This window comes from Rhizobium sp. Leaf341 (genome assembly GCF_001424325.1).
Lineage (GTDB): Bacteria > Pseudomonadota > Alphaproteobacteria > Rhizobiales > Rhizobiaceae > Ferranicluibacter.
This window is the reverse complement of the sequence record NZ_LMPE01000015.1, coordinates 447,538-505,208: the sequence shown is the minus strand read 5'-3', so window position 1 is coordinate 505,208 and position 57,671 is coordinate 447,538. Positions and strand designations below refer to the sequence as shown.

The 57,671-nt window shown below is 63.9% G+C and carries 46 protein-coding genes and 1 other RNA gene (2 of these 47 only partly in view); 36 read left to right on the top strand and 11 right to left on the bottom strand.

From position 1 onward, the window contains the following. The 5 genes from ASG03_RS17105 to ASG03_RS17085 all read left to right on the top strand — a co-directional run. Window positions 1-1,295, top strand: the 3' portion of a protein-coding gene (locus ASG03_RS17105; RefSeq protein ID WP_062694710.1) for an amino acid permease. 289 nt of this gene lie to the left of the window's left edge; the window shows 1,295 of its 1,584 coding nt (coding positions 290-1,584); the start codon falls outside the window, past its left edge; it ends in the stop codon at window positions 1,293-1,295. A gap of 89 nt (window positions 1,296-1,384) precedes the next feature. Next, window positions 1,385-2,749 carry a glutamine synthetase family protein gene (locus ASG03_RS17100; protein ID WP_062474225.1) on the top strand — a complete coding sequence of 455 codons (1,365 nt, stop codon included), beginning with the start codon at window positions 1,385-1,387 and terminating at the stop codon, window positions 2,747-2,749. An 86-nt stretch (window positions 2,750-2,835) separates the two neighbouring features. Continuing rightward, a complete protein-coding gene (locus ASG03_RS17095; protein WP_062695279.1) occupies window positions 2,836-4,221 on the top strand; it encodes an aldehyde dehydrogenase family protein in 1,386 nt (461 codons plus the stop codon). Beyond that, window positions 4,218-5,363 (top strand): iron-containing alcohol dehydrogenase, encoded by a 1,146-nt coding sequence (locus ASG03_RS17090; protein WP_062694708.1) that lies wholly within the window; start codon window positions 4,218-4,220, stop codon window positions 5,361-5,363. The genes ASG03_RS17095 and ASG03_RS17090 overlap by 4 nt, the downstream gene beginning before the upstream one ends. A 187-nt stretch (window positions 5,364-5,550) precedes the next feature. Continuing rightward, window positions 5,551-6,243, top strand: coding sequence for a ParA family protein (locus tag ASG03_RS17085; protein ID WP_062694706.1), 693 nt, complete (start codon window positions 5,551-5,553; stop codon window positions 6,241-6,243). 162 nt (window positions 6,244-6,405) lie between these two features. Here the strand turns inward: ASG03_RS17085 and ASG03_RS17080 are convergent, their stop codons facing one another. Both ASG03_RS17080 and ASG03_RS17075 read right to left on the bottom strand, forming a co-directional pair. Beyond that, window positions 6,406-7,707: an NAD(P)/FAD-dependent oxidoreductase gene (locus ASG03_RS17080; protein ID WP_062694704.1), complete on the bottom strand. Its 1,302-nt coding sequence runs from the start codon at window positions 7,705-7,707 to the stop codon at window positions 6,406-6,408. Window positions 7,708-7,881: 174 nt separating this feature from the next. After that, window positions 7,882-9,273, bottom strand: a complete 1,392-nt coding sequence (locus tag ASG03_RS17075) for a L,D-transpeptidase family protein (protein WP_082475821.1) — start codon at window positions 9,271-9,273, stop codon at window positions 7,882-7,884. A gap of 225 nt (window positions 9,274-9,498) precedes the next feature. On the opposite strand from ASG03_RS17075, the gene ASG03_RS17070 reads away from it, so the two are divergent. Together ASG03_RS17070 and ASG03_RS17065 are read left to right on the top strand one after the other, a co-directional pair. Then, window positions 9,499-10,359 carry a DUF4432 family protein gene (locus tag ASG03_RS17070; RefSeq protein ID WP_062694703.1) on the top strand — a complete coding sequence of 287 codons (861 nt, stop codon included), beginning with the start codon at window positions 9,499-9,501 and terminating at the stop codon, window positions 10,357-10,359. 72 nt (window positions 10,360-10,431) lie between these two features. Further along, window positions 10,432-10,773 (top strand): TIGR01244 family sulfur transferase, encoded by a 342-nt coding sequence (locus ASG03_RS17065; protein ID WP_062474213.1) that lies wholly within the window; start codon window positions 10,432-10,434, stop codon window positions 10,771-10,773. A gap of 109 nt (window positions 10,774-10,882) precedes the next feature. Here ASG03_RS17065 and ASG03_RS17060 read toward each other — a convergent pair whose 3' ends face one another. Then, a complete protein-coding gene (locus tag ASG03_RS17060) occupies window positions 10,883-11,842 on the bottom strand; it encodes an alpha/beta fold hydrolase (RefSeq protein ID WP_062474211.1) in 960 nt (319 codons plus the stop codon). Between the two features lie 255 nt (window positions 11,843-12,097). Here ASG03_RS17060 and ASG03_RS17055 point away from each other — a divergent pair, with 255 nt between their 5' ends. From ASG03_RS17055 to metF, 4 genes are all read left to right on the top strand, one after another. Further along, window positions 12,098-13,093: a ribonuclease T2 family protein gene (locus ASG03_RS17055; protein WP_082475820.1), complete on the top strand. Its 996-nt coding sequence runs from the start codon at window positions 12,098-12,100 to the stop codon at window positions 13,091-13,093. Between the two features lie 151 nt (window positions 13,094-13,244). Continuing rightward, window positions 13,245-14,894 carry an energy-dependent translational throttle protein EttA gene (gene ettA / locus ASG03_RS17050; RefSeq protein WP_062474207.1) on the top strand — a complete coding sequence of 550 codons (1,650 nt, stop codon included), beginning with the start codon at window positions 13,245-13,247 and terminating at the stop codon, window positions 14,892-14,894. 402 nt (window positions 14,895-15,296) lie between these two features. Continuing rightward, the gene (locus tag ASG03_RS17045) at window positions 15,297-16,310 is read left to right on the top strand and encodes an ArsR/SmtB family transcription factor (protein ID WP_062474205.1); all 1,014 of its coding nucleotides are present in this window, start codon (window positions 15,297-15,299) and stop codon (window positions 16,308-16,310) included. After that, window positions 16,311-17,222: a methylenetetrahydrofolate reductase [NAD(P)H] gene (gene metF / locus ASG03_RS17040; RefSeq protein WP_062694701.1), complete on the top strand. Its 912-nt coding sequence runs from the start codon at window positions 16,311-16,313 to the stop codon at window positions 17,220-17,222. A 417-nt stretch (window positions 17,223-17,639) separates the two neighbouring features. Here metF and ASG03_RS17035 read toward each other — a convergent pair whose 3' ends face one another. Beyond that, a complete protein-coding gene (locus ASG03_RS17035) occupies window positions 17,640-18,596 on the bottom strand; it encodes a DMT family transporter (RefSeq protein WP_062694699.1) in 957 nt (318 codons plus the stop codon). A 325-nt stretch (window positions 18,597-18,921) separates the two neighbouring features. Between ASG03_RS17035 and ASG03_RS17030 the strand changes: the two genes are divergently transcribed. Then, window positions 18,922-20,259 carry a cation:proton antiporter gene (locus ASG03_RS17030; protein ID WP_244475295.1) on the top strand — a complete coding sequence of 446 codons (1,338 nt, stop codon included), beginning with the start codon at window positions 18,922-18,924 and terminating at the stop codon, window positions 20,257-20,259. Window positions 20,260-20,322: 63 nt separating this feature from the next. Here the strand turns inward: ASG03_RS17030 and ASG03_RS17025 are convergent, their stop codons facing one another. The 4 genes from ASG03_RS17025 to ASG03_RS17010 all read right to left on the bottom strand — a co-directional run bounded on the left by ASG03_RS17025 (window position 20,323) and on the right by ASG03_RS17010 (window position 24,831). Continuing rightward, entirely contained in the window at window positions 20,323-21,534 is a 1,212-nt protein-coding gene (locus ASG03_RS17025) for a lytic murein transglycosylase (RefSeq protein WP_062695276.1), read from the bottom strand. A gap of 280 nt (window positions 21,535-21,814) precedes the next feature. Beyond that, window positions 21,815-22,615 (bottom strand): glycoside hydrolase family 25 protein, encoded by an 801-nt coding sequence (locus ASG03_RS17020; protein ID WP_062474199.1) that lies wholly within the window; start codon window positions 22,613-22,615, stop codon window positions 21,815-21,817. Window positions 22,616-22,876: 261 nt separating this feature from the next. After that, the gene (locus ASG03_RS17015) at window positions 22,877-23,527 is read right to left on the bottom strand and encodes a class I SAM-dependent methyltransferase (protein ID WP_062694698.1); all 651 of its coding nucleotides are present in this window, start codon (window positions 23,525-23,527) and stop codon (window positions 22,877-22,879) included. Further along, on the bottom strand, window positions 23,524-24,831 hold the full coding sequence (locus tag ASG03_RS17010) for a DUF3419 family protein (protein WP_082475818.1): 1,308 nt from the start codon (window positions 24,829-24,831) through the stop codon (window positions 23,524-23,526). The genes ASG03_RS17015 and ASG03_RS17010 overlap by 4 nt, the downstream gene beginning before the upstream one ends. A gap of 231 nt (window positions 24,832-25,062) precedes the next feature. Between ASG03_RS17010 and ASG03_RS17005 the strand changes: the two genes are divergently transcribed. Together ASG03_RS17005 and ASG03_RS17000 are read left to right on the top strand one after the other, a co-directional pair. Then, a complete protein-coding gene (locus tag ASG03_RS17005; protein WP_062694696.1) occupies window positions 25,063-26,469 on the top strand; it encodes a putative bifunctional diguanylate cyclase/phosphodiesterase in 1,407 nt (468 codons plus the stop codon). A gap of 220 nt (window positions 26,470-26,689) precedes the next feature. Continuing rightward, window positions 26,690-28,054, top strand: a complete 1,365-nt coding sequence (locus ASG03_RS17000) for a serine hydrolase domain-containing protein (protein WP_062695274.1) — start codon at window positions 26,690-26,692, stop codon at window positions 28,052-28,054. 123 nt (window positions 28,055-28,177) lie between these two features. Here ASG03_RS17000 and ASG03_RS16995 read toward each other — a convergent pair whose 3' ends face one another. Both ASG03_RS16995 and ASG03_RS16990 read right to left on the bottom strand, forming a co-directional pair. Further along, window positions 28,178-29,224 carry a lytic transglycosylase domain-containing protein gene (locus tag ASG03_RS16995; RefSeq protein ID WP_062694694.1) on the bottom strand — a complete coding sequence of 349 codons (1,047 nt, stop codon included), beginning with the start codon at window positions 29,222-29,224 and terminating at the stop codon, window positions 28,178-28,180. A 281-nt stretch (window positions 29,225-29,505) separates the two neighbouring features. After that, entirely contained in the window at window positions 29,506-30,720 is a 1,215-nt protein-coding gene (locus ASG03_RS16990) for a pyrophosphate--fructose-6-phosphate 1-phosphotransferase (RefSeq protein ID WP_062694692.1), read from the bottom strand. 345 nt (window positions 30,721-31,065) lie between these two features. Here ASG03_RS16990 and ASG03_RS16985 point away from each other — a divergent pair, with 345 nt between their 5' ends. From ASG03_RS16985 to murB, 17 genes are all read left to right on the top strand, one after another. Next, window positions 31,066-31,773, top strand: coding sequence for a J domain-containing protein (locus tag ASG03_RS16985; protein ID WP_062474189.1), 708 nt, complete (start codon window positions 31,066-31,068; stop codon window positions 31,771-31,773). Beyond that, entirely contained in the window at window positions 31,770-32,534 is a 765-nt protein-coding gene (locus tag ASG03_RS16980) for an N-acetylmuramoyl-L-alanine amidase (protein ID WP_062694690.1), read from the top strand. Before ASG03_RS16985 ends, ASG03_RS16980 begins: the two co-directional genes overlap by 4 nt. Before the next feature lie 205 nt (window positions 32,535-32,739). Continuing rightward, a complete protein-coding gene (locus ASG03_RS16975) occupies window positions 32,740-33,372 on the top strand; it encodes a lytic transglycosylase domain-containing protein (RefSeq protein WP_082475816.1) in 633 nt (210 codons plus the stop codon). Between the two features lie 54 nt (window positions 33,373-33,426). Beyond that, the gene (locus ASG03_RS16970) at window positions 33,427-34,608 is read left to right on the top strand and encodes an NAD(P)/FAD-dependent oxidoreductase (protein ID WP_062695272.1); all 1,182 of its coding nucleotides are present in this window, start codon (window positions 33,427-33,429) and stop codon (window positions 34,606-34,608) included. 64 nt (window positions 34,609-34,672) lie between these two features. Next, an RNA gene (gene rnpB, locus ASG03_RS16965) (RNase P RNA component class A) lies at window positions 34,673-35,075 on the top strand. A gap of 438 nt (window positions 35,076-35,513) precedes the next feature. Then, window positions 35,514-35,954, top strand: coding sequence for a division/cell wall cluster transcriptional repressor MraZ (gene mraZ / locus ASG03_RS16960; RefSeq protein ID WP_062474183.1), 441 nt, complete (start codon window positions 35,514-35,516; stop codon window positions 35,952-35,954). Window positions 35,955-35,968: 14 nt separating this feature from the next. Then, a complete protein-coding gene (gene rsmH / locus ASG03_RS16955) occupies window positions 35,969-36,994 on the top strand; it encodes a 16S rRNA (cytosine(1402)-N(4))-methyltransferase RsmH (protein WP_062694688.1) in 1,026 nt (341 codons plus the stop codon). Between the two features lie 3 nt (window positions 36,995-36,997). Further along, complete coding sequence (ftsL, locus tag ASG03_RS16950) at window positions 36,998-37,402, top strand: cell division protein FtsL (RefSeq protein ID WP_062474180.1); 405 nt, start codon at window positions 36,998-37,000, stop codon at window positions 37,400-37,402. Next, window positions 37,402-39,153, top strand: coding sequence for a peptidoglycan D,D-transpeptidase FtsI family protein (locus tag ASG03_RS16945; RefSeq protein ID WP_062694686.1), 1,752 nt, complete (start codon window positions 37,402-37,404; stop codon window positions 39,151-39,153). Before ftsL ends, ASG03_RS16945 begins: the two co-directional genes overlap by 1 nt. 63 nt (window positions 39,154-39,216) lie before the next feature. Further along, window positions 39,217-40,737, top strand: a complete 1,521-nt coding sequence (locus ASG03_RS16940) for a UDP-N-acetylmuramoyl-L-alanyl-D-glutamate--2,6-diaminopimelate ligase (RefSeq protein ID WP_062694684.1) — start codon at window positions 39,217-39,219, stop codon at window positions 40,735-40,737. A 4-nt stretch (window positions 40,738-40,741) separates the two neighbouring features. Further along, complete coding sequence (locus ASG03_RS16935) at window positions 40,742-42,178, top strand: UDP-N-acetylmuramoylalanyl-D-glutamyl-2,6-diaminopimelate--D-alanyl-D-alanine ligase (RefSeq protein ID WP_062694682.1); 1,437 nt, start codon at window positions 40,742-40,744, stop codon at window positions 42,176-42,178. A 93-nt stretch (window positions 42,179-42,271) separates the two neighbouring features. Next, the gene (mraY, locus tag ASG03_RS16930) at window positions 42,272-43,372 is read left to right on the top strand and encodes a phospho-N-acetylmuramoyl-pentapeptide-transferase (protein WP_062474172.1); all 1,101 of its coding nucleotides are present in this window, start codon (window positions 42,272-42,274) and stop codon (window positions 43,370-43,372) included. Window positions 43,373-43,376: 4 nt separating this feature from the next. Beyond that, the gene (gene murD / locus ASG03_RS16925; protein ID WP_062694679.1) at window positions 43,377-44,765 is read left to right on the top strand and encodes a UDP-N-acetylmuramoyl-L-alanine--D-glutamate ligase; all 1,389 of its coding nucleotides are present in this window, start codon (window positions 43,377-43,379) and stop codon (window positions 44,763-44,765) included. A gap of 73 nt (window positions 44,766-44,838) precedes the next feature. Next, window positions 44,839-45,993 (top strand): putative lipid II flippase FtsW, encoded by a 1,155-nt coding sequence (gene ftsW, locus ASG03_RS16920; protein ID WP_062474168.1) that lies wholly within the window; start codon window positions 44,839-44,841, stop codon window positions 45,991-45,993. Between the two features lie 227 nt (window positions 45,994-46,220). Continuing rightward, on the top strand, window positions 46,221-47,345 hold the full coding sequence (gene murG, locus ASG03_RS16915) for an undecaprenyldiphospho-muramoylpentapeptide beta-N-acetylglucosaminyltransferase (protein WP_062474611.1): 1,125 nt from the start codon (window positions 46,221-46,223) through the stop codon (window positions 47,343-47,345). Next, on the top strand, window positions 47,342-48,769 hold the full coding sequence (gene murC / locus ASG03_RS16910; RefSeq protein WP_062474166.1) for a UDP-N-acetylmuramate--L-alanine ligase: 1,428 nt from the start codon (window positions 47,342-47,344) through the stop codon (window positions 48,767-48,769). The genes murG and murC overlap by 4 nt, the downstream gene beginning before the upstream one ends. Beyond that, entirely contained in the window at window positions 48,766-49,740 is a 975-nt protein-coding gene (murB, locus tag ASG03_RS16905) for a UDP-N-acetylmuramate dehydrogenase (RefSeq protein ID WP_062474164.1), read from the top strand. The genes murC and murB overlap by 4 nt, the downstream gene beginning before the upstream one ends. A gap of 157 nt (window positions 49,741-49,897) precedes the next feature. Here the strand turns inward: murB and ASG03_RS16900 are convergent, their stop codons facing one another. Further along, entirely contained in the window at window positions 49,898-51,202 is a 1,305-nt protein-coding gene (locus ASG03_RS16900) for an MFS transporter (protein WP_062694677.1), read from the bottom strand. Between the two features lie 459 nt (window positions 51,203-51,661). On the opposite strand from ASG03_RS16900, the gene ASG03_RS16895 reads away from it, so the two are divergent. From ASG03_RS16895 to lpxC, 5 genes are all read left to right on the top strand, one after another. Then, complete coding sequence (locus ASG03_RS16895; protein ID WP_062694669.1) at window positions 51,662-52,588, top strand: D-alanine--D-alanine ligase; 927 nt, start codon at window positions 51,662-51,664, stop codon at window positions 52,586-52,588. Next, window positions 52,576-53,511 (top strand): cell division protein FtsQ/DivIB, encoded by a 936-nt coding sequence (locus ASG03_RS16890; RefSeq protein ID WP_062474160.1) that lies wholly within the window; start codon window positions 52,576-52,578, stop codon window positions 53,509-53,511. Before ASG03_RS16895 ends, ASG03_RS16890 begins: the two co-directional genes overlap by 13 nt. Continuing rightward, a complete protein-coding gene (gene ftsA, locus ASG03_RS16885) occupies window positions 53,508-54,839 on the top strand; it encodes a cell division protein FtsA (RefSeq protein WP_062474158.1) in 1,332 nt (443 codons plus the stop codon). The genes ASG03_RS16890 and ftsA overlap by 4 nt, the downstream gene beginning before the upstream one ends. A gap of 87 nt (window positions 54,840-54,926) precedes the next feature. Beyond that, window positions 54,927-56,744, top strand: a complete 1,818-nt coding sequence (gene ftsZ, locus ASG03_RS16880) for a cell division protein FtsZ (protein WP_062694667.1) — start codon at window positions 54,927-54,929, stop codon at window positions 56,742-56,744. A 320-nt stretch (window positions 56,745-57,064) separates the two neighbouring features. Further along, window positions 57,065-57,671, top strand: the 5' portion of a protein-coding gene (lpxC, locus tag ASG03_RS16875; protein WP_062695270.1) for a UDP-3-O-acyl-N-acetylglucosamine deacetylase. 341 nt of this gene lie beyond the right edge of the window; 607 of the gene's 948 nt are visible here — the first part of the coding sequence; its start codon is at window positions 57,065-57,067; its stop codon lies beyond the right edge, outside the window.

Sequence of the window (57,671 nt, the reverse complement as noted above, 5' to 3'; positions counted from 1 at the left end):
ACTGGGGATCGATCCTCGGGAACCGCTTCACGGGCTGGCTGACGGCCTGGTTCAACCTGCTCGGCCTCGTCACCGTGCTCGGCGCCATCAATGTCGGCACCTACTACTTCTTCATGGGCACGTTCGGCACCCCGTATTTCGGGCTGGAGAACAGCATCACGATCCAGATGCTGTTCCTGGTGGTCATCACCGGCCTGCAGGCGCTGATCAACCACATGGGCATCGGCGCAACGGCGAAGCTCACGGATTTCTCCGGCTACCTGATCTTCGTCACCGCGATCCTGCTGTCGCTGGCCTGCCTGATTTCTGCCGACAGCTACGACATCGCCCGGCTCTTCACCTTCTCCAACTTCTCGGGCGCGGCCGGCGGCGATGTCTGGCCGGAGACGTCCTCCGCCTGGGTCTTCCTGCTCGGCCTGCTGCTGCCGATCTACACGATCACCGGCTACGACGCGTCGGCCCACACGTCCGAGGAAACGGTCAAGGCGGCGACGTCGGTGCCACGCGGCATGATCTCCTCGGTGCTCTGGTCGGCCCTCTTCGGCTACATCATGCTGTGCTCCTTCGTGCTGATGATCCCGGCACAGGCGCCGCTTGCCGACGGCACCGTCGTCGACGGCATGACGGCCGCCGCGGCGCAGGGCTGGAACGTGTTCTTCTGGTCGATGGACACGCAGATGAACCCGATCGTGAAGGATGTGCTCTATCTCGCGATCCTGCTCTGCCAATGGCTTTGCGGCCTGGCGACGGTCACGTCCGTCTCGCGCATGATCTTCGCCTTCTCGCGGGACGGCGGCTTGCCGGCCTCGAAGGCCCTCGCCAAGGTCAGCCCGAAATTCCGGACGCCGGTTTCGGCCATCTGGACCGGGTCGATCCTCTCGGTGCTGTTCGTCTGGGGTTCGTCGCTGATCACCATCGGCGAGACGCCGGTCTACACGATCGTCGTTTCCTGCACGGTCATCTTCCTCTTCTTCTCCTTCGCCATTCCGATCACGCTCGGTCTGTTTGCCTGGGGGACGTCCAAGTGGCCCGCACAGGGACCGTGGAACCTCGGGGAAGGCGTGTTCAAGCTCTTTGCGGGCCTGACCGTGCTGGCCATGATTCTGATCTTCGTCCTCGGCGTTCAGCCGCCGAACACCGCGGCGCTCTATGTCACGGTCGGCTTCCTCCTTTTGACCGGCGTGATCTGGTTCGGCTTCGAAAAGCGCCGCTTCCGCGGTCCGCCGATCGGCGAGGAGGTCAAGCGCCGCGCGGCCGAGATCGCGGCAGCCGAAAAGGCCGTCGGCCAAGCGTAGCACCCCCGCCCGACACGGCGGCACCCGATATGCCGGGTGCCGCCCCGCACACCCCTTTGAGCTTTCGACCCACGCAGACAGGATGCCCGATGACATATTCGTTCGAAGACCTGAAGACCGACGTCGCCGAGGGGCGGATCGACACGGTTCTCGCCTGCCAGATCGACATGCAGGGCCGCCTCATGGGCAAACGCTTCCAGGCCGAATACTTCGTCGAAAGCGCCTTCGAAGAGACCCACAGCTGCAACTATCTGCTGGCGACCGATCTCGAGATGGAGACGGTGTCCGGGTACAAATCGACCAGCTGGGAGTCCGGCTATGGCGACTATACGATGAAGCCCGATCTGAGCACGCTTCGCCGGATTCCCTGGCTTGAAGGCACGGCGCTGGTGCTCTGCGACATGCTCGACCATCACACGCACGAAGAGGTCCCGCACTCTCCACGCGCCATTCTCAAGCGGCAGGTGAAGCGGCTGGAAGCCATGGGGCTCAAGGCCTTCATGGCGAGCGAACTCGAATTCTTCCTGTTCGACCAGTCCTATGATCATGCCCGCGAAAGCGGCTATCGCGACCTGAAGCTCGTCAGCGGCTACAACGAGGACTACCATATCTTCCAGACGACCAAGGAGGAGGACGTGATGCGGGCGATCCGCAAGGGCCTGCAGGGAGCGGGTATCCCGGTCGAAAACTCCAAGGGCGAGGCGTCGGCGGGACAGGAAGAAATCAATGTCCGCTATGCCGAAGCGCTGGCTATGGCGGACCGGCACGTCATCATCAAGAACGGCTGCAAGGAGATTGCCTGGTCCAAAGGCAAGGCCATCACCTTCCTGGCCAAATGGCACATGAACGCGGCGGGCTCGTCCTCGCACATCCACCAGTCGCTCTGGAGTCTCGACGGCAAGACGTCCCACTTCTTCGACAAGAAGGGTGAATACGGCATGTCGGACACCATGCGCCACTACGTCGCCGGCCTGCTGACCCATGCGGGCGAGATCACCTATTTCCTCGCGCCCTACATCAATTCCTACAAGCGCTTCATGGCCGGCACCTTCGCACCGACCAAGGCCGTCTGGTCCAAGGATAACCGCACGGCAGGATACCGGCTCTGCGGTGAAGGTACGAAGGGCATCCGCATCGAGTGCCGGGTCGGCGGTTCCGACCTCAACCCCTATCTCGCGATGGCTGCCTTGCTCGCCGCCGGGATCGCCGGGATCGAGGGCAAGCTGGAGCTCGAGGCGCCCTTCGTGGGCGACGCCTATTCCGGCAAGGACATTCGCGAGATCCCGAAGACATTGCGGCACGCGACGGACCTCATGACGCATTCGTCCATGCTGCGGGCGGCGTTTGGCGACGCGGTGATCGACCACTATACGCGAGCCGGCACCTGGGAGCAGGAAGAGTACGATCGCCGCGTCACGGATTGGGAGGTCGCGCGCGGTTTCGAGCGCGCGTGATTGCAAAACCCGTCGGGGTGCGCCATGTCTCGGCATCCCCCGCGTCGAGACGACGGCCTGCGGGCCGACTTCCTCTGGAGTTGATGATGACGATGATTCAATGCATTTCGCCGGTCGACGGCTCGGTCTATGCCGAGCGCGAGGCCATGCCCTACGAGGCTGCGGCCGCGGCCATCGCCCGCGCGCGCAGGGCACAAAAGATGTGGGCGAAACGACCGCTCGAGGAGCGCGTGCAACTCGTGCTCAAGGGCGTGACCCGGCTGAACGAGATGGCGGACGAGGTGGTGCCGGAGCTTGCCTGGCAGATGGGACGTCCGGTCAAGTATGGCGGCGAGTTCCGCGGCTTCAACGAGCGCTCCAATTACGTCGCCTCGATCGCCGCCGACGCCATGAAGCCGATGGTGATCGAGGAGAGCGAGCGTTTCGAGCGCCGGATCGTGCGCGAGGCGCATGGCGTCGTTTTCGTCATCGCGCCCTGGAATTATCCTTACATGACCGCGATCAACACGATCGCGCCCGCTCTGATGGCCGGCAATGTCGTGGTCATCAAGCATGCGAGCCAGACGCTGCTGGTCGGGGAGCGCATGGTGCGCGCCTTCACCGAGGCCGGCATGCCCGAGGACGTGTTCCAGAACCTGTTCCTCGATCATGAGACAAGTGCGCGCCTGATCGCCGCCAAGGCCTTCGACTTCGTCAACTTCACGGGCTCCGTGGAGGGTGGGCGATCCATCGAGCGCGCGGCAGCGGGCACCTTTACCGGTCTCGGGCTCGAGCTGGGGGGCAAGGACCCGGGCTATGTCATGGAGGATGCCGATCTCGATGCGGCGGTCGACACGCTGATGGATGGCGCGACCTACAATTCCGGCCAGTGCTGCTGTGGCATCGAGCGCATCTACGTGCATGAAAGTCTCTATGACGATTTCGTGGAGAAGTCGGTCGCCTGGGTTTCGAACTACAGGCTCGGCAATCCGCTGGATCCGGAAACGACCCTCGGTCCGATGGCCAACAAGCGCTTCGCCGCAGTGGTGCGGGCGCAGGTCGCCGACGCCGTCGCAAAGGGCGCACGCGCGATGATCGACCCGAAGCTGTTTCCCGCCGATGACGGCGGCGCCTATCTCGCGCCCCAGATCCTCGTCGACGTGGACCACTCGATGGAGTTCATGACCGAGGAAACCTTCGGCCCGGCCGTCGGCATCATGAAGGTCAGGAACGACGCCGAGGCGCTCGCCCTGATGAACGACTGCAAATACGGGCTGACCGCATCGCTCTGGACGCAGGACCCGGAACGGGCAGCGGACATCGGCGCCGAGATCGAGACAGGCACCGTCTTCATGAACCGCGCCGACTACCTGGACCCCGCGCTCTGCTGGACCGGCGTCAAGGAGACCGGTCGCGGCGGTTCGCTCTCCGTCTTCGGCTTTCACAATCTGACCCGGCCGAAATCCTACCATCTGAAGAAAGTCACGGCATGACCATTACCGCTAACTGGAGCTACCCGACCGCCATCAAGTTCGGGGCAGGGCGAATCAAGGAACTCGCGGAGCACTGCAAGGCCGTCGGCATGAAGCGCCCGCTGCTGGTGACGGATCGCGGCCTGGCGCCGATGGCGATCACGCAGAACGCCCTCGATCTTCTGGAGGCCGCCGGCCTCGGTCGCGCCATCTTCGCGGATGTCGATCCCAATCCCAACGATCTGAACCTGGAAGCCGGGGTAAAGGCTTTCCACGCAGGCGGGCACGATGGCGTCGTTGCTTTCGGTGGCGGCTCGGGGCTCGACCTCGGCAAGGCCGTCGCCTTCATGGCGGGCCAGACACGGCCGGTCTGGGACTTCGAGGACGTGGGCGACTGGTGGACGCGCGCGTCCGTTCCCGGCATCGCGCCGATCATCGCGGTCCCCACCACGGCGGGCACCGGGTCGGAGGTCGGCCGCGCCAGCGTCATCACGGATCATGTGACGCATACGAAAAAGGTCATCTTCCATCCGAAGTTCCTTCCCGCCGTCACGATCTGCGATCCCGAGCTTACGGTCGGCATGCCCAAGGTCATCACGGTGGGAACAGGCATGGACGCCTTCGCCCATTGCCTGGAGGCCTACTCGTCGCCCTTCTACCATCCCATGTCCCAGGGCATCGCGCTTGAAGGCATGCGGCTCGTGAAGGAATACCTGCCGCGTGCGGTTGCCGATGGCCAGGATATCGAAGCGCGCGCCAACATGATGAGCGCCGCGGCCATGGGGGCGGTCGCGTTCCAGAAGGGACTCGGCGCAATCCATGCGCTCTCGCATCCGGTCGGCGCGATCTACAACACGCACCACGGCATGACCAATGCCGTGGTGATGCCGGCGGTGCTGCGCTTCAACCGGCCGGTCATCGAGGAGAAGATTGCGCGGGCAGCGGCCTATCTCGGCATCTCCGGTGGGTTCGATGGTTTCGCAGCCTATGTGCTCGAGCTGCGTGCAAGCCTCGGCGTCCCCGAGGCGCTGTCCGGGCTCGGCGTCGGAACGGACCAGATCGACCGCATGGCCGAGATGGCCATCGTCGATCCAACGGCGGGTGGGAACCCGGTCGAACTGACGCTGGACGCGGCGCGAGCGCTGTTCATCGAGACGATCTGAGCCCTCTTGAACACCCGCCTGGCGCAGCGTTTCTAAAGCCTGCGCCAGGCTGTCTCTCATTGGTTCTCGTATGGCGCGTTAACACTTCGTTAACCACGATTTGAAAGATTTGGTTAACCGAAGCGGCTTCAGGGGCTGGAGCTGATTGCGGGGCAAACCGGGGCTTTGCGTCCCCAAAGAGGTTTCCATGCCAGTCATTACACTCGCCAACACGAAGGGCGGCGCAGGCAAGACCACAGCCGCGCTTATTCTCGCAACCGAGCTTGCCCGCGGCGGCAATAGCGTCACGGTGCTCGACGCCGATCCGCAGCGCTGGATATCGACCTGGCACGAGATCTCGGGTCGCGTCCCGAACATCGACGTCATCTCCGAAATTTCCATGGCCTCGATCCAGGGCCACATTATCGAAAACCGACGCAGCACCGACTATTTCGTGATCGATCTGGCCGGCGCACGCAACAGCCTGCTCGCAACCGCCATCGGACTTTCCGATCACGTGCTCATCCCCATCCAGGGCTGTTCCATGGATGCCAAGGGCGGCGCGCAGGTTCTGGAACTGCTGGCGCAGCTTGAAAAGCAGGCCGGCGTGCGCATCGACCATTCGGTGGTGTTGACGCGGGTCAGTTCGCTTGTCACGACGCGGGCGCTGCAGGTGGTCAAGGGGCTCCTTGCCAGTCGCAATGTGCGCGTCCTGGAAACTCCGATCATCGAGCGCGCGGCTTTTCGCGACGTGTTCGACTGCGGCGGCACCTTGCAGACCATGGACCCGGCACGTGTGAGCAATCTCGACAAGGCGCGGGAGAATGCCCGCCTGTTTGCCGAGGAAGTCCGGCGCCTCGTGCCGCTCCATGTCACCCGCGCCTTTCGTCGCGCGGCCTGACCCATCTCGCGGAAGACGCGGCATCCTCCATGTCGCGTCCGCCTTCCACGACTGCGCCTTTGGAAGCGCGCTGCGCGAAAAGGATTCACGCAGCGCGCTTTAAGGTCTTGTTTTGATGCATGGCGTTACCCGAAACCGCTGCACACGTTCGGGCGACAGGCATTAGAAGCGCCGGTCGATCAGGTGCTTCGCCTGCGCGCCGACATGATAGAAGGCCGACTTGACCGCCCGCAACGGATCGGGCGTCACCGGCGTCTCGTCGAGCGGCATCGCATGGGCGCCACCGGCGATGTGATGGGCCAGGGCCCGGCCGAAGACCGTACCCGGTGCAATGCCGCGACCATTGTAGCCGCTGACCGAAAGCACATCGGGCGCCACCGTGTGGAGGCGGGGCAGGGCATTGGTGGTCATGCCGATGCGGCCGTCCCACCAATATTCGAAATCGATGGCGCCGAGCTGGGGGAAGAGCGCTTCAAGCGAGCGCCTGGCAAATCCGCGATGCGTCCCCGTGGCCATGGCGTCGAGGCGTCCGATGCTGCCGAAGATGAGGCGATTCTGCTTGTCCATCCGAAACGAGGTCATGACGAGACCGGTGTCCCAGCAACCCTGGCGCTCGGGCAGGATCGCGGCCGCAACATTGGCCGAAAGCGGCTTCGTGGCGAACTGGAAATACGGAAGAATCGTCAGTTCCGTGGCGGACGCCTGCCAGGGCATCCCCTCGACCAGCGTCCCATAGGCATTGGTGGCCAGCACGACCTTCGGTGCGGTGACGCTGCCGGCCGGGGTCTTCAGCACCCAGTTGGCCCCGGTCCGGGTGGCCTCCTGAAGGGGCGTTTCCGTGAAGAGACGGACGCCGGCCTTGACACCCGCATGCGCCAGCCCGTGGGCATAGGCCAAAGGCTGGATCGTGCCGGCGCGGCGGTCGAGAAGGCCGCCCGCAAAACCTTCGGCACCGGTCAGCCGGTGGGCCTGGTCCTTGTCGAGCAGTTCGACTGGCGCGCCGAACGCGGCCCATTGCGCCTGCCGGTCCGTGATGTCCGACAGGCCCTCGGCGCCCACCGCCATATGCAGCGTGCCGTGGCGCACCGCCTCGCACGGGATGTCGTGGCGCTCGACCAGATCAAAGACGAGAGAGGGGCCATCGCCAAGGGCGTGCAGCAGGCGCTCGCCCGGCTCTTTTCCGAGCGTGGCGATCAGGTCTGCCGGCTTCGTCCACATGCCCGCATTGACAAGGCCGACATTGCGGCCCGACCCACCGAAGCCGATCATCCGGGCCTCGATGAGGACGACGTCGGCGCCCTGTTCCGCGAGATGCAGGGCCGTCGAGAGCCCCGTGAAACCGCCGCCGACAATGGCGACGTCCGCTGTCACATGCGTCTCGAGAGAAGCGGTCTGCGGCGGGGGCGGCGCGGTCGCATGCCAGAGGTTCGGCCCGATCTTGTAACGCGCGCGTTCGTCCGCCATGCGGGCATCCTTGTTGTGTCCAGAGCTCTGCTGCGCAGAGATAGCCGATCTTGGTCTCCGACGCCTCATGACAATCGCAGATGACGTGATGAGCCGCGACAATGCCCCGGGGTTTGCGACCGCGGCTCTACCCTGCCGTCTCGCAGCGCGATCGAGCCATCCCCGTGTCGACGATCAGTCGAGGAACTCCACCGTGGTGCCGACGCTTACCATCTTCGCGAGTTCCGTCGCATCCCAGTTGGTCAGTCGCACGCAGCCATGGCTCTGGGTCTTGCCGATCTTGGACGGCTCGGGCGTCCCGTGGATGCCGTAGGTCGGCTTCGACAGCGCGATCCAGACCGTACCCACGGGGCCGTTCGGGCCCGGCTGCAAGGTGAGGACCTTGTCGTTCTCGCCTTGCTTGAAGTTGATCTTCGGATTGTAGGTATAGCCCGGATTGAGCGCGATCCGATCGACCTGCACGGTGCCGGACGGCGACGGCGTGTCCGATGAGCCGATCGTTGCCGGATAGGCAGCGATCAACGCGCCCGATTCGTCGTAGGCGAAGACCTGCTTCCGCGGCTTGTCTGCGACGATGCGCGTGACCTTGCCGGTCTTCGGCTCGCCCGGATTGATCACCTTGATGATGGTGCCGGGAATGGTGAAATCGACCCCGGGGTTCAGTTCGCGCAGATAGGCTTCGTCCATGTGGAAGCGCTCGCCGAGCATTTCCGTGGTCGAGGTGAAGGACATGTGCGGAAGCAGGGCCTTGTGCGCATAGTCTTCCGGGATCTCCGCGACATAGGGACCCGCGGCGTCGGCGGCCGTGATGGTGTAGGTCGTGATGGCGAGGCCGCCGCTCAAGCGCAGGCGTTCAAGGATGTCTTCCGTGTTGTTCGGGTCGAGCGTTTCGCCGGTCGCCTGCTGCCAGGCCTCGATCGCCTTGGTGACGTTCGAGCCGTTCTTGCCGTCGATGACGCCGGGCGAAAAACCTTCGCGATCGAGAAACACCTGCAGGGCGGTGATTTCCGCACTGGACTTGCGGGTGATCGTGGCTGCGCGGGGCAGGGTGGTGCCCTGCGAGGCCGGAGGCTGTTCGGGTGGCAGGGCGGCCATGTCGTTTTCGTCGGGGAGCGTTTCGTCTGCGGCGGGAAGATCGCCACGCTCCACGCCCGGCGGCACGAAATTGCGGTAATCCGGAACGCCGTTTGCGCCGTCACGCCCGCGGACATAGGGCCGGTCGCGATCGGCTTCATCGCCGAAGGTGCCGTTGCCGTAGACCCGCTCCCTCCGGGGGCGACCGCCGAAGGCCTCGTCGCCATAGGGTTCGGCGCCATAGGAATCGGGCGCGGCGCGGCGGCGTCCCGCGTTGGCGCCACGCGATCCCATCACGGTGGCGACGATATTGCCCCAATTGTCCACGAGGACCGTGCGGCCTCTGGCATCGCGCATCACGCGGACCTCGCCGTTTTCAGGGACGTAGTCGAGAACATCCCCCTGCGGCGTCACCAGGACCTGATCGGGCGACAGCACGATGCGGGACTGGGCCGCAGCCGGCGTGGAAGCCGGCCCGAGGCTCGCCGCCATGAGGGCGGCCAGAAGAAGGGAGGAGATGCGTCTCGGAGCGATCGTCACGTGAATACCTGTTGATAGGCGGGAACCTGTTGATGGGCGGGCCGTCCCGCGAGCTACAAGCGGAATGGGACGTTAATATGAAAAGCCTGAATTCAACGTTAAAGAACTGCTAACCATGTGTGGGTGCGCCGTCCAAGGCGCGATCGGCACGGGATGGCGCCTTGGGAAGGGGAGACGATGCGACTGGACGACAGCCATGGAGGGCAGGTGGTCACACTGCTGCTCGATCCTGCCTCCGCCATGGATGTGGCGGCACTGGTCATCGACGGGACAGACCTCTCGCCGGGAGATGCGATCCCGTCCGACGGGGATCCGCGCATCGATCAGGCGTTAAAGGGTTTTCTTTTCACCTGCGGTCCGGATCATATCCGGCATCCCGAGCCCACGGACGGCGGAGGGCGCTATCCGCTTCACGGTTCGCTGTCGGGGACGCCGGTCGACCGGACCCCGTGGGAGGCGAGCGACACCACGTGCCGGGCGATGGTCGATATCGCCTTGGCCGATGGCGGCAAGGCCCGGCTCGATCGCCGCTGGTCGATAAAGCAGGGATCGGTTCATCTTCGGGATCGGGTCGAGAATATCGGCGACAGGCCGTTTCCGCCCATGTGGATGTATCACATCAATATTGCGGGACGCTTCTTTGATGATCAGACCCGCATCAGCGGCGCCATGATTCCGAACGGAGCCATGACCTGGCGATTCGGCGACGGCGAAAGCGCGCATGTTCTGTTTCCGGCCGGCGCGGTGTCCCTTGGCCCGGACGGCTGGGCGAAGATGCGGGTCGGCCCGTTTGCGGCGCTTGCGAACCGCTCGCTCGACATATCCTTCAAAACCGACGGACTGCCGTTTCTCCAGATGTGGCGTTGCCAGAGGGACGCCGCCGACGTGGTCAGCATCGAGCCGGTGTCGCACCGGATCGCCAAGCGCTCCGAGCTGTCGCAGAGCGGCGCGCTCGTCCTGCTCATGCCGGGTGCGGCGATCGCGTATGAGCTGATGTTCGGCCTTGTCGATGCGGCCGGGGCGGACCGGGCTGATTGACCTGCGCGGCAAAGGCGTCCTACATCGTCGGCAACGAAGCTTGCGGCACGCCGCGCGTCGAGGAGAACCTGCATGGACGACATCCGCCCGATCAATGACGAATATTCCGTAACCGGCCAGATCACGGCCGCCGACCTCGACCAAATCAAGGCGCTCGGCTTCAAGTCGATCGTCTGCCACCGTCCGGACCACGAGCAGCCGGGCCAGCCGGACTATGCCGAGATCGAGCAGCGCGCCCACGCCCTCGGCATCGAAACGATGCATATCCCCGTCGGCCCCGCCGGCGTGACGGCCGAAGCCGTTCACAAGATGGTCGACGCGCTCGACACGTTCCAGCGCCCGATGCTCGGCTATTGCCGTTCCGGCGCGCGCTCGACCGCCGTCTATCAGCAGACCCAGCACATCCGCGGATAAGAGTGCGCCGAGCGCCGCTCTGCCTGCCCGGCTCCGCCGTCCTGAAGCCGCCCGAGCCGGGCGATCGCCTGGATCCTGGAGCCGCACATGTGCGGACCGATACAGACGATCAGGTGCCGACGGAGGGACGCCCGATGACACCGAGGCACCAGACGGAGAACGCCTGGATGGCGCGTTCCCGGACCGTGTCCTTCAGCGTGTCGTGGCGGGCCCCCGGATAGATCATCGTGGTGACCCTCTGCAGGCCCGCTTTCTTCATCCGGGCCTGGAGCCAGACGGTCGCCTTGCCCTTCTTGGTGACGGGGTCCTCTCCGCCGCCCACAAGGTTCACGGGCATTTGCGGCGGCAGCCGGCGAAGGCGATCGAGCTCTCCGCCCGCAAAGCACATGCGGAGCATTTCGACCCATAGCGAGACCGTAATGTCGAAACCGCAAAGGGGATCCGCGATGTAAGCGTCCACCTCTGCGGGATTGCGCGACAGCCAGTCGAAATCCGTCCGGCGATGCGCAACGGAGCGTGCCCACTCGCCGAAGGTGAAGCGGGCGATCAGCGGGCTCGGCACGTCCGATCCCTTCAGCATCCTCTCGATCGCCAGCACGCGCTGCCCGAGACGACCGAGCAGGCCGGGATGGAAGTTCGAGTTCCAGATCGCGAGGCCGTCGTACAGTTCCGGATCGCGTTCCGCGGCATTCAGGGCAACCAGGCCGCCCATGGAATGCCCGAAGAGGATGATCGGAAGACCAGGGTGCTCGGATGCGGCCTCGTTCCTGACGGCCGCCACGTCCGTCAGCACCGCATCGACGCCGCCATCGGGCGCAAATCTTCCTTGCAGTTCCGCCGGAGAACGCGTCGCGCCATGCCCTCGATGATCATGCACATAGACAGCAAAACCCTGTGCCGCCATGGACCGGGCGAAGTCGATATAACGTCGTCCATGCTCGGCCACGCCGTGGTTGACCAGCAGCACACCGCGCGTCGGCGTCGTCGCCGGCAGATGATAGACGGCGAGATCCGCACCCGACGGGCTGGCAAGCCGCCTGTCCTCGAATGCCACGATCGATCCCTCCATAAACTGCCTCCCGTGCACTATCCCGCCGCGCCGCCGCGATGTCAATATGAGCGTTTTCTAAAAAAATACACCTCGTACCGACTCCGTGCTTGCAATATTCGTTATTTAGACCTTAATTGATCACGTTTTGTTCTGGAGGTCGAGATGATGTCGTCAGGTGTTCGCGCTGGTTTGTCTGCGTCGTTTCCAAGGTCGAGGCCTCTCGATCCGTGGTCCTGTCTCGGTCGTTCGCTCCGCTGCCTCGCATTTGCCCTGATGCTAGCAAGCGCGGCGGGCGGTGCGCAAGCGGGGGATGTCGCGGCTGTCGCGCTCACGTCCGTTGCGGCGGATGCGTCCCTCTCCCGTCCGGGCGTCGCGCACGACGCGCCCGGTTCCCCGGGCAACGCGGTGCGCACGGCCTCCTCCGCGCCGGCCGATCCCGCCACCGTTCAGGACCGCAGAAAGCGCAAGCCCGAAGCGGGACGCACCGGCCAGGTTCTCGGGCTCAGCTGGTTGCCTGCCTTTTGCGAGATCAAGGCCCGTCGTCCGGAATGTGTGGGTCAGACCTCCGGGCGCACCGATGCGACAGAACTCACGCTCGCCGGCCTCTGGCCGGTCCGCAACAGCTTCTGCAAGGTCTCCGACGCTCTTCGAATGCAGGATCGCAGGCATGACTGGCTGGCTTTGCCGGAGGTGCCGCTTTCGGCCGACGTCGGCGCGAGGCTTGCCTCCGCCATGCCGGGGGTCGCTTCCGGGCTTGACCGGCATCTGTGGCTGCGAAGCGGGAGCTGCCAGACGCTCGAACCCGAGGCGTATTTCTCTCTGCAGATCCGGCTGCTCGAGGCGGTGAACCGGTCTGCCGTCGGCGCGCTGTTTCGCAACCGGATCGGGCAGGAGATCCACGAGTCCGAGGTGAGGGCCGCGTTCGACACCGATTTTGCAGCCGGCGCAGGGCAGCGTGTGCGTCTCCAATGCCGCAAGATCGGGGATCGGACGCTGGTGACGGGGCTGACGATCGGGCTCTCCCCGACGATGACCGACGCCTCGGATTTCGCCGCGGCCATCCTTGGCGCCGCACCGATCGCCTCGCGCTGCAGCGTCGGTCTGGTCGATGCCGCCGGTCAACCGTCTGCACCGCGTCCGGCAGCGGCGGGGGCTGCGGCTGGGAAGGCGGGTTCGAAGGAGAGGGCCAGGAAGACGGGATCCGAGACGACGGGAACCGAAGAGGAACCAAGCGACGACGCATCGGATGCTGCGATCGGGCGCCCTTAAGGTTGCCGAACCGCGACGTGTTTCGGTTGACGTCGTGCGGGCGCTCCAATTCCGCATCGGGGTGGAAATGACGGCCGGTGTCATTGCTCCCCCGGCGCAATTCGCCTACATAGCGGGCCAAATTCCAATTCCCGCGGAGCATTGATCGAGCATGGCGCGTCAATTCATCTATCACATGGCCGGGCTGAACAAGGCCTACGGCACGAAGAAGGTTCTGGAGAACGTCCATCTCTCCTTCTACCCCGATGCGAAGATCGGTATTCTCGGACCGAACGGGGCCGGCAAGTCGACCGTCCTGCGCATCATGGCCGGTCTCGACAAGGAATATACCGGCGAAGCCTGGCTCGCCGAGGGCGCGACGCTCGGCTATCTGCCGCAGGAGCCGCAGCTCAATCCGGACAAGGATGTGCTCGGCAACGTCATGGAGGGCGTCGCCCACAAGACGGCCGTGCTCGAGCGCTACAACGAACTGATGATGAACTACTCCGACGAGACGGCCGACGAAGGCGCGCGTCTGCAGGACGTCATCGACAGTCAGAACCTCTGGGATCTCGACAGCCAGGTCGAGATGGCCATGGATGCGCTGCGCTGCCCGCCGGCAGACGCCGACGTCACCGCATTGTCGGGTGGTGAGCGCCGTCGCGTCGCACTCTGCAAGCTCCTCCTGTCGCAGCCGGACCTTCTGCTCCTCGACGAACCGACCAACCACCTGGATGCCGAGACGATCGCCTGGCTCGAAAAGCACCTGCGGGAATACCCGGGTGCCGTCATGATGATCACCCACGACCGCTACTTCCTCGACAATGTCACGGGCTGGATACTCGAACTCGACCGCGGTCGCGGCATTCCCTACGAGGGCAATTATTCCGCCTATCTGCAGTCCAAGGCCAAGCGTCTTGCGCAGGAAGGCCGCGAAGACGTCGCCAAGCAGAAGGCGCTGTCCCGCGAGCAGGAATGGATCGCCTCCAGCCCCCGCGCGCGTCAAGCCAAGTCGAAGGCACGTATTCGCGCCTATGACGAGTTGGTGGAAGCAGCGGAAAACCGCAAGCCCGGCGAAGCACAGATCGTCATCCCGGTCGGTGAACGGCTGGGTCAGGTCGTCATCGAGGCCGAGAACCTGTCGAAGAGCTATGGCGACCGCCTGCTGATCGACAACCTGACGTTCAAGCTTCCCCCGGGCGGCATCGTCGGCGTCATCGGCCCGAACGGCGCCGGCAAGACGACCCTGTTCCGCATGATCACGGGTCAGGAAACGCCGGATACGGGCAAGATCACCGTCGGGGAGACGGTCGATCTCGGTTATGTCGACCAGAGCCGCGACTCGCTCGGTGGCGACAAGACCGTCTGGGAGGAAATCTCCGGCGGCAACGACATCATCAAGCTCGGCAAGTACGACATGAACAGCCGCGCCTATTGCGGTGCGTTCAACTTCAAGGGCGGGGACCAGCAGCAGAAGGTCGGCTCGCTGTCGGGCGGTCAAAGAAACCGCGTCCATCTCGCCAAGATGCTGAAGGACGGCGGCAACGTCATCCTGCTCGACGAACCGACGAACGACCTCGATACCGAAACGCTCTCGGCGCTTGAGGAGGCCCTGGAAGCCTTCGCCGGCTGCGCCGTGATCATCAGCCACGACCGCATGTTCCTCGACCGGCTTGCAACGCATATCCTGGCTTTCGAGGGCGACAGCCATGTCGAATGGTTCGAAGGCAACTTCGAGGATTACGAAAAGGACAAGGTCCGCCGTCTCGGCCCGGAATCGGTCAATCCACGCCGCGTCACCTACAAGCGCCTGACGCGTTAAGCGTCGGGTTGCCATCGACTCGGGAACCCGTCCTTCTGCTGTAAAGGGGACGGGTTCCCGGCATGCCCTCGGGGCATGAGAGATCCGGCATGGGTCCTTCGAGCTGCCGCCTTCGCGCTCCGCTTCGAGTTCTTGTTTCTGCGTCTGAGATGTTCGCTGCCAATGTGCAGCTTGGGATCCGGCCCGGCGACGTCGGCACCGATGCCATCCTCTACCGTTGCCGATCCCGTCACGGGTCGACCGGACCTGCCACTGTGTCGCGCCGTATACATCGGCGATGGCCCAGCCTCCGGCGGCCTCAGAGCCGTTTTTGATCGCCGCAAATCGCCCCCACGCCGTCTTTCCGCTTGCAGCCCCTTCCAATATCACATAAACATATCTTTATGTGTTGATGGGAAGAGCATGGTGAGCGACAACAGATTGCGGCTGGAGGAAGTGGTGGACGTGCTGAAGGCCGCGGGCGAGCCCACGCGCTTCCGCCTGCTCGCCCTTCTGGCGGCCGGTGACCTGACCGTGACGGACCTCACCGAGATCCTGGGGCAGTCTCAGCCGCGTATTTCCCGCCATCTTAAGCTTCTGACCGAAGCGGCCCTGATCGATCGCTACCAGGAGGGTGCCTGGGCGTATTTTCGGCTGCGGGGGCAGGGCGAAGGTGTCGCGCTGATCCGCCAGGTTCTCGCGGCGGCGGACGGGGACGATGCGGTTCTGGCCCGCGACAGCGATCGGCTCGCCGCGCTGAAGCAGGCCCGATCCGATCGGGCACAGGCCTATTTCAGCCGCAACGCCGCCGAATGGGATGCGATGCGGCGCTTTCATGTCAGCGAGGCGGAGGTCGAGGCGGCGCTGGTGGCGGCCGTCGGGCCGGAGCCTGTCGAGAGCCTTCTCGATCTCGGAACCGGCACCGGGCGGATCCTTCAGCTCTTCCAGGGGCTCTACAAGACCGCGACGGGCGTCGACGCAAGCCGTGACATGCTGGCGGTGGCCCGGGCCAACCTGGATCGGACCGGTGTCTCCACGGCATCCGTCCGTCATGGCGATATCTTCAATCTACCTCTCGATGGCCGCCAGTTCGATCTGGTGACGATCCATCAGGTTCTCCATTTCCTGGAGGCGCCGGAAGCGGCGATCGAGGAAGCGTCGCGCCTTCTGGCGCCGGGAGGGCGTCTGGCGATCGTGGATCTCGCGCCGCATGCCCTCGAGCATCTGCGGCAGGATCACGCCCACCTGCGTCTCGGCTTTTCGCATCAGGTGATGGGCGAGTGGCTCGAGACGGCGGGCCTTTCCGTCCAGCGCGTCATCGATCTTTCGCCGAAGGCCGCGCAGGAGACGCCGCTGACCGTTACCATCTGGATCGCGGCCAAGCCCGCAGAGTCCTCCGCCGATCAATCCCGGCGTTTTGCTTCAGGAGCCCGCTGAATGTCTACCCGCACGCTTTACCCGGCCGAGCGCGGCGATCTGCGCCTCTCCTTCGAGTATTTTCCGCCGAAATCCGACGAGATGGACGCGCAGTTGACCCGCACGGCTGCGGCCCTGAATGCCTATGCACCGGAATTCGTCAGCGTGACCTACGGGGCGGGCGGGTCCACGAAGGCACGGTCTCTGACCACCGTGCGCCGCCTGATCGACGATTGCGCCATTCCGAGCACGGCCGCGCACCTCACCTGCGTCGGGGCGACGCGGTCGGAGGTGGATGCCGTCGTGGACGAGTTTGCGGCGGCCGGCGTCCGGCACTTCGTGGCGCTGCGCGGCGACCCGCAAGGGGGAATTGGCGCCCAGTATCAGCCGTTTCCGAGCGGATATGAAAACGCGGCGGCGCTTGTGGAGGCACTCGCCCGGCGTGGACGCTTTCAGATTTCCGTTTCCGCCTATCCCGAGAAGCATCCCGAGAGTTCCGACGTCGATGCCGATATCGATATGCTGAAGCGCAAGGTCGACAATGGCGCGACGCGTGCCCTGACGCAATTCTTCTTCGACAACAATGACTTCGAGCGATATCTGGAGCGGGTCCGCAAGGCGGGCATCTCGATACCGGTCGTTCCCGGCATCCTGCCGATCAACCTGTTCTCGCAGGTCTCGAAGTTTGCGGGTCTTTGCGGTGCGCGCATTCCCGAGGCGCTCGCCCTGCGTCTTGCGCATCTCGACGAGTCGCCCGAAGAGCGCTTCAAAGAGGCGACCCATATCGCGGCGGAGCAGATCGTCGATCTCGCCCGCAGGGGCGTGCGGGATTTCCACCTCTATACCATGAACCGTTCGCCGCTGATCATGGCCGTCTGCGACCTTGTCGGCTTCAAGCGAACGGACGAGATCGCTGAAGGCGCCGCGGCCTGACGCCGACCGGAGCTCTCCGGCGGTTCGCCCCCGGCGAAGTTCTGGACACGACGTACAAAAGCCCTCGAAGGTTCATTTCGAGGGCTTTTGCATGCCAGAGCAGAGAGACGTTATTCTCCCGTCCCACGCTGAGAGTTTCCCACCGGCCTCCATCCTCAAGGCCGCCGGGGTTTTCATCTCCTCCTAGATGAAGAGCATCATCGCAATGAATGCGAACGAGGCACCTATCATGAGAACATTCACGGACCGTGTGATTCCCACTCAACCCTCCAAGCGTTAACGCTTGAAACATAGGTTGAAAATGTCACACCTCCAAGGAAATCTTGTGCTGCGTTGCAGCGGCAGCGCCGTCCGTCAGCCTGTGAAGCGAGACATGCTCTTGTTTTCGATAGGCTATCGGATCTTAACGATTTGTTTTTAGGTGTTAACAACCTTGGCCCCAGATCGTTTGCGCGCCAGCAGGCGACCGTCGAGGACGATCAATCCTGCCGCAATCAGGGCCATTCCGCCGATATCCGTGATGTCGAGGCGCTCTCCGAGAAAGGCCAGACCGAAGAGGAGGGCGCTGGGCGGCACCAGCAGCGTAACGAGCGACGTGTTGGTTGCGCCAGCGCGCGCCATGATGCGGAAAAAGAGAATATAGCCATAGGCGGTCGATACCAGCGCGAGCGCCAGGATGGCGAGGATCGTCGTCATGGGCGGCATCGCCAGCGTCCACGGATGATCCGACAGCAGCGAGACCGGCAGCATGATGAGGGTCGATGCCGTCAGCTGGCCGGCGGCTGTGACGGGCGGCGCCAATCCGCGGAAACGGCGACCGTAAATGCCGGCCAGCCCGTAGCTGACGGCCGCACCCAGCGGCAGGATGAGCGCCCAAAGCGGGATGCCGTTGGACGTCGCGTCGAGATGGCCGAGCGCGCTTGGCCCGATCAGCAGCACCGTGCCGGCGAGGCCCAGCGCTGTACCGCCGATCTTTCTCGGGCTCAGCTTTTCGTCGCTCGTGAAGGCATGGGCAAGAAGGACCGTCCAGATCGGCGTCGTTGCATTGAGGATCGAAGCAAGGCCTGCGCCGATCTGCGTCTGGCCGAGAAAGATGAAGCTGTGCGGAATGGCATTGTTGAGCAGCCCCAGGACCAGAAAGGCGCGCCATCGTGCCGCAAACTGCCTGTAGATGTCGAAACGGCCGCGAATGAACAGATGCAGCGCCAGCGCGGCGATGGAGACGCGCAGGAACACCAGCGTGAAGGCAGGAACGTGCTGAACCGCAATGCGCCCGAAGAAGAACGAAGCGCCCCAGATCAGCCCGAGCAGCGCCAGCAGGCCCCAGGTAAGCGGCGTCATCCGCGTTTCCGCGGGTGTTGTCGTGATCGTCATTTGTTTCTCCGCCCCGTCCCTGCATGTCCGCGCCGCTGCGTCCGGCGCCAAGGCGGGCTGTAGCCCAATTCTCCGTGTTCCATCCACCCGTTTCTTGGTGGTGGGAACGCGCTTGGCCGGATGTCGGCCGATGTCTTCGACCTGCCGAGGGTTGACCTCGTCGTCCCCATGCCGATCATGCCGCCCTGTTGCGCCCGGCAAGCCCGCACCCGAGGATGCGAGTCGAGGAACGCGAAGAAGGAGACGTCTGCTGCCCACATCATCCGCCGTCCAAACGGCTTCAGAGGCTGCCGGTCACGGACAGGATCTCGTCTCGATTGCCATCGTGATCGCCGTTGCCGCCTTGATGGGGCTCGGTTTCCTGCGGCTTCGCCAGCCACCGCTCGTCGGCTTCATCCTGGCCGGGGTGGCGCTCGGACCGACCGGGTTCGGCTTCATCTCCGACAGCGACAACGTGACGTTGCTGGCGGAGATGGGCGTGATCGTGCTTCTGTTCTTCATCGGCATGGAATTGTCGATCCGGGCCTTCATTCTCAGTCTCCGGCAGGCCTTGCTCGTTGCTGGCGGCCAGATCGGCGTCTCCGTGGCCGTGGCGCTGATCCTGTCGGCCGTCTCGGGAACACCATCTGCCGAAGCGCTCATCCTCGGCTTCGTCGTTGCGTTGTCTTCCACGGTCGTCGCGATGAAGATGCTCGATGATCGCGGCGAACTGCGCAACGAGACCGGTCGCATCGCGGTCGGCGTGCTGATCGCGCAGGACATCGCCGTCGTCCCCATGCTCATTCTCGTCACCAGCCTTGGCGGCGCGGACAGCAGCGGCGGTGACGTCGGCGTGGTGGAGATCGCCGTCAAGATGATCCTCGCCATCGGGCTGCTCGGAGGGCTTCTCTGGTGGCTCGGAGGTCGTGGCAAGCTGCGGCTTCCGTTCACCGCGGCGGTCGAAGGCAAGGTGGAAATCCTGGCGCTCGGCGCGCTGGCCGTCTGTTTTTCGGCGGCTGCGCTCTCCGGTCTCGCCGGCATGTCACCCGCCTACGGGGCCTTTCTCGCCGGCATCCTCATCGGCAATTCGACCTTACGCGCCCACGTCATCCCGGTTATCGAGCCGATCCAGAGCGTGCTGCTCGTCGCCTTCTTCCTGTCGATCGGGCTTCTCATCGACCTTACCTTCATCGCCGAACACTTTGTTCTCGTGCTGTCTTTGGCCGTCGTCGTCATTGCGGCAAAGACGGTCCTGAACATCGCATTGCTGCGTCGCACCGGCTCGCCGCCGCAGGTCGCGCTCGTCGCGGGACTTTCCATGGCGCAGATCGGCGAGTTCTCCTTCGTGCTGGCGGCAGCCGGTCTTTCGGCCGGCGCCCTCGATCTCGACGCTTATCGCATGGCGATCGCCGTCACCGCACTTTCGCTGCTGGTATCGCCCTTGTGGGTCTCGATCATGCACAGGTTGGACGGGCTGGCGGCCGAGCACCGGGAAAGCTACGGCCATGCGCTGGCGCTCGCCTATCAGCGGGAGCTCGCCGAGGTGTCGCGCGGCGGTGCCGCGCTGATGGGGATCGGCCGCTCTCTGCGCATCCGCTTTCGCGCGTTGCGGCTGGCCCGGCAACATCGGCGGGATCGAGCGTCGGGGGATCGACCGGATGCCGATGGTCCCGGCGAGAGGTGAGCGACGCGAAACGCCGCGGTCGTTTCCGACGCGTGGCGTTCGATTTCGGGGAATGCCTGGCGGTTACGGCAGCGCGTCGAGCACCGCCTGTGTCGCCCAGCCGTCGGCGGGAATGCCGAGCCGCTGCTGTTCACGCTGCAGGGCGGCACGGGTGCCGGAGCCGAGAATGCCGTCGATCTTGCCGACGTCATGGCCGATCGCGTCGAGCTTGGTCTGCAGCACCTTCATGGCTTCGTCGTTAAGGCCGGGCTCCGGGTTGCGGGCATCATACGGCGGAGCCCCGGCAAGTCGGGTGGCGAAGTAGGCGGCAGACGTCGTGTAGATGAACGACTGGTTCCATTCGAGATAGATGTTGAAGTTCGGATAGGTCATGAAGGCCACGCCCTTGCGGCCCTGCGGGATGACCACGGAGGCGGCAAGGTCGCCGAACTGGGTATTGCCATCCCGCGGCTTGACGCCGAGCGCGAACCACTGTCCCGCGGTCATGCCCGGCTGCAGGCCGGTCTTCTCCCAGGGCAGATTGTCCGGCAACGAGACTTCCTGGATCCAGGGCTGGCCCTTGGTAAAGCCGAGGCTCTTGATGAATTTCGCCGCGGTCAGGATGGCATCCGACGAGCTCTGTTTCAGGTTGACGTGACCATCGCCATCGCCGTCGACGCCCTGTGCGATGATGTCTTCCGGCAGCATCTGCACCTGGCCGATCTCGCCGGCCCAGGCGCCTGTCGTCGTCGCCGGATCGAGGTCGCCATGCTGGACCATCTCGATGGCGGCCATCAGCTGCGGGCGAAACATTTCCGGCCGGCGGCAGTCGTGCGCCAGGGTGACCAGGGCATTGCGCGTGTTGAAATTGCCCTGGACGGCCCCGAAATCGGTTTCCATCGCCCAGAACGCCGTGATCACAGGTGCGGGAACGCCGTATTCCTCCTCCGCCCGGGCAAAGACGCTCGCATATTCCTTCATCTTCTTTGCACCGATGTCGAGCCGCGCCTTGCTGACCGTCCTGTTGGAAAACTCGGCGAAGGTCTGCTTGAAGACACCCTGCGCGCGGTCGCGTCCCAGAACCTTTTCGTCGATGACGGCGCCGGCCAGCGCCCGATCGACAACGTCGGCCGGAATGCCCTTGCCGACCGCCTCCGTCTTCACGCCGCTGAGAAAGGTTGCCAGATCACCGCCGCACGGTGCGGCCGACGTGGCGGGAGCTTCGGCCTTGGCGGCATCGCCAGCGGGGGATGCCGTCTGGGCCGCGGCCACACCGGAGACGGCCACCGATGTCATGAGCGCGAACAGGCTGGCGGCAGCGAGACGGGACGAGAGCGGGCGGGTGCGGGGCATGAGTGGTCCTTCAATCTGGTTCCGGCAATGCCGATCGTTCAGTCCGGCGATCGATCCGGCAAGGCGATCCCGGCGGTGGGGTTCAGGCAAGACGGCTGTGGGGAGACGCCCTGACAATAGGTCGCCGGTCGCGAGACCGGCGGGTCAGGCCGCTGTCACACGGCAATTGGGCCAAATGAAGAAGCAAAGACAGGGAAACAGCGGCAGGGCAGCGTGGCGTGCGTCAGTTGCCCGCCACCTGTTTCGGTTCGGAAACGGCCTTCACCCATTTGCGCCAGTTCTTTTCGGAGCCAGCGAAGACGTTGATGTCCGTGTTGCCGGAAATCCCGGGTATCTGCCCGGTGCTCGTGTACTGCCAAAATGCCCAGCGGCGGTCCTTGTAGATCTCGACCGGATGCTTGGCGACGGAGCGCACCCAGAAATGATGCTCGTTGAACTGCCCGACGAGGTTGTCGCGGTGGAAGTCGACCGAGGTGTAGATGATCGGACGCTTGCCGTAATAGGCCTCCAACCGGTCCATGAAGCGTTTCATCTCCGTCTGCACGGTAAGCGGCGAGGGACGATAGCGGCAGGTCTTGGACTCGCCGTTCCACTCCACGTCCAGAACCGGCGGCAGGTGGACCGCGCTTCTGGGAACGTTGCGGATGAACCAGTCGGCCTGCTCATCGGCCGTCGAGCAGAAATAGTAGAAATGATAGGGCGCATAGGCGATGCCGGCCGCGCGGGCCTGCGGCCAATACTCCGAGAAGCGGGTATCGACGACATCCTTGCCTTCGGTCGCCTTGATGAAGACGAAGGACACGCCGGACTGCTTGACGGCCGTCCAGTTGATGTCGCCCTGCCATTTGGAGACGTCGATGCCGTGAATGCTGTGATGCTGCGGGGTCCGCTCGCCGAAATCCTGCGGATCCTTGTCCTGGAATCGCGGAGGGATCGACGCGGTCTGGACCAGATCATAGTCGGTCGACGTGCACGCGGACAGGAGCGAGACAAGCGGCAAAAGAGCAAGGAGCAGCCGGCGCATGGAGTTCCCGTTCGTTGATGATGGAACGTTGTGCCTCACCCGTGACTGCCCATATGTGCCGACCCCCCGGAGACCCGAACCCCATGTTCATCATATCAACGTAAAAATTGGGTTAGTTTCAAGCCCTGATCGCATCATAGCGTTCGTGGCTTGTGTCAAACACCTCTCCGTAACGTCCTGCCTCCCGTGCGAGAGGGACGTTCGAAGATGCCGATCACGGGCCGATTATGGGCCGGTCGAGCGCTGGGCGGGGGCGGGACGCTAAGGCCTGCGGCAGACGACAAGCCAGGCGTAGCCCCGGCCAAGGGTCTTCGTCTCCACGATCAAGCCGCGTGTCCCGGCCTTTGCCGTGACCACAGACATCAAATGTGCGCGGGGCGTGACGTGAAACCGCGAGAGCCACGCGGTGAGGATGCGGCGCGCGATCGCCGGAAGGCCTTCCTGCTGGCCGAAGTCCGCAATGTGCAGGGATCCCCCCGGGACCAGCGCGTCGAGCGCGGCGTCGATTGCCTTTTCCCAGTCTGGAATCATCGACAAGGCATAGGAGATGACGATTCGCTCGAACCCGTCGACCCCGAAGGCGCGCGGCTCGAAATCCGTTGCATCGGCCGTCTTCAGCGTCGCTTGGCTGCCGGCGAGCGCCTTTTCGGCGGACAGCAACATTTCCGACGAGATGTCGAGGCCGTAGAGCTTTGCATGCGGATAACGCCTGGCGATAAGCGCCAGATTCCGTCCGGTGCCGCATCCAACCTCCAGAACGCGGTCACCCTGGCCGGCATCGAGGTCTTCGATCAGCGTATCGCGGCCAAAGAGATAGTATTTCCGTGTCGCATCGTAGACATGGCGCTGGGTCCGGTACATCCGGTCCATGCGTCCGGCATGCGCCCTGTCGGAAATGAGGGTTTTGGTCATGCCGCTGAAGCCGCCCGGCGGTAGATGTGAAAGCCGCCATAGATGGCCGAGCGGTCCTTGAGGTTCAACGCTTCGGCGTTCGCCTGGTCGTAATGCCATTGGCCGAGGAGCGTGTCCGAGACGCGCCCGTCGAGAATGCTGCGTTCGGCTGCGGTGCGGAAGATGACCACGGCGCCCGGCGCCGCCGTGCGGGTGATCTCGCTCCAGAGATCATTCAGCTGCTTGTCCGTCATCCAGTCCTGCGCATCGAGAAGAACGTAGCGATCGACGGTGCCCGGTAGCTTGCGCGCCAGGAGATCGGTGACGCTTTCGTGATGGACGTGGACGCGCTCCACATTGTCGCGGATCGCCTCGTAGGCTTCCGGCTGGAGATGCAGCGGCAGCATGCCCTCGTGCGGCAGCGGATACCGGCGGCCGAAGGCCTGCCAGGCGAAGTAGTTGTGGCGCAGCGGGAAGTGGCAGACCAGCTTTTCCAGCCGGTGGCGCAAGACCGGAGCCAGCGTCTTCTCGCTGCTGAGGCTTGCCAGCTCGTCGAACTGTTGCGGGGGAATGCCGAGACCGAAGAGCGAACTCTTGCGGCCGGTGAGCCAGCGGATCACGGGGCGCTCGAACAGCGGTGCGAGGCGCTGGTCGAAGAACTGTCGCTGCTCCCGCATCGAACGGGTGGCGATCAGCTCCGAAGGATCGACGCCATGGGCCCGGGCCAGCAGATGGGCGAGCCAGATGAAACGGCCGAGCAGGCCCGTCCGGTAGAGGTTCGCGCCAAATACGGCGATGCGGCGGCGGCCGTTGAGCTTGCGGCTTTCCCAGTAGCTGCGTGTGGCGGCATCGAGATGCGGTGCGATGAACCGATCATAGGCGGCCACGTTCGAGGCCAGATCTTCGCGGGCGAGAAAGCGCACGAGATCGCCCTGCGCCGGCAGATGCCGGAAGGCGGCGAGCTTCAGCCGGTTCAACGCGATGTGGTGACGGTTGAGATCGACCACGTCGATGCGCTCCGGCATGGCGGAGAGATAGGCGAGCATGTTGCATCCGCCGGAGCCGATGGTGACGATATGGTGTTCCGGGCGGATCTGCATGGCCTCCATGTCCACCGCCGGGTCCTCCCAGATCTGCGGGTAGACGAGACCGGAGAAGAGCATGCCGAAGAGGCGCTCGGACAGGCCGGAGGCCGTCAGGGGCTGGTGCTGGATCAGCGCCTTGCGCAGCTTCTGGTTCCTGCGCCGGCGGGGAGCATCTGCAAGACGGGGAGCATCTGCAAGACGGGGAGAGGATGCGAGATCGGTGGGCGCAAGATCGGTCATGGTGAACAGCCGTCGTTGAAGATGCGTTGCTTCTAGGATCCTTGCGCAACACTTTCGTGACGTGGGCTGTGGACCCCGCTTATGACGCTTTTCGTTTACCAATACGGCAGACTCCGCTTGGCACGAAGCTTGGCATCACCCACAAGTATAGCATGTAGACGTCTGTCGGACTTTCGACCGCCCTGGAGGCCACGCGCCCCGCGGAGCGAAGTCTTTCTATTCGGAAAGAGCATGATGTTGGAGTGGCTTTTCAAGAGACGATCCGGGCGGACGGCACACGCGAACGCACAAGAGGTTCCGTACGAAGCATCGCAAGCGGGCGGTTCCCGATCGCTGTCGATTTCGCCCATCCTGCATATCGACTACCTGACCGGGATCTCGAATCGGTTTGCGCTCGAACACGACCTGACCTCGCTTCTGAACGATCCCCAGGCAGAGGGGCGGGGCGCGCTGTTGCTTGTCGATCTCGATCGGTTCCGGTTCATCAACGACACGATGGACCACGCCGCCGGCGACGAGGTCCTCATCCGGATTGCCAAGCGTCTGTCGAATGTGCTGAGCGGCGTCGGCACGATCTATCGCCTGGGGGCCGACGAATTCGCCGTCCACGTCGCGGGTTCGCCGTCGCGCGGCAAAATCGAGGATATCTGCGGGACGATCAAGACGGTGCTGAGCACGCCTTTCGCGCTCGAGGCGGGAGAAGTCTGGATCGGCGGGAGCATCGGCATTGCTCTGCCGACACCGGAGGACACCTCCATGTCAGCCCTTCTGTACCGGGCAGACCTCGCGGTGATGCAGGCAAAGCAGATCGCCGGCAACAGCCATGTCTTCTACGAGCCCGGCATGTCGGCCGAAGCGTCGGCACGCTCCGAGCTGGAATACGATCTCTCGCGTGCTCTGGACCGGAACGAGTTCTTCCTCGAGTACCAGCCGATCGTGTGTTCGGAGACACGCAGGATCAGCGCTTTCGAGGCTTTGATCCGCTGGCAGCATCCGCAGAAGGGCGTCATCGCGCCCGACCGCTTCATCTCGATCGCCGAGGCTACGGGGCTCATCCTGCCGATCGGAAACTGGGTGATCCGGACTGCCTGCGCGGAAGCCAGACACTGGCCCGCACCGATCGGGGTTGCCGTCAATGTGGCCGGCGACCAGTTTCGGGATCCGACGTTCCTGCCTTTCGTCCGGGATTGCCTGCGCCAGTCGGGAATTGCCCCGGGACGCCTGACGATCGAAGTGACCGAATCGATCTTCTCCGTGGATCCCGCCGTGATCTGCGACAGCCTGACGGAGCTCCGTGCCGAAGGCGTGCGGATCGCTTTGGACGATTTCGGCATCGGCTTTTCCTCGATCAACAATCTGCGCCGCTTTCCGCTCGACCAGCTGAAGATCGACCGATCCTTCACGAAGGCCATGCTCGGCAGCAAGCGGGACGCGGAACTGGTCGATATCATCCTGCGCCTTGGCAACACGTTCGACGTTTCCACGACCATCGAAGGCGTGGAAACCGAACGGCAGCTGGAATATGCGCGGTCTCGCGGTGCCAAGGCCATTCAGGGCTTCCTGATTTCGCGACCGGTGGCCGCAGGCGACGTGTCGGCCATCCTCGATGGCAACCGGGCACATTACCTCGACGTCTGAGCGCCTGACGCTCGCCTTGCGGGTTGCGTTCGCGAGGGTGAAACGGCCATAATGGTGCCGGCGCCGGCCTGTGCGCGGCTTCGTGCCGTCGCTTGCCGGCGCTCGGCGCGGTTTCCACTCTGCCCCGCAGAGAGGTATCGCCCGGCAGCTTCACGTGCTGCATGGTCATCGCGCCAGCCGTTCGGCCGGCACGCGGCCTGCAGTCCTGCGGAACCGGATCATGCGCAGACGCACCCTCTTCATGACGATGGCCGGTGGCCTCTTCACGCTCGTGGCAGGTGTCGGCACGTTTTTGACCGTCGCGCCTCCCGATATCCTGAAGCTCGGCGACAGCTATGCGGCGAAAGTCGTCTGCTCCAGCCTGTTTGTTGCCGGTCGCAACGCATCGGAAGTTCTCGCGGACGACGTCCAGGCGCCGGGCCATCCCTTGCTGCGCTTCATTCGCGTTTCCGTCGACGAACAGCGCAAGACGGTGACGGCCCGGATGTTCGGCTTTGCAGCGCCGGGACACGCGATCTTTCGCGACGGCCTCGGCTGCTCCAACGTGACCGACGGCGCTTTTGCCGCGTTTCCCGGCAACAGGTCGCTGCGTCGTCGCAGCCTGGAGCCGGACACGACGCAGCCTTGGCCCGATGGGGGGGCGCTGGTCGCCGATGCGGGTGTGCAGGCGCTGATCGACGACGATCGCCGGGCAGGGCCGGGCATGCGGGGGATCGTCGTTGTCCGTGACGGGCGGATCGTTGCGGAGCGTTACGGTCGCGGCTTCTATGTGTCCACGCCGCTGCTCGGCTGGTCCATGACGAAGACCGTGACGGCGGCGCTGATCGGCCTGCGCGTCCGGGATGGGCAGATGGCCCTCGACAAGGCCGACCTCCTGCCGCAATGGCGCAATGACGAGCGAAGCCGGATCACGCTGTCCGATCTTCTGGGAATGCAGAGCGGACTGAGCTTCAACGAGAGCTACGGCAGCGTGACCGATGCCACGCGCATGCTCTTCCTCGAGAACGACATGGCGGCCTATGCCGCGTCGAAGACGCTCGACACGGCCCCGGGGACCCAGTTCTCCTACTCGAGCGGGACCACGGTCATTCTCTCGCGTCTCTGGATGAATTCGTTCGCCAGCCCCCGTGAGGCTTTGACCTTTCCACGCGCGTCCCTGTTCCGGCCTCTCGGCATGAGCAGCGCCATTCTGGAGCCGGATGCGCACGGCACCTTTGTCGGCTCATCCTATATGTATGCAACCGCGCGGGATTGGGCCCGCTTCGCGCTCTTTCTGCTGCAGGACGGGGCCTGGAACAACGAGCAGATCTTGCCGGCCGACTATGTCCGGCAGATGCGGACGGCGACCTCGGCCTCGAACGGCCGGTTCGGCTCCGGGCAGGTCTGGATGAAGACGGGACCAGAGGCGCAGGGATTTCCGAGCGATGCCTACTGGATGCGCGGCCATGACGGGCAGTCGATCCTGCTCGTTCCCTCGATGAAGCTTGCCGTCATCCGACTGGGCCTGACGCCACGTCAGATGGGCTACGACGACAGCACGCTCCATCGCGATATCATCGCCGCTCTGTCGAAGCCACAGCCCTGACGGGCGGGCGTCCTCAAGGAGGCGCCCGCGTCGGGGCGTCAAGACATCAAGTGAAGGATATGGCAGCAGCCCGGCCGTCTGCCGACGGGCCGGGGCTTGGAGTGCGCTCAGACCATTGACAGGTCAGCGCATTCCCAGCGTGTCGAGAAGGCCCTTGCGCTTGGCATGGTAGTAATAGCCACTGGCATAGAGCTTGACGGCGTTGTCGTTCTGGTTGTCGGCAACGACCCAAGCACCCCGAAGATACTGCGTTGCATACTTCAGATTGGTTTCGGCATCGAACAGGCCTTCCGGCGGTCCGTCATAGCCGAGACCCTTGGCCGTGTTGTACCGGATCTGCATCAGGCCGTAATTGCCGTTGTGGTAGGCGCGGGGATTGTAGGTGCTTTCGCGACGCACGACGCGATGGACCAGCTCTTCCGGAACGCCGTTGAGCTTGGCGTAGTGGGTGATCAGCTTGTCGAGATCCGGCCGCGAACTCGTGGGCTTTTCGCGGCCCATCAGGGCGCTGGCAGCCGACTCCATCTTCGAATACGCGACCGAGATAAGCTGTGGCTTGGCAGCGGGAACGATCATGCGCTTGGCAACGAGCGTTTCCAAGCCAACCGGCTCGCCAGTATCGAAGTCCGAATCCATGCCGCCCGCATTGGCAATCATCGGCTGGACCGACACCTTGCGCACCGTGATCATGGCATTGGCCGTTTCGGGCAGCGCGTCGGTCGCTGTGCTGGCAAGGAGAGGGTTGGCCGAACCGGCGGTTGTTGCCGTCTTGGCCGGTGCGAGCGAGGCCACTTCGGTATTGGCAAGCGCCGTCACCGCCGAAGGGGTGCCGGGCGCTGTCTTGGCCGCTTCTGCCGAAGCCGTGGCCACAGGTGTCGTCGAGGATGCTGCGGACGCCTGCTGTGCGGGCGTGGTCTTGGCAGGCGCCGAGGCGTCGGCGGTCTGAGCGGCGAGGGCGGCAACGGCCGAGGTGGCGGCGCCATCCGGTGTCGGGAGGGCGTAAGCCGTCATTTCCGTTCCGGGCTTGGCAATCGGCGTTACCGTCTGCGCTGCCATCAACTGCTCCATCGGCGTGCGCTCGACGCTCGAACAGCCGACCATCAAGGTCGCCGATATCAGCGCACACGCCGTAAGAGATTGTTTATGAACGGAAAGACGTGAAACTGCCATGCTGTCGCTTTCGTGCTTTTTGGCCCCGTAGCCTTACCAGTGCTGCAGCCAAAAGCCGCCATGTCGTCGCCGTCATTAACCTATATGAAGGCCGCTCGCAAGCGACGGCGGGCATTCGGTTCGGCCGCGCCCGCCCGCGACCCGTGAAAAGCCCTGAAAATGCAGGTGCCGGAGCCTCGTTTGGAAGGCCCCGGCACACGCGTTTCATCGGCTCTTCATCTTTCGGGTACAGGGCGGCGCGCAAGGAATCGGCTGCCGCCGTCCTGTCCCCGTGCCTTGCGTCAGTGCGCGGCTTTCCAGCTTTGACCGATCGCGTCCATGACGTCGCCGAACCACGGCGTTGCCGTGTCGAAGTGCTTGCCGCCGCGGATGCGCGGAAACTCGATCGTGCGCAGCTTGCCGCCCTTGTCCTCGTCGTGGCCGGTGACGCCGGAAACCTTGTCGAGGGCGCTCTGGACGGCCAGATCGACCATGCCCTGGATGAGGCGCAGATCGTCGATATTGGCGGGCGCCGAACGGGCGTAATAGCCGGATTTCTGGACCATTGCGCGCTGGGCACCGAGAAGGTCGGCGAATTGCTTGGAAAACCAGTTGCCGACATTGATCGTGTCGAGCTTGACGTGACCGAAGGCATCGCGCTTCACGGTTTCGCCCGCAGCCTCGCGTTCCGCGACGATCGCGTCCATGCAGGCGCCTTCGCTGACAAAGATCGTGACATACCCGGTCTTTGCCATCACGGCGCGCAGACGCTCGGCTTCCGCGTGAAGGTCGAAGGCCGTCTCCGGCAGATACAGCCCGTCGATCGTCTTCAATTCCTTGTTCATCATGAAGCCGTCGACGAACTCGGTCTTCTCGATCGTCTGCATGTAGCTGCGTGCCGTTGCGGCGGTCAGCCAGCCGCAGTGGCGCCCCATGACCTCATGGACGATCAGCGTCTTCGGTGCTGCGCTCTGCTCATTGCTGACATTGTCGAAGAATTTCGCGCCGTATTCGGCCGCGGTCCACGCGCCGAGCGACTGGCGGATCGGCACGACATCGTTGTCGACGGTTTTCGGCAGGCCGACGACCGTGAGATCATAGCCGTTGGCGCCGAGATAGGCGGCGAGGTCGGCCGCCGTCGTGTTGGTGTCGTCGCCGCCGATCGTGTGGAGGATCGTCACGCCGTCGGAGGCGAGGCGCTCGGCTGCGACCCGCAGCGGGTTTTCACCCTCCTTGACGAGACCCCGCTTGATGCAGTCGGCGGCGTTGGTCAGCTTGACGCGGCTGTTGCCGATCGGCGAGCCGCCGTAGCGGTGCAGAAGGCCCGCCCTTTCCCGCATCTGCGGCGTGATCTCGATCCGGTCGGCGAGGAGCAGGCCGTGATAGCCGGAGCGATAGGCCATCAGTTCGATATCCGGAGCGATGTCCGTGTAACGCTCGATCAATCCGCCGACAGCGGACGAGAGGCACGGAGCGAGGCCCCCCGCCGTGAGCATTGCGACTTTCTGCTTGGCCATGATTCCTCCTCGGGATGATGCCATTCATCGTGTACCGCACCTGTCCTAGCCCAGAACCATCGCAAGTAAAATGACACGCACCCAACGGACAGGCTGGCGTTGCAGAAAGCAGGCACAGATGATGAGGGCCATCATAAAATGGGTGTTCGGCGCCGTGTTCGTCTTGCAATCGGGCCCGACATCTGATCAGACTTGACCCTCTCGCGGCGGCCCTGGCCAAGCCCGTCTGCAGTTTCGATGCAACAAACCACACCTGCATTGCTTTAGTCCTGACACCGCATCCGGACAAAACAAGCCGGACAAAAAGGGCGCTCAACGCGCCCGCCGAACAGGAAAGAAATTCTCATGTCGATCTGGGATCGCCTCATCGGAATCGTGACGTCGACCGGCAATGCGCTGTCGGGTCTCGTCGAGGCGATCCGGACGCTGTTCGAGGGCGACCCGGAGACCCGCCGCAAGGTGGCGTTCTCCGTGGCGATGATCGCGCTGTCGGCAAAGATGGCGAAGGCGGACGGCGTGGTGACGGAGGCGGAAGTGTCGGCGTTTCGCCAGATCTTCAAGTTTCCTGAAGACCAGGCGCAGAACGTGGCCCGGCTCTACAATCTCGCGCGCCAGGACGTGGCCGGGTACGAAGCCTATGCCGAGAAACTCTCCGGCCTCTGCGTTTCCGGCGAAGCCGATTGCCCTGTGCTTGAGGATATCGTCGACGGACTGTTCCATATCGCAAAGTCCGACGGGGCTCTGCATGAAAAGGAATTGGCCTTTCTGCGCCGCGTCGCCGAGATTTTCGGCATGGACGAGGCAAAGTTCGAGACCATCCTGTCGCGCCATTCCTATCTCGAAGGCGTGGATCCCTATGCGCTGCTCGGCGTTTCGCGCAAGGACGACTTCTCGACGATTCGTCGCCGGTATCGCGTGCTGGTCTCCGAGCATCATCCGGATCTTCTGGTCGCCCGCGGCGTCCCGGCCGAGCAGCATGCGTCGGCCAACGATCGAATGGCTGCCTTCAACGCCGCCTACGCAGCGATCGAGCGCGAACGTCGCGCGGCATGAGCTTTCCGGTTTGCGATTTCCCCAAGGCGCGTTTCGTTGCCTCGCCCAATCATAACGAGCGGCTGAACGTATCCGGCCCGGATATGATCATCCTGCATTATACCGGCATGCCCACGGCAGCCGGCGCGCTCGACTGGCTGTGCCGGGAGGAGAGCCAGGTCTCCAGCCACTATTTCGTCCACGAGGACGGTCGGGTCGATCAGCTCGTGGCGGAAGACCGCAGGGCCTGGCATGCGGGCAAGAGCATCTGGAAGAACGAGACCGACATCAATTCTCGGTCGATCGGCATCGAGATCGTCAATCCCGGACATCCCGGCGGATTGCCGGATTACCCCGATGTCCAGATCGCGGCGGTCGTCGAACTGTGTCAGTTTTGTGTCGAACGATGGTCGATCCCCCCGGAAAGGGTGCTTGCCCACAGCGATATCGCGCCCATTCGCAAGGTCGATCCGGGGGAAAATTTCCCCTGGAAGAATTTGTATGAAAAAGGTGTTGGTCACTGGGTTGCGCCGGCACCCGTCGGCGGCGGACGCTACTTTCAGCGGGGCGACACCGGGCAGCCGGTCGAGGCGATCCAGAGCATGCTGTCGCTCTACGGCTATGGTCTTGAGGTGACAGGCGAATTCTGTGAGCGCACGCACGGCGTCGTCGAGGCGTTCCAGCGGCATTTCCGGCCCGAACGAATCGATGGAATCGCCGATATCTCGACGCTCGATACCCTGCATCGGCTGCTGGGCACGCTGCCCGCCTTTGCCCGCTGACACAACGCCGTCGCTTCGCCCGAATGGCGGCAATTTGCTGCACTGCCATATCCTGACCATGTTCCGCACGGATTTTGACGCCGTACCGAGGGCGGGGTCCTGAGGGTTGCGTACCGTTCCCCGCTGATGACCATGATCATGGATCAGGCAAGACCGGGGCGGGGCGTCCGCTGGTCTCCCGATCTTAGCGGAGTTTACAAAATTCATGAGACGAACGACTGTCGTCCAGGCAGCCGCCTGCTTCTGCGCGCTTTTTTCTGGGGTTCAACCATCCTTCGCCGGTGCTTCGGTCCCGGTCGTTCCGGCACCGGAAGCCGCCTATCAGACCGCATCCACAGAACTCTCCCTCCCATCCCCATCGACGCGGACGGCGTCTCTGGAGAACGTTGAGGCCGCCGAGATGACGCGTGCGCTGCCCGAGATCGGGCGGACGCTCGGATTTCCGCTGACCAGCTTCGAGATGGACGCGCCGGCCTATTCCGGCCTCATCGCGACCTATGCGCAGGCTTTCGGTGTCCCGATCGACCTTGCCCATGCCGTTATCCGGGTGGAGAGCAACTTCAATCCCAAGGCGCGTGGCAGTGCCGGCGAGATCGGGCTGATGCAGATCAAGCCGGCGACGGCGCGCATGATGGGGTATGACGGGGGCCGGGCCGGGCTGTTCGATCCGGAAACCAACATCAAGTTTGGCATGAAGTACCTTGCCAAGGCGCATCGGCTGTCGGGCGGCTTCACCTGCGGGACGATCCTGCGCTACAACGCCGGCCATGGCGCGACCCGCATGAACCCGGTGTCCCGGCGCTATTGCGGCAAGGTCCAGACCCTGCTCGACTCGTAGACGAAAGGCCTGGGGGCGCCGGTCCCCATGTCGCAGGAACCGGAGATGGCGATGATGAGCGAGATGTTCGACACGATCGTGATCGGCAAGGGGATGATGGGCGCGTCTGCCGCGCGGCATCTCGCCACCGGCGGCGCGCGCGTCGCGCTCATCGGCCCGGACGAGCCCGCCAACTGGGCCACGCATGACGGCGTGTTTTCCAGCCATTACGACAATGGCCGCATCACCCGCACCATCGACAGCGACGCCGACTGGGCGCGCATGGCCCGCCGCTCCATCGAGCGCTACCGCGCGCTCGAAGCCCGGTCGGGCCTTGCCTTCTACACGGAGGTCGGGTGCCTGATCGCGGCGCGGGAGGGCGGACCCTATCTCGCCCATGTCGATGCGGCTGCCCGCGAGCTGGGCGTCGCCGTGGACCATCTGGATGCGACGCACCTGCCATCGCGCTTCCCGTATTTTGCCTTCTACGCTGATGAAGGCGGGATCTTCGAGGCGCAGTCTGCCGGGCATATCAACCCGCGGGCATTGGTCGCCGCCGAGACCGTCTGCGCCGCCAAGGCGGGCGCGTCGATCATCAGCCGGGAGGTAACACAACTTCTCGAAACGGCGGATGGCGTGACCGTCACCACGATCGACGGTCGGGTCTACCGGGCCGAGAAGGTGCTGGTGGCGACCGGCGGCTTTGCGCTTTCGGAGACGTTGCTCGGTCGAAAGCCGGCGCTCCGCGTCATGGCGCGGACCGTCCTCTTTGCAGAGGTCGCAGAGCACGACCGGGATCGTCTGGTCGCGATGCCGTCGCTGATCCGCAACGGGCCGACCGACGCCGACAGCTTCTATCTGCTGCCGCCGATCGCCTATCCCGACGGCAAGACCTATATCAAGATCGGCGGCGATCCCGATGATTGCGTGTTGCACGATGAGGCGGCGATCCGGTCCTGGTTCCGCAGCGGTGGTCGGCCCCATGCGGCAGCGCATCTGGCGCGGCACCTTTCGGCCATCCTGCCGGACTTTGTGCCGGCCAGCACGCATTTTTCGCCCTGCGTCGTCACGCTGACCGAAACCGGCTATCCCTATGTCGGCTACGTCGAGTCCGATCGTGTCGCTCTTTTGACCGGCGGCAACGGCATGGCCGCGAAGAGTTGCGACGAGATCGGACGGCTCGGAGCCTCGCTGATTCTCGACGGCAAGGTCGACCTCGAAGGCTACAGCCAGTCCTTCGCACCGGTGTTTGCCTGAGCCTGTCGGTGCCATGCTTGGATAAGGCTGGCCAAGGATGGAAGTCTCCGCTATCAGGACGCTGCCAGTCGGCCGGGCAGCCGCTCTCCGCTATGACCGAAAGGTTGCGGGGGGAGGAAAGTCCGGGCTCCACGGAAAAACGGTGCCGGATAACGTCCGGCGAGGGCGACCTCAGGGATAGTGCCACAGAAAGCAAACCGCCCGCGCTTGACGCGGGTAAGGGTGAAAGGGTGGGGTAAGAGCCCACCGCGCGTCTGGTAACAGGGGCGGCACGGTAAACCCCACCGGGAGCAAGACCGAATAGGGATGACGTGGCAGCCGCAAGGCTGCCGGCCTGTTCCGGGCCAGTCATCCGGGTGGGTTGCACGAGGCGGCGCGCGAGCGTCGTCCCAGATGAATGGCTGCCACGTTCCGGTCCTCAACCGGCCGGAGCCATACAGAACCCGGCTTACAGGCCGACTGGCGCTTCTCTCCTTGATCCCTTCGACGCGCGCATTCGCCATTCGGCCGGCGCCGCCTGCGCTCCGCTATCCCTTTGTTTCCATATTACTTTTCAGAAATCCGACCGCCCTCTGTGGTTCTTCACGGGCGGGTGATGGTCGCTTTCGGACCCAGCGCCGAACGGCGCATCGTAACCATTTGTTAAACTTAACAGTCTATCAATGATCGATGGAGGCAGGCCCTCCAGAGACCCAAATCCCATTGACCCCCATATGGTCCCATGCTATCCCAATCATGCACTGCACAGGGGTCGTTGACGGCCCGATCATCGCGAGTTTGGTGGTTGTCCCGAGAGGGGTTTTGGAACGGGCACGTCGCCCGGCAGTGGCGTACTGTGTCTGCTTCCGGAGTTGCTTGCGGGCGTCTTCCGCCGGCGCGTTGGATGAAAACGGCTTTTACGCATCATGGACCGCTTTCTCTCGCATGCCACGAATCGTATCGATGCGAAGGGCAGGGTTTCCGTGCCCGCGTCGTTTCGCGGCGTGCTGGCCAAGCTGGATATCCGGGAATTGTATTGTTTCCAGGATTTCGTGTTTCCTGCCATCAGTGCGGGCGGGCCGGAATTGCTGGATCGTTTCGAACGGCAGATTGCGGGCGAGGATCCGTTTTCGCCGCAAGCCAACGAGATGTCGCTCCTCATTCACGGGGGCGGGGTCTTCATGAAACTCGACCAGGAAGGTCGGTTGATGGTCTCGGATTTCATTCGCGACTTCACCGGCATCACCGACGAGGTGACCTTCGTCGGTCGGGCGGATCACTTTCAGTTATGGGCGCCGCAGGTGTTTCAGGAAGCGCAGGCGGCGGCACGTCAGGAACGCAGGTTGCGAGGTCTGCGTCCCGGCTAGCATGGAGAGACGGAATGGTGGCGGATCTTGGCGACAGTTCAGCTGGAGCCGATGGCGGACCGGTCCGCCACATTCCGGTTCTTCTCCCAGAGGTCCTGACCAGTCTTCAGCCTGGCCCGGCAAAGACGATCCTCGACGGCACGTTCGGTGCCGGCGGCTATACGTCCGCCATCCTCGAAAGCGGCGCCGATGTCATCGCTCTTGATCGCGATCCGAGCGCGATCGCGGCCGGACAGGATCTTGTCGCGGCAAGCGGCGGCCGGCTGACCCTCGTTCATGCCCAGTTCTCCGAGCTCGCCCGCCACGCTCCCGAAGGCGGGCTCGATGGCGTCGTCCTCGATATCGGCGTTTCCTCGATGCAAATCGACGAGGCGGACCGGGGCTTTTCCTTCCAGCGGCGCGGCCCGCTCGACATGCGCATGTCCTCGGACGGCGTTTCCGCCGCCGACGTCGTCAATCGCGCCAAGGTCGGCGACCTCATCCGCATTTTCGGCTTTCTGGGCGAAGAGCCGCAGTCCGGCCGCATCGCCCGCGCGATCGAGAAACGCCGCGCCGAGGCGCCGTTCGAGACGACGCGCGATCTGGCAGGGCTGATCGAGGTGGTGACGCCCCGCAAGGCCAAGGACAAGATCCATCCCGCGACCCGCGTCTTCCAAGCCCTGCGCATCTTCGTCAACGACGAGCTGGGTGAGTTGGCCCAGGCGCTGTTTGCCGCCGAACGGTCTCTAAAGCCCGGCGGGCGGTTGAGCGTGGTCACCTTTCATTCGCTCGAGGACCGGATCGTCAAGAAATTCTTCCAGGACCGGGCCGGCAAGGCGTCCGGGTCCCGTCATCTCCCGATCATGCACGAGCGTCCGGCAACCTTCGCACCAGTTGGTAAGGCCATGATTGCCGCGAGCGAAGACGAATCATCCAGGAATCCGCGCGCCCGCTCCGCCAAACTGCGCGTCGGAGAGCGCACGCATGCCCCAGCCGAGGCCGCCGACATGTCGATTTTCGATCTGCCAGACCTTGCAAGTCTTTCGAAGCTGGGAGGCTGACCAATGTTGAGAACGCTGGATATCGTCCTGATCGTCGTCATGACCGCCGCAGCGACGGTCACCTACACGATCAAGCACCAGGCCGAGAACAAGCTCGAGGAGGTCCGTTCCCTCGATGCGAAGATCAAGCTCGAGGAAGACACGATCGACCTGCTGCGCGCCGATTGGTCGCTCCTCACGCAGCCAAACCGTCTCGATCGCCTGGTCAAGGCCTACGACAAGGATCTCCAGCTGGTTCCCACGGATCCGACGCAGCTCGTGCATCCCGAAGAGCTTCCGATGATGAAGGCCGACGTGCCTCCGCCGGAAGAGAAGGACAGCAAGGGCAAGAAGAAGGCCGCTCCCGCCGTCGCGTCCCGCGATGACGATGCGACCGACGAAATTTCAACCGGTTCGGTGGCGCGCTGATGTCGTTTCTTTCCCGCATCATGGTCGTCAAGAGCAAGGCGCACTTCTCCGCTGGCGGCAACAATCATCCCGGCGACCTTTCGCGCAACGCGCCCTTTGAAGGTATCCGCAAACGGCGCGGCAACCAGGCCCGCAGCCGTGTCGCGATCGTCATCGCCGGCTTCTCCGTGGTCTACTGCATCATCGGCGGCCGGTTGATCCAGTACGGCTTCGCGCAGCCGGAAACCGTGTCGAGCATCGGCCGTGCCGACAATCTCATGGCCTCGCGGCCGGATATTCTCGATCGCAACGGCCAGATCCTCGCAACCGACATCCGCACGGTGTCGCTCTTTGCCGAGCCTCACAAGATCGTCGATGCGGACGAGGCGGTCGAGCAGCTGGCGACGGTCCTGCCCAATCTCAACAATGCCGACATCTATAACAAGCTGAAGTCGAAGACGCGCTTTCAGTGGCTGCGTCGCCAGCTGACCCCCAAGCAGCAGAGCGACATCCTTGCGCTCGGTATTCCCGGCATCGGATTCCGCCCGGAGAAGCGGCGCTTCTATCCCGGTGGCGCCACGGCATCGCATGTCGTCGGCCACGTCAACGTGGACAACCGCGGCATTGCCGGCATGGAACGCTGGATCGACAACCAGGGTCTTGCGGATCTCGCGGCGATCGGCATGACCAGCGATGCGAAGCTTGAGCCGGTGCGTCTGTCGATCGACCTGCGTGTGCAGAACATCCTGCGCGACGTCGTCGTTGAAGCCATGGCCAAGTTCCGCTCGCTTGCTGCCGGTGGCGTCGTCATGGACGTGAAGACCGGCGAAATCCTCGCCATGGTCTCCTATCCCGACTACGACCCGAACAAGCCGGCCGACGGCGCCAAGGAAGGCTGGATGAACCGCATGTCGAACGGCACGTTCGAGATGGGGTCCACCTTCAAGTCGTTCACGACGGCCATGGCGCTCGACAGCGGCAAGGTCAAGTTGACCGACAGCTTCGACGCACGCTTCCCGATCCGCATCGGCGGCTTCACGATCAAGGACTTCCACGGCAAGCATCGCGTCCTCTCGGTGCCGGAAATCTTCCAGTATTCGTCGAACATCGGCACGGCCAAGATGGCCGATCTCGTCGGCATCGACGCCCACAAGGAATTCCTGACGCGGCTTGGCCTTCTGACGAAGATCCCGACGGAATTGCCGGAGATCAAGATGCCCAGCCAGCCGAAGGTGTGGAAGAAGATCAACTCCATCACGATTTCCTTCGGCCACGGCGTCTCGACGACCCCGCTGCAGACGGCTGTTGCCGGTGCCGCACTGGTCAACGGTGGCAACCTGATCGAGCCGACCTTCCTTCCGCGCTCCATTGAGGAGGCCGCGGCTGCGTCGACGCGGGTCATCAAGCCCTCCACCAGCGCGGACATGCGCTATCTGTTCCGCTGGAACGGCATTCATGGCTCCGGCAAGAACGCTCGTGTTCCCGGCTTCAATGTCGGCGGCAAGACGGGCACCGCCGACAAGGTCATCAACGGGCGCTACTCGAGCGACGCCAACTTCAACGCCTTTCTGGCCGGGTTTCCGATCGACGATCCGCGCTATGTGGTGCTGACCTTCATCGACGAGCCGAAGACGGACAAGGGCAATGGGGCGGCACTTGCCGGTAACTCGGCGGCTCCCATGGTCCATGATATCATCAGCCGGTCTGCGCCGCTTCTCGGCGTCGAGCCGAAGTTCGGCGCTGACGGTTCCGCCTTGCTTGTGGCGTATTGAACGGTAAAGGACGTTCACGCGGCCGTGAAGGCCAAGGGAATCGTGTTGGGAAAAGTGCAATCGATGAAGATCAGTGACCTTGCGATGCTTGGGGACGGACAGGAGGGGGCAGCGATGTCTCTTGCTCCGGGCCAGCCAGATGCCGACATTACCGGCTTGACCGCCGACAGTCGCAAGGTTTTGCCGGGCACGCTGTTCGTGGCGGTTCCCGGCACCACGGCAAATGGCAGCGTCTATGTCGACGACGCCGTCGCCCGGGGCGCCGTCGCCGTCGTGACCGAAGGGGACCTCGGTTCCAGCCTCTCCGTGCCCGTTATCCGGGTCGCCTCCACCCGCAGGTTTCTCTCGCATGCCGCAGCGACGTTCTACGGTGCACAGCCGGAGACCATGGTCGCCGTGACCGGAACGGCCGGCAAAACCTCGGTCGCCTCGTTTACCCGCCAGATCTGGGCCCAGGCCGGGCTTTCCGCGGCGATGATCGGCACCACCGGCGTGGTCGCGCCCGGGCGCAATGATTACGGCTCGCTCACCACACCTGACCCGGTGTCTCTCCATCGTCTGCTCTCCGAGCTCGCCGCATCCGGCGTGACGCATGCGGCCATGGAAGCCTCCAGTCACGGGCTCGACCAGAGCCGGCTCGACGGGGTACGCCTGTCGGCGGCGGCCTTCACCAATCTTGGTCGTGACCACATGGATTATCATCCCACGATCGAGCATTATCTCGGGGCGAAGATGCGGCTATTCGAAGCGCTGCTGCCGAAGGGCGCGCCGGCCGTCATCTTCTCCGACGACGAATGGTCGGACGCGGCCATCCGGGCCGCTACGGCAGCCGGCAGCGACGTGCGCACGGTCGGCCGCAAGGGCACCTATCTCACGCTGAAGCGCGTCGAGCATTTCCGTCACAAGCAGATTGCCGAAGTGCATGTCGATGGGCGTATCTTCGAGGTCAACCTGCCGCTGGCGGGTGATTTCCAGATCTCCAATGCGCTGGTGGCCGCAGGGCTCGCCATGTCGACCGGGGTCGAGGCGCACGTGGTGATGCTGGCGCTGGAAAAGCTGCAGGGCGCCCCGGGCCGCCTCGAGCTTGTCGGCCAGACGGCGGACGGCGCGCTTGCCTATGTCGACTATGCCCACAAGCCCGACGCGCTGACGCAGGTTCTGTCCTCTGTTCGACCCTTCACGACAGGACGCGTGGTCACCGTGTTCGGCTGCGGTGGCGATCGCGACAAGGGAAAGCGGCCGCTCATGGGCGAGATCGCGTCCCGGCTGTCGGATGTCGTGATCGTGACGGATGACAATCCGCGGTCCGAGACGCCGGCGACGATCCGCAGCGAGATCCTTGCCGCGGCTCCCGGCGCGACCGAGATCGCCGATCGCGCGGAGGCGATCCGCCACGCCGTCGGCATGCTGCGGCCCGGCGATACGCTGATCGTCGCAGGCAAGGGACATGAGGAGGGGCAGACCGTCGGCTCCGTGACGCTGCCCTTCTCCGACCACGCTGAAATCCGCAAGGCCCTTACCGCCGAGCAGGCGCGGTCCGGGCAGGCGGGCGGTTCGATGGACAGCCAGGATATGGGAGGCTGAAGGTATGGGTTTTCTCTGGACGAGCGCCGACCTGATGGCTGCCATGCATGGTCGCCCGGTCGGCAATCTGCCGCAGGGCATCACGGGCATCTCGATCGACAGCCGCGCCATTGGCAAGGGCGAGGCCTTCTTCGCGATCAAGGGCGATCGCGTGGACGGGCATGACTATGCAGGCTTTGCGATCGCCAATGGCGCGTCGCTGCTGGTGGTCAGTGAAGGCAAGCTGCCGGCGCTCGGGCGCCTGATTGCGCCGATGATCGTCGTCGACGACGTTCTCGCCGCCATGGTGCGGCTCGGCTGTGCTGCCCGCGACCGCAGTGCCGCCAAGATCATCGCCGTGACGGGCTCCGTCGGCAAGACGACCACCAAGGAGATGCTGCGGCATGCCCTCTCTCCGGGCGCGCGCGTGCACGCGTCGGTCGCGTCCTTCAACAATCACTGGGGCGTGCCGCTGACGCTGGCGCGCATGCCGGAAGCGACGGACTACGGCATTTTCGAAATCGGGATGAACCATCCGAACGAGATCCGGCCTCTGGTGCGCATGGTGCGCCCGCAGGTGGCCATCATCACGACGATCGCACCGGCGCATCTCGGCAATTTCCGTGATCTGGACGAGATCGCGCTGGCAAAGGCCGAGATCATGGAAGGCCTGGTCGACGGTGGTCACATCCTTCTCAATCGCGACAATGCGCAGTTCGGCACTTTGGCAAAGGCGGCGTCGATGCTCGGCGTTTCCTCCATGCACACCTTCGGCGTCGATCAACGTGCCGATTTCCGCATGATCGAGTATGCGGCAACGCCGGAAGGCGGCACGCTCTGGGCCATGATCGATGGTCGCACGCTCGAGATTCCGATCGGTACGCCCGGTCGCCACATCGCCGAGAACGCCCTGGCCGTGCTTGGAGCCGCCTCGCTCGTCGGCGCGGATCTCGACACGGTCATCGCGTCGTTCGCCACGCTCCAGCCGGAAAAGGGCCGGGGCGAACGTCACCGCCTGGCCGTTGGAGCCGGCACGCTGACGCTGATCGACGAGAGCTACAACGCCAATCCGGCGTCCATGCGGGCGGCGATCGCCCTTCTTGGCGAGACGGAGCTTGGCGCGGATGGGGGCAGGCGCATCGCCATTCTCGGCGACATGCTGGAAATGGGCGATCATTCGGCCAAGGCCCACGCGGCGCTGGCGGGACCGCTGATCGAGCAGGGGATCGACACGATCTGGCTGGCAGGCCCCGACATGACGCATCTGCGGGATGCTCTGCCGGACACGGTGTCGGTCGTCCACTGCGACGCGGTCGATGATCTGCGCAATCATGCGGTCGCCTCGGTGCGGGCCGGTGACGTCGTCATGATCAAATCCTCCAAGGGCACCGGCTGCGGGCGGATCGTCCAGGCGCTCCTCGATACATTCCCGGCGCAGGCCGAAACGGAGCAGGCGGTCTAAGCCGCGCTCCACCTTTTTTTCCGGCTGGACGGCCGGTCTCCTTCCCCGGTCGGGAAGGGGTGTCGACATCGAATTTTCGGGGAAGGGTCCCTCATGCTCATCTGGCTTGTCGAACTGGCGGACCATTTCCAGTTTTTCAATCTGTTCCGGTACATCACGTTCCGCACCGGCGCGGCGCTGTTCACCTCCGCCATGATCGTCTTCCTGTTCGGGCCGAAAATGATCTCGTCGCTGCGCGTGCGCCAGGGCCGGGGGCAGCCGATCCGGGCCGACGGGCCGCAGACCCACTTCAAGAAGGCGGGAACGCCGACCATGGGTGGCCTGATGATCCTTGCGGGGATTGTCGTCTCGTCGCTGCTCTGGGCCGATCTCTCCAGTGTCTATGTCGTCTCGACGTTGCTGGTCACGCTTGGTTTCGGCGCCATCGGCTTTTACGACGACTATCTCAAGGTCACGAAACAGTCGGACAAGGGCTTTTCGGGCAAGGCGCGCCTCGGGATCGAGTTCGCGGTCGCCGCCGTCGCTGTCTTCTTCATGATGCGCGCCGCGATCTCCGCGGGAACGGCGGGCTCGACCTTCGGGTCGTCGCTGACCTTCCCGTTCCTCAAGGACTTCACGCTTAACCTCGGCTATTTCTTCGTCCTGTTCGGCGGCTTCGTCATCGTGGGTGCCGGCAATGCCGTGAACCTGACGGACGGTCTCGACGGTCTCGCCATCGTGCCGGTCATGATCGCCGCAGCCTCGTTCGGCGTCATCGCCTATCTCGCCGGCAACGCCGTGTTTGCCAATTACCTGCAGATCCACTTCGTGCCCGGCACGGGCGAACTGGCTGTCATTCTCGGCGCCGTCATCGGAGCGGGGCTTGGTTTTCTCTGGTTCAATGCGCCGCCGGCCGCCATCTTCATGGGCGATACCGGTTCGCTCGCGCTCGGTGGCCTCATCGGTACCGTCGCCGTCGCCACGAAGCACGAGATCGTCATGGTCATCATCGGCGGCCTCTTCGTCATGGAAACGCTGTCGGTGATCATCCAGGTCTTCTGGTTCAAGCGCACCGGTCGTCGCGTCTTCCTCATGGCGCCGATCCACCACCATTTTGAAAAGAAGGGTTGGACCGAGAGCCAAGTCGTCATCCGGTTCTGGATCATCGCCGTCGTGCTCGCCATGGTCGGCCTCTCCACCCTGAAGCTGCGGTAAGTCGATGATCCCCGTCACCTCCCTTCGCGGCCGCGCGGTCGCTCTTTTCGGTCTCGGAGGCTCCGGGCTCGCCACGGCGCGCGCTCTGGTGGCCGGCGGGGCAACGGTGACGGCCTGGGACGACAATGCCGAGAGCGTGGCCAAAGCCGCTGCAGAGGGGATCGGCACCGGCGATCTCCGAACGATGGACTGGTCCTCCTTCGCCGCCTTTATTCTGTCGCCGGGCGTGCCGCTGACCCATCCAAAGCCGCACTGGACGGTCGATCTCGCGCGCAGTGCCGGCGTCGAGGTGATCGGCGATGTCGAGCTGTTTTCCCGCGAACGGCGCGCGCGTGCGCCCGAGGCGCCGCTGATCGCCATCACCGGCACCAATGGGAAGTCGACCACGACGGCGCTGATCGCCCACATCCTTTCGGCAAGCGGCCGGGATACGCAGCTTGGCGGCAATATCGGAACGGCGGTGCTGACGCTCGATCCTCCGACGACGAACCGCTTCTACGTGGTCGAGTGCTCGTCCTATCAGATCGACCTGTCGCCGTCGCTCGAACCGACCGCCGGAATCCTTCTGAACCTCACGCCCGACCATATCGACAGGCACGGGACGATGGAGAATTACGCCGCCGTCAAGGAGCGCCTCGTCGCCGCGAGCCAGACGGCGATCATCGGCGTGGATGATGCCTGGTGCGAAGCCATCGCGGACCGCGTGGCACTTGCTGGTCGTCCGGTGATCCGCATTGCCCGGCACCGGTCGCTCGGCGATGGGTATTATGCGCAGGATGGGTCCGTCATGCGCGCCGAGGCCGGGCTCTCCGAAGTCTTTGCCGATCTTTCGAAAATCGCAACGCTGCGGGGCAGCCATAACGGACAGAACGCGGCGGCGGCGATCGCCGCCTGCCTCGCGGTCGGCGTGTCCAAGGCGGAGATCGTCTCCGGGCTCGCATCCTTCCCGGGCCTGAAGCACCGCATGCAGCCTGTCGCCATGCTCCGCGACGTCACCTTCGTCAACGACAGCAAGGCGACGAATGCCGAGGCTGCGGCGCCCGCCCTCTCGAGCTTCGAGCGCATCTACTGGATTGCCGGCGGCGTGCCGAAAGAGGGCGGCATCGCGTCGCTCTCGTCTTTCTTTCCCAAGATCGCCAAGGCCTATCTCATCGGCCGCGCCGCCGACGAGTTCGCGACGACGCTCGGCGACCGCGTGCCGTTCGAGCGGTCGCAGACATTGGAAAAGGCCGTGGCGGATGCCGCGGCGGATGCGGCCCGAGACGGATTGCCGGCGGCTGTGCTCCTGTCACCGGCTTGCGCAAGCTTCGACCAGTACAAGAACTTCGAGATGCGCGGGGATGCCTTTGTCGCCCATGTGGCCGCACTTCCCGGCGTGACCATGCTCATTTGACGACCGTGGCGATGTCGATCGCCGCGGACGAACGGTTTACGGCGCAAGCGCGCACTTTGACGAGGACGAAGACATGGTGAGTCGTGCGGAGCGAGGCCCGGTGGCCGATTGGTTCTGGACCATCGACAGGTTCTTCCTGGCGACGTTCATTCTGTTGATGGGCATTGGTTTCATGCTGTCCTTCGCCGCCAGCCCGGCCGTTGCCGAGCGTCTGGGGCTCGACAGCTTTCACTTCGTCAAGCGTCAGGCAGCCTTCCTCATCCCGTCGCTGATGGTCATGATCGGGCTCTCGTTCCTGACGCCCCGTCAGGTGCGGCGCACGGCGATCGTCATTCTTGTCGCCGCCATCGCGATGATGATCCTCGCGCTGTTCTTCGGGGTCGAGATCAAGGGGTCGCGCCGCTGGTTCTCGATCGGGCCGATCGGCATCCAGCCGTCCGAATTCATGAAGCCCGCCTTCGTCATCGTCTGCGCCTGGCTCTTTTCCGAGCATGCGCGCCAGCCGGAAATTCCCGGCAATCTCTTCGCGATCCTGCTCTACGGGATCGTTGCGACGCTGCTGATCGCCCAGCCCGACCTCGGCCAGACGATCCTGACGACCGCCGTCTGGGGTGGCATGTTCTTCATGGCGGGCATGCCTTGGCTGTGGATCGTCGTCCTCGGCGGGTCCGCCGTCGGTGGTCTCGTCGTCGCCTATACGCTGCTCCCGCACGTGGCCGGCCGCATCGACCGGTTCATGACGGGCGAGGGCGATACCTTCCAGGTGGACACGGCGCGCGAGGCAATCATCCGCGGCGACTGGCTGGGTCAGGGGCCGGGCGAAGGGATCATCAAGCGGATCATTCCCGACAGCCATACCGACTTCATCTTTTCGGTCGCGGCCGAGGAGTTCGGCATCGTCTTCTGCATGGTCATCGTCGCCATCTTCTCGTTCCTCGTGATGCGCGGGCTCAGCCACGCTTTCCGCGAGCGCAACGACTTCAACCGCTTCGCGGTGGCGGGTCTCGTGCTGCAGATCGGCATCCAGTCCATCATCAATGTCGGGGTGAATCTCGAGCTGCTCCCGGCCAAGGGCATGACGCTGCCCCTGATCTCCTACGGCGGATCGTCGATGATCGCGATCTGCGTCACGGCCGGCTTCATCCTGGCCCTGACACGTCATCGCCCGGAAAAGCGGGCGCTGGAGCGCAGCCTCTTCCGGACCGGAGCCCCGGTCGCGGCCGAGTAGAGATACGGTCGGGCGAGGGACGTGCGGTGCGCCTGCGCCGGTACAAATCCGCAGCGTCGCGCGTCGCTCCGACACGCGGCGCTGTCGTCTCTTCCGGCAAAGTGTCCATCCAAAGGAAAACCCGTCACGATTTTCGACATTGTGCGGTAGTAGATATCAAAGTGTCCGATTTTGACACATAGCTGCGCAGTCTCGCGCAACCCGTTTCGTACTGGAGGTCTCGAGTTTTGACCAAGGGCATCGTCATGCTAGCCGCCGGAGGTACCGGCGGTCATCTTTTTCCAGCCGAGGCGCTTGCGCACGAACTGGCCGCACTGGACTTCACGGTTCACCTGATCACGGATCACCGCGCCGAGCGCTATGCGGATTCCTTTCCGGCAGACCGTATCCATGTGGTGCGTTCCGCGACGATCGGCTCTCGCAACCCGGTCAAGGTTGCCTCCTCGCTCTGGCAATTATGGGCGGGACTGCGCGAAGCGCGGGGCATCATCAAGGCGTTTGCGCCGAAGGTCGTCGTCGGCTTCGGCGGATATCCGACCGTACCGCCGCTGCTGGCCGCCAGCCGCCTGCGCATTCCCACGATCATCCACGAGCAGAACGCCGTCATGGGACGTGCGAACAAGGGCCTTGCCGGACGGGTCACCGCGATCGCCGGCGGTTTCCTGCCGGAGACGGATGGTCGCTATGCGCGCAAGACGGTGACGACCGGCAATCCCGTCCGTCCCGCCGTGCTTGAGGCCGCCGATGTGCCCTACACGGCGTCCGGTGCCGGCGAGCCGTTCCGTCTCGTCGTGTTCGGGGGCAGCCAGGGTGCTCAGTTCTTCTCCAAGGCGATCCCGGCCGCCATTGCCCTGCTCGAGCCCGAATTGCGCGCCCGGCTGCATGTGACGCAACAGGCCCGCCCGGAAGATCTGGACGGCGCGCGAACGGCCATGTCCAAATTCGAGCTGAGCTCGGAGATCTCCCCTTTCTTCACCGACATGGCGGGTCGCATTGCGGCGGCGCATCTGCTTGTCTGCCGCTCCGGCGCATCGACCGTGTCGGAGATCGCCGTCATCGGCCGGCCGTCGATCCTGGTGCCCTATCCGTTCGCGCTCGATCATGACCAGGCGGCCAATGCTGCGGCTCTGGCCGAGACGGGCGCCGCGCGACTGGTGCCGCAGAAGGACCTGACCCCGGAGGTCCTGGCGTCGTTCATCCGCGACGCGATGAACAGCCCGGAGAGCATGGCCGAGATGGCGACCAGCGCCAAGGCTGCCGGCCGTCCGGACGCCGCGCGCTTGCTTGCCGGCATGGTAGAGGCTATTGCCAGCGGCCAGACGATTGCCCAATTCAAGGAAAAGCGCTCATGAAACTGCCGCAGACGATCGGTCTCGTCCATTTTATCGGTATCGGCGGGATCGGGATGAGCGGCATCGCGGAAGTGCTGCACAATCTGGGTCACCGGGTTCAGGGATCCGATCAATCCGAAAGCGCCAACGTCCAGCGGTTGCGTGAAAAGGGCATCGAGGTGTTTGTCGGTCACAAGGCCGAGAACCTCGGGGAATCCGAAGTCGTCGTCGTGTCGACCGCGATCAAGAAGACCAATCCGGAACTGATCGCAGCCCGCGAGAAGCTGCTGCCGGTCGTGCGCCGTGCCGAGATGCTGGCCGAGCTCATGCGCTTTCGCAGCTCGATCGCCATCGGCGGCACGCATGGCAAGACAACAACGACCTCGATGGTCGCGGCCCTGCTGGAAGCGGGCGGTCTCGATCCGACCGTCATCAATGGCGGGATTATCAACGCCTACGGGACCAATGCCCGCATGGGCGCCGGTGAATGGATGGTCGTCGAAGCCGACGAGTCCGACGGGACCTTCCTGAAGCTGCCGGCCGACGTCGCCGTGGTGACGAACATCGATCCGGAACATCTCGACCATTACGGCACCTTCGACCAGGTGCGGGCGGCGTTCCGTCAATTCGTCGAGAACGTGCCGTTCTACGGCTTCGGCGTCATGTGTCTCGATCATCCCGAAGTCCAGACGATGGTCTCCAAGATCGAGGACCGCAAGGTCATCACCTATGGCGAGAACCCGCAGGCGGACGTTCGTTTCTTCAATATCCGCATGGACGGCGCGACATCGATCTTCGACGTTGCCATCCGTCGCCGGCGCACCGGCCAGTTGATCGAGCTGAAAGACCTGCGCCTGCCGATGCCGGGTCGTCACAACGTCTCGAATGCAACGGCCGCGATTGCCGTTGCGAACCGGCTCGGCATGAAGCCCGAGGATATCGCCAAGGGGCTTGCGTCCTTCGGGGGCGTGAAGCGGCGTTTCACCTTCACCGGCGAATGGAACAATGTGCGGATCTACGACGATTACGGACATCATCCGGTCGAGATCAAGGCCGTGCTGCGGGCGGCACGCGAAGCCTGCCAAGGCCGAATCATCGCCGTCCACCAGCCGCACCGTTTTTCCCGCCTGCAGAGCCTTTTCGAGGATTTCGCAGCCTGCTTCAACGATGCCGACACGATTCTTCTGTCGCCGGTCTATTCGGCCGGCGAGGAGCCGATCGACGGGGTTTCCTCGCAGGAGCTGGTTTCCCGCATCAAAGCCGGGGGACATCGCGATGCGCGGTATATCGAAGGGCCGGAAGCCCTTGCGCCACTGGTCTCCACCATTGCACAACCCGGTGACTTCGTGGTTCTTTTGGGCGCCGGCAGCATTACCTACTGGGCTGCCGCACTGCCGAAGGAACTGGCGGACATCACAGCGCAGGGGACAGGACGGGACGCATGAAACAGGTCGACGGAACAAGGCTGCTCGCATCGCTCGGCGACGGCGTGAACGCGCTGCGGGGACGGCTGACGCCGGATGCCCCCATGGACCGCGTGACATGGTTCCGCGCCGGCGGGCTGGCCGAGCTCATGTTCCAGCCGCATGACGTCGATGACCTCGTGACCTTCCTCAAGCTCGTTCCGCAGGAGGTTCCGGTGATGGTGGCCGGCGTCGGGTCCAACCTGCTGGTGCGGGATGGCGGTATCCCCGGTGTCGTCATCCGTCTGTCGGCCAAGGGCTTTGGCGATGTGGAACTGGCCGGCGAAAACCGCGTCGTGGCCGGCGCGATCTGCCCGGACAAGAACCTTGCGGCGATGACGCTCGATCACGGGATCGGCGGCTTCTTCTTCTATTACGGCATTCCAGGCACGGTCGGCGGCGCCTTGCGCATGAACGCCGGCGCAAACGGCGGCGAGACCCGGGAGCGGGTTGTCGAAGTGCACGCCGTGGACCGGCAGGGCGAGAAGCACGTGCTCAGCAATGCGGACATGGGCTACAGCTACCGTCATTCGAGCGCGCCCAAGGATCTGATCTTCACGCATGCCGTGTTCGAGGGCTTTCCGGAAGACAAGGCGAAGATCCGCGCCGACATGGACGCCGTGCGCCAGCACCGGGAGACGGTCCAGCCGATCCGCGAGAAGACCGGGGGATCGACGTTCAAGAACCCCGAAGGACATTCGGCCTGGAAGCTGATCGACGAGGCCGGCTGCCGCGGCATGATGATCGGCGGCGCCCAGATGTCGCCCATGCACTGCAACTTCATGATCAATACGGGGCAGGCGAGCGGCTACGAACTCGAATATCTCGGCGAGACCGTGCGCCAGCGCGTGATGGAGCATTCCGGCATCAAACTCGAATGGGAGATCAAGCGGATCGGATCGTTCATGGCGGGTTACGAAGTGCGGGAATTTCTGGGCCGAGCGACGGTATGACCGCGGGAACCGCGTGCTGCTCGTTCATGGCGAGCGCGTTGGGCCTCTGCCGTTTTCCCTGACGGCTTCCTTGTGGAGGCGATCTGGATCTCTTTCGAAAAAGGCCGCGATGTCAGGGACATCGCGGCCTTTTTGCGTGTTCTGATTCTGCTTGAAGTCAGACTTCGTGTTTGCCCGATAGCAGGATGCAGATGAGCGTGATGACGGCGGCAAACAGCACGTAATAGCCGACGGCGGTCATGCCGTAGCTCGCCTGCAGATAGGTGGCGATGTAGGGCGCAAGCGAGGCGCCGAAGATGCCGGCGAAGTTGAAGGTGATGGACGAGCCGGTATAGCGGACATTGGTGGGGAAGGGTGCTGCCAACGCCGTTCCGATCAGGCCGTAGGTCACGCCCATCAGCGCCATTCCGATGACGACGAAGAGAACGACGCTCGCTTCGCCGCTTGTCAGAAGACCCGGGAGGAAGAAGGAGAAGATGCCGATCAGCACGGTAACGCCGATCAGGATCTCGCGTCGGCCGAAACGCTCGGCGAGCTTGCCGGCGATCGGGATGAAGATGCCGAAGAGCACCGCGCCGAGCAGCTGGATTTCCAAGGCATCGAGGAAGGGCATCTTCAGGATCTTGATGTTGTAGGACAGCAGATAGGCCGAGCCGATGTAGAACAGGACGAATGTCGCGAGGGCCACGAAGGTGCCGAGAACGAGGCTTCTCTTGTGGTTGCGGAAGAGCTCGACGACGGGAACCTGAACGCGCTCATGGCTGTCGATGGCCTTCTGGAAGGCCGGCGTCTCGGTGATGGAGAGACGGACCCACAAGCCGACGGCGATCAGGAGGATAGAGGCGATGAAGGGCACGCGCCATCCCCAGCTCAAGAGTGCTTCCTGCGACATGACATGGAGCAACAGCCAGAACACGCCGGACGACAGAAACAGGCCGACGGGCGCGCCGAGCTGCGGGAACATGCCGTACCAGCTCTTCTTGCCTTCGGGCGCGTTTTCGGTCGCAAGGAGAACCGCGCCGCCCCATTCGCCACCGAGGCCGAAGCCCTGGCCGAATCGGCACAGTGCGAGGAGCAGCGGTGCGAGAACGCCGATCGATTCGTAGGAGGGCAGCAAGCCGATGACCACCGTGGAAATGCCCATGGTGAGAAGGGCTGCCACCAGCGTCGTCTTGCGGCCGACCCGGTCGCCATAATGGCCGAACACGACCGCACCGAGCGGTCGGGCGAAGAAGGCGATCGAGAAGGTGGCGAAGGATGCGAGGAGCGCCGTCGTCGGATCATTGTTCGGGAAGAACAACGTCGGGAAAACGAGGACGGCCGCCGTCGCGTAGACGTAGAAATCGAAAAATTCGATGGTGGTGCCGACGAGGCTCGCCAGGAGCACGCGAGCCGGGGAATTGATAGCGCGTGCATCCAAGCCATCTGCCTTCGCCGATACCGGAGATATCGCGTTGCTCATGATCTTGTCCGTATTGAGAATCTGCCACCCTCATAGGTAGCTGCGGGCTACATAGAGCAAGTTAATGTCGGAAGAAACCCTGTTTGCGCAACAATATGACGCCAGTTCCCACTGTAGCACATGAGATGCAATCCTGACGCATAGCGGGGCAGGCGCGTCGGCATCGCGATGCCCAGCCGTTGGGCGAAAGCGATGGTGAACGCGGCCTTGACCTCGGCAGAAGCCCCGGAAGGCGTCGCAGCCATGCATATCGGACGGCGTGCCATTTTCGTCACAGACACGGTGTTCGCAGCAACAAGCTGTGCGTCGAGGGATCTCCCGCCGTTCCGGTTAACGAAAGTAAACGGTTCGTTAACCTTAATGACGCTTTAGTGAGCGCAGGCAGGCATGCATCGAGTCGGGAGTCCCCAACCGGTCGCTTCGCCGCCACGTGAACGAGAAGAAATGTCAGGGGTTTTCATGAGTGGCAAACACGTTGCCGTGTTGATGGGGGGCTTCTCGTCGGAGCGGCCGGTCAGCCTGTCCTCGGGCGCCGCCTGTGCCGATGCGCTGGAAGCCTTCGGTTACCGCGTGACCCGCGTCGATGTGGATCGCGACGTCGCGACCGTTCTGGGTGCGCTTCGCCCCGACGTGGCGTTCAACGCGCTGCACGGCCCCTTCGGCGAAGACGGGACGATCCAGGGAATCCTGGAATATCTCGAGATCCCCTACACGCATTCGGGCGTTCTCGCCTCGTCGCTGGCAATGGACAAGGCCCAGGCGAAGATCGTTGCGAAGGCTGCGGGCATCCCGGTCGCCGAAGCGAAAATCATGGATCGTCATGATTTCGGCACGGATCATCCCATTCCCACGCCCTATGTGGTGAAGCCGGTCCGGGAAGGATCGAGCTTCGGTGTCGTGATCGTCCAGAAGGACCAGTCGCATCCGCCGCAGGTCATCACCTCCAGCGACTGGCGATACGGCGATCTCGTCATGGTCGAACGCTACATCCCCGGCCGCGAATTCACGTGCGGCGTCATGGGCGGCGAGGCGCTGGCCGTGACCGAGATCATTCCCCAAGGCCATACGTTCTACGACTATGATGCAAAATATGCCAAGGGCGGCTCTACACACGTCATTCCGGCGGAAATTTTACCGAATATTTACCAAAACATTCAAAGACTGGCCGTTGCGGCACATCATGCGATGGGGTGCCGTGGTGTCAGCCGCTCCGACTTCCGCCTCGACGACAGCTCCTCGGGAGAGAGCGAGCTGATCTGGCTCGAAATCAACACGCAGCCGGGCATGACCCCGACATCGCTGGTTCCGGAAATGGCGGTTCAGGCCGGCCATTCCTTTGGTGAGTTCCTCAGCTGGATCGTGGAGGATGCGTCGTGTTTGCGTTGAGAGGTCGTTTCCAGAATCGGGTTCGGGCGCCACAGGAATACCGCGATATGGACGGCCATGTCGTTCTGCCGCGTCCGCTGCGGCGCGTTGCCCGCTTCTTCGTTGCCTTGGGGACGGGTCGCATCCATTTCGCCCCCCATACCGGCACCGTCTCGGCGCTGGCCCTGTTTGCGGCCACTGGTTTCTACGGCATGGCCATCGGCGGGCACACCCCCGAGGTCGCCAAGGCGACCACGACGGCTGCCGGATTTGCCATCGAAGACGTCAAGATTTCCGGCAACGACCAGACGTCGGAAATCGACATTCTCCAGGAGATCGGTCTGGACGGTGCGACCTCGCTCGTTGCTCTGGATATCGACGCCGCCCGCAAGGCGATCGCCAAGATGCCCTGGGTCGAAGAGGTGACGGTTCGCAAGGTCTATCCCGGCACGGTCGAGGTCAATCTGAAGGAACGCAAGGCCTTCGGCATCTGGCAGCACGGCTCCGACCTGTCTCTCATCGAAAAGAGCGGCAGCGTCATCGCTCCGCTGCGGGACAACAAGTTTGCCGAACTGCCCTTGTTCGTCGGCCGGGATGCGGAAACGGCTGCGGCCGGTTTCTATGCCCGCTTTGCTGACTGGCCGGAAATCGCCGGCCGCGTGAAAGCCTATGTCCGTGTTGCCGGTCGCCGTTGGGACCTGATCCTCGACAACGGCGTGATGGTCAAGCTCCCCGAGCAGGATCTCGACCGCGCCATGCAGGTGCTGTCCACGATGGAGGAGGGCCAGCAGCTGCTGGAACGCGACATCGCCGCCGTCGATCTTCGTCTTGAAGATCGCACCACCATACAACTGACCCCCGGCGCCGCTGAGCGCCGACAGGTCGCCCTAGAAGCCCGTACCAAGCAGCTCAAGAAACTCGAGAGCCAAGAGGACCGCATATGAGCCTGTTCGGTTCGTCGCATTTCGGCCTGCCGCGTCTGAAGCCCCTGTCGGCGAAGCGATCGCATATCGTTTCGGTTCTCGACATCGGTTCCACGAAGGTCGTCTGCATGATCGGCCGCCTGACACCGCGCGCCGAAAGCCAGATCCTGCCCGGTCGCACCCATGCGATCGAGGTCATCGGTCTTGGTCACCACAAGTCGCATGGCATGAAGAACGGCGTGATCGCCGATCTGGATGCAGCCGAAAGCGTCGTCCGCCTTGCGGTCGACGCGGCGGAGCGCATGGCAGGCCTGACCATCGACAGCCTGATCGTCAACGTGTCCGCAGGTCGCCTGCAGAGCGACATCTATACGGCCTCGGTCGACCTGGGTGGCCAGGAAGTCGATGCCGCGGATCTGAAGCGGGTCCTTGCCGCAGCAGGCCAGCGCTCGCAGCGTCAGGATCGCGTCATTCTCCATTCGCTGCCGACGGGCTTCTCGCTCGACGGCGAACGCGGCATCCGCGACCCGCTCGCCATGTTCGGAGACAGCCTCGGCGTCGACATGCATGTGCTGACGGCCGAGCGTGCAGCGTTGAAAAATCTCGAGCTCTGCATCAACAGGGCGCATCTTTCGGTCGAAGGGATCGTCGCGACGCCGTATGCGAGCGGCCTTTCGGCCCTGGTGGACGACGAGGTCGAACTCGGCTGCGCCTGCATCGACATGGGCGGCGGGACGACGACGATCTCCGTGTTTGCCGAAGGCAAGCTCGTGCATGCCGATGCCGTGAGCCTTGGCGGGCATCATGTGACGACGGATCTCGCACGCGGCCTTTCGACCCGGATCGAAGATGCCGAGCGTCTGAAGGTCGTGCATGGCTCGGCCATGCCGAACGACGCCGACGAGCGGGAGATGGTGACCGTTCCCCCGATCGGCGAGGACGACCGCGACCAGCCGACCCATGTGCCGCGTGCGCTTGTCTCGCGAATCGTCCGTGCCCGCGTCGAAGAAACGCTCGAACTGATTCGCGACCGCATCCAGCGCTCCGGCTTCTCGCCGATCGTCGGCAAGCGTGTCGTCCTGACGGGTGGCGGAAGCCAGCTGACGGGTCTGCCGGAAGCGGCGCGCCGCATTCTTGCCCGCAACGTGCGGATTGGTCGTCCCCTCGGCGTGTCCGGCCTTCCGCCGGCAGCCAAGGGTCCGGCCTTCTCCACGGCTGTCGGCCTGATGATCTATCCGCAGGTCGCCGAGATGGAGACGCATGCCGCCCAGGGCGGGATGCTGTCGTCGCTCGGCGGCGGCGACAGCCGCATCGCCCGAATGGGGCAGTGGCTGAAAGAGAGTTTCTAGGTTCGCGTAAGGTAGGACCGCCATAAGAGTGAATTGAGATTTGGTCGGCTCGGCAAGGCGACCAGAAACCAGGAAGGAACGGGTAACATGACCATCAACTTGCAGAAGCCGGATATCACCGAGCTTAAGCCCCGCATCACCGTCATCGGTGTCGGCGGCGGCGGCGGCAACGCCGTCAACAACATGATCACCGCTGGCCTCCAGGGCGTCGACTTCGTCGTTGCCAACACGGACGCCCAGGCGCTGACCATGACCAAGGCCGAACGAATCATCCAGATGGGTGTGGCCGTCACCGAAGGTCTCGGCGCGGGTTCGCAGCCGGAAGTCGGTCGCGCCGCCGCCGAAGAGTGCATCGATGAGATCATCGATCATCTCTCCGGCACGCATATGTGCTTCGTCACTGCCGGCATGGGCGGCGGCACGGGGACGGGCGCTGCTCCGGTTGTCGCGCAGGCCGCGCGCAACAAGGGCATCCTGACGGTCGGCGTCGTGACCAAGCCCTTCCACTTCGAAGGCCAGCGCCGCATGCGTCTTGCCGATCAGGGCATCGCCGAACTGCAGAAGTCGGTCGACACGCTGATCGTCATCCCTAACCAGAACCTCTTCCGCATCGCCAACGACAAGACCACCTTTGCCGACGCCTTCGCGATGGCCGACCAGGTGCTCTATTCGGGCGTTGCCTGCATTACCGACCTGATGGTCAAGGAAGGCCTCATCAACCTCGACTTCGCCGACGTTCGCTCGGTGATGCGCGAAATGGGCCGTGCGATGATGGGAACCGGCGAAGCGTCGGGCGATGGCCGCGCGATGGCCGCTGCCGAAGCCGCGATTGCCAACCCGCTGCTCGACGAAACGTCGATGAAGGGTGCGCAGGGCCTCCTGATCTCGATCACGGGTGGTCGCGACATGACGCTGTTCGAAGTCGACGAAGCTGCGACGCGCATTCGCGAAGAGGTCGATCCGGACGCGAACATCATTCTCGGCGCGACGTTCGACGAAGAGCTCGAAGGCATGATTCGTGTCTCCGTTGTTGCAACCGGTATCGATCGTACGGCCGCGGAGGTGGCCGACCGTACGGCTAGCTTTCGCCCGGTAGCCTCCAAGCCCGCCGCACGTCCGGCAGCTCCGGCCGCAGCACCGGCCATGCAGGCTCAGCCTGCACCGGTGATGCAGCAGCCGGCACCTCAGCCGCAGGCACCGCAGGCCGATCATATCGCCGAAGCCATCCGCCAGGCCGAAATCGAACGCGAGCTCCTGATCCAAGCGCGCGCTGCCGAAAAGGCGCAGGACGACTTCCGTCCGCAGAGCAAGCTGTTTGCCGGCGCTGCACCGGAAGCTGCACCCGTCATGCGGGCTCCGGCACCCCAGGCCCCGATGCAGGCCGCTCCGGTGGAGATGCCGGTGTACCAGCAGCCGATGCAGGCCGCGCCGGTTCACCCCCAACACGGCCACGGCCAGCCGCTTCATGCCCAGCAGGCACAGGCGCCCTACATGCAGCATGAGCCGATGGCCCAGCGTCATGAACCGGCTCCGATGATGCGTCAGCCGGAACAGGTTCGCATGCCCAAGGTCGAGGACTTCCCGCCGATGGTGAAGGCCGAAGCCGAGCACCGGTCGCAGCCGGCCGCTGCGCATCACGAAGAGCGTGGTCCGATGGGCCTTCTCAAGCGAATCACCAATTCGCTCGGCCGCCGCGAAGAGGAAGATCATTCCGTCGCGTCGGACATGACCTCGGGAGCACCGAGCGCTGCATCGCAGCAGCGCCGTCCGCTTTCGCCCGAGGCGAGCGTCTACGTACCGCGTCGCGGTGCGCTCGACGAACGCGGCCGCGTGAACCCGCAGCCGCGTGCGCAGGACGACGATCAGCTCGAGATTCCGGCGTTCCTTCGCCGTCAGTCGAACTGATTTTACACCCGTCTTCTACCTTGCCGGAACGCCTGGGCTCCAAGCCCAGGCTTTTCCGTTTTTGCAGCGTATTTGCAATGGGATAGTTACGGAAGAAGAAGCGTTACAAAGCGAAAGAAACAGTGATTTGGAATGGCCGGACGGGGGCTTTATCTTCACCATAGAAAGTCTGCAGATATGCGGCTCCTGATCGCGTCGAAGGATGGGGGCGGCACGTTGGGCTTGCCGTCGAGAGGTTGACCCGGGGCTCAAAGACGTATCTTGCAGGCACGGAATAAAGGCGGTTCGCCGCCAGAATTGTGAAAGTGAAGAGTATGGGACTGGGAATTGGACTGCTGGGGTTTCAGACGACGATTGCCGAACAGGTCAGCCTGAGCGGCACGGGCGTGCATTCCGGTACCGACGTTTCGATCACCTTCCATCCCGCAGAGGCCAATACGGGCATCGTCTTCCAGCGTGTGGAGGGCGAGCGTGTTCTCGGTGAATATCGCGCCGTTTCCTCCAATGTCGGCAATACGGATCTCTGCACCATTCTCGGCACGTCGCCGGCCACCTGGATCGCCACGATCGAGCATGTGATGGCTGCCATCTATGCCATCGGCATCGACAATCTTCTGGTCGAGGTCCACGGCGCCGAGATGCCGATCATGGACGGCAGCTCCGCGCCGTTCATCGAGGCCATCGAGCAGACGGGAATCAAGGCGCTGGCCGTCAAGCGGCGCTACATTCGCATCCTGAAGCCGGTGCGCATCGAGCATGGCGCTTCCTGGTCCGAGTTCCTGCCCTATGACGGCGGCATGCGGTTCGAGGTGGAGATCGATTTCGATACGCCTCTGATCGGTCGCCAGTCCTGGAAGGGCGACATGACGGCGGCGACGTTCAAAAACGAGCTGTCGCGGGCACGCACCTTCGGCTTCATGCGCGATG

What these genes read in the sequence shown, in the direction of transcription:
- murD (WP_062694679.1), top strand. Translation starts at nt 43,377, where the DNA reads ATGATCCCCGTCACCTCCCTTCGCGGCCGCGCGGTCGCTCTTTTCGGT.
- mraZ (WP_062474183.1), top strand. Translation starts at nt 35,514, where the DNA reads ATGGACCGCTTTCTCTCGCATGCCACGAATCGTATCGATGCGAAGGGC.
- ASG03_RS17090 (WP_062694708.1), top strand. Translation starts at nt 4,218, where the DNA reads ATGACCATTACCGCTAACTGGAGCTACCCGACCGCCATCAAGTTCGGG.
- ftsA (WP_062474158.1), top strand. Translation starts at nt 53,508, where the DNA reads ATGAGCCTGTTCGGTTCGTCGCATTTCGGCCTGCCGCGTCTGAAGCCC.
- ASG03_RS17010 (WP_082475818.1), bottom strand. Translation starts at nt 24,831, where the DNA reads ATGACCGATCTTGCGCCCACCGATCTCGCATCCTCTCCCCGTCTTGCA.
- mraY (WP_062474172.1), top strand. Translation starts at nt 42,272, where the DNA reads ATGCTCATCTGGCTTGTCGAACTGGCGGACCATTTCCAGTTTTTCAAT.
- ASG03_RS16975 (WP_082475816.1), top strand. Translation starts at nt 32,740, where the DNA reads ATGAGACGAACGACTGTCGTCCAGGCAGCCGCCTGCTTCTGCGCGCTT.
- ASG03_RS17020 (WP_062474199.1), bottom strand. Translation starts at nt 22,615, where the DNA reads ATGCGCCGGCTGCTCCTTGCTCTTTTGCCGCTTGTCTCGCTCCTGTCC.
- ASG03_RS16980 (WP_062694690.1), top strand. Translation starts at nt 31,770, where the DNA reads ATGAGCTTTCCGGTTTGCGATTTCCCCAAGGCGCGTTTCGTTGCCTCG.
- ASG03_RS16990 (WP_062694692.1), bottom strand. Translation starts at nt 30,720, where the DNA reads ATGGCCAAGCAGAAAGTCGCAATGCTCACGGCGGGGGGCCTCGCTCCG.
- metF (WP_062694701.1), top strand. Translation starts at nt 16,311, where the DNA reads ATGTCTACCCGCACGCTTTACCCGGCCGAGCGCGGCGATCTGCGCCTC.
- ASG03_RS17095 (WP_062695279.1), top strand. Translation starts at nt 2,836, where the DNA reads ATGACGATGATTCAATGCATTTCGCCGGTCGACGGCTCGGTCTATGCC.
- ettA (WP_062474207.1), top strand. Translation starts at nt 13,245, where the DNA reads ATGGCGCGTCAATTCATCTATCACATGGCCGGGCTGAACAAGGCCTAC.
- ASG03_RS17005 (WP_062694696.1), top strand. Translation starts at nt 25,063, where the DNA reads ATGATGTTGGAGTGGCTTTTCAAGAGACGATCCGGGCGGACGGCACAC.
- ASG03_RS16900 (WP_062694677.1), bottom strand. Translation starts at nt 51,202, where the DNA reads ATGAGCAACGCGATATCTCCGGTATCGGCGAAGGCAGATGGCTTGGAT.
- ASG03_RS17060 (WP_062474211.1), bottom strand. Translation starts at nt 11,842, where the DNA reads ATGGAGGGATCGATCGTGGCATTCGAGGACAGGCGGCTTGCCAGCCCG.
- ASG03_RS16945 (WP_062694686.1), top strand. Translation starts at nt 37,402, where the DNA reads ATGTCGTTTCTTTCCCGCATCATGGTCGTCAAGAGCAAGGCGCACTTC.
- ASG03_RS17080 (WP_062694704.1), bottom strand. Translation starts at nt 7,707, where the DNA reads ATGGCGGACGAACGCGCGCGTTACAAGATCGGGCCGAACCTCTGGCAT.
- ASG03_RS16970 (WP_062695272.1), top strand. Translation starts at nt 33,427, where the DNA reads ATGAGCGAGATGTTCGACACGATCGTGATCGGCAAGGGGATGATGGGC.
- ASG03_RS17000 (WP_062695274.1), top strand. Translation starts at nt 26,690, where the DNA reads ATGCGCAGACGCACCCTCTTCATGACGATGGCCGGTGGCCTCTTCACG.
- ASG03_RS17045 (WP_062474205.1), top strand. Translation starts at nt 15,297, where the DNA reads ATGGTGAGCGACAACAGATTGCGGCTGGAGGAAGTGGTGGACGTGCTG.
- ASG03_RS17075 (WP_082475821.1), bottom strand. Translation starts at nt 9,273, where the DNA reads ATGGCGGCGAGCCTCGGGCCGGCTTCCACGCCGGCTGCGGCCCAGTCC.
- rsmH (WP_062694688.1), top strand. Translation starts at nt 35,969, where the DNA reads ATGGTGGCGGATCTTGGCGACAGTTCAGCTGGAGCCGATGGCGGACCG.
- ASG03_RS16995 (WP_062694694.1), bottom strand. Translation starts at nt 29,224, where the DNA reads ATGGCAGTTTCACGTCTTTCCGTTCATAAACAATCTCTTACGGCGTGT.
- ASG03_RS17070 (WP_062694703.1), top strand. Translation starts at nt 9,499, where the DNA reads ATGCGACTGGACGACAGCCATGGAGGGCAGGTGGTCACACTGCTGCTC.
- ASG03_RS17015 (WP_062694698.1), bottom strand. Translation starts at nt 23,527, where the DNA reads ATGACCAAAACCCTCATTTCCGACAGGGCGCATGCCGGACGCATGGAC.
- ASG03_RS17055 (WP_082475820.1), top strand. Translation starts at nt 12,098, where the DNA reads ATGCTAGCAAGCGCGGCGGGCGGTGCGCAAGCGGGGGATGTCGCGGCT.
- murB (WP_062474164.1), top strand. Translation starts at nt 48,766, where the DNA reads ATGAAACAGGTCGACGGAACAAGGCTGCTCGCATCGCTCGGCGACGGC.
- ASG03_RS17085 (WP_062694706.1), top strand. Translation starts at nt 5,551, where the DNA reads ATGCCAGTCATTACACTCGCCAACACGAAGGGCGGCGCAGGCAAGACC.
- ASG03_RS16895 (WP_062694669.1), top strand. Translation starts at nt 51,662, where the DNA reads ATGAGTGGCAAACACGTTGCCGTGTTGATGGGGGGCTTCTCGTCGGAG.
- ASG03_RS16940 (WP_062694684.1), top strand. Translation starts at nt 39,217, where the DNA reads ATGAAGATCAGTGACCTTGCGATGCTTGGGGACGGACAGGAGGGGGCA.
- ASG03_RS17025 (WP_062695276.1), bottom strand. Translation starts at nt 21,534, where the DNA reads ATGACATCGGTGGCCGTCTCCGGTGTGGCCGCGGCCCAGACGGCATCC.
- ASG03_RS17100 (WP_062474225.1), top strand. Translation starts at nt 1,385, where the DNA reads ATGACATATTCGTTCGAAGACCTGAAGACCGACGTCGCCGAGGGGCGG.
- ASG03_RS17065 (WP_062474213.1), top strand. Translation starts at nt 10,432, where the DNA reads ATGGACGACATCCGCCCGATCAATGACGAATATTCCGTAACCGGCCAG.
- ASG03_RS17035 (WP_062694699.1), bottom strand. Translation starts at nt 18,596, where the DNA reads ATGACGATCACGACAACACCCGCGGAAACGCGGATGACGCCGCTTACC.
- ftsL (WP_062474180.1), top strand. Translation starts at nt 36,998, where the DNA reads ATGTTGAGAACGCTGGATATCGTCCTGATCGTCGTCATGACCGCCGCA.
- murC (WP_062474166.1), top strand. Translation starts at nt 47,342, where the DNA reads ATGAAACTGCCGCAGACGATCGGTCTCGTCCATTTTATCGGTATCGGC.
- ASG03_RS16985 (WP_062474189.1), top strand. Translation starts at nt 31,066, where the DNA reads ATGTCGATCTGGGATCGCCTCATCGGAATCGTGACGTCGACCGGCAAT.
- ASG03_RS16935 (WP_062694682.1), top strand. Translation starts at nt 40,742, where the DNA reads ATGGGTTTTCTCTGGACGAGCGCCGACCTGATGGCTGCCATGCATGGT.
- ftsW (WP_062474168.1), top strand. Translation starts at nt 44,839, where the DNA reads ATGGTGAGTCGTGCGGAGCGAGGCCCGGTGGCCGATTGGTTCTGGACC.
- ftsZ (WP_062694667.1), top strand. Translation starts at nt 54,927, where the DNA reads ATGACCATCAACTTGCAGAAGCCGGATATCACCGAGCTTAAGCCCCGC.